Here is a 57,671-nt window from a genome sequence, read left to right as displayed (position 1 = left end):
GGCAGCTCGAGCGTCGCGGCGGACGGCGACGACGTGACGATCGCCAGTGTCTGGCCGAACGGGTTCAAGAGCTGCAGCGTGACGGTATCGCCTTGTTCCTGCCAGTCGAAATTGCCGTAGGCGTTTTGCGGCCGGCCGTACCGGTCGGTGTAGCTCACCGAGAACCGGCCGTGATAGGCGCGACTCGTCTGTGTCGAAAGAGCCGTCGCGGCGTTCGATGTCGACGGTCCGCGCGTTGGCGCGACCGAGCAGCCCGCGAGCAGTGCGATGGCCATCGTCGTTGCCGACGCGAGCGGCAAAGCGATGCCACGCGTGCGGCGCGGCGCGAGCGCCATGAACCGCCGCCCGAGATGCAGCGGACGCGCAAAACGGAGGTAGCGCGCAACGCGCGCCAGAAAATCGCTGACGTTCACGTGCATCAAAGATCGTTGCTGTTCACCTGGAAGCGCTTGAGCGTCTTCACGAGCGTATCGTTGTCCGGCTCGAGCTTGCGCGCGTCGCGCCATGCGGCAAGCGCCTTGGCTTGGTCTCCGCTCTTCCAGAGCACCTCGCCGAGATGGGCGCCGATCTCGGCGTTCGGCTGAAGATCGAAGGCGCGGCGCAAGAGCTTGGCCGCGTCCGTCGTATCGCCGAGCCGGTATTTCACCCAGCCGAGACTGTCCATGATGAAGGCGTCGTTCGGCGCCAGGGCCGAGGCCTTCTCGATGAGCTTCTCGGCTTCGTCGAGATTCCGGTTGCGATCGGCGAGCGAGTAGCCGAGCGCGTTGTAGGCCTGCGGATTGTCGGGCTGAACCTTGATGAGCTGGCGCAGCTTCGACTCCATCAGATCGTAATGGCCGTTCTTTTCCGCGGCCATTGCGTAGTCGTAGATGATCTCGGGATCGTTGGGCATCGCGTCATCCGCGGCCGAGAGCCGGCTCTCCGCCTCGGGGTAGCGCTTGGCATCGAAGAGGATCGCCGCGTCGGTGCGCGCGATGAGCGCTTGCGCATGCGGGTCCGGGCTCTGCAGATCGGCGAGCATCTTGCGCGCCTCGTCGATCTTGCCCGCCTTCGCGAGCAACTGCGCGCGCGTCACGCGCGCGGCGGTATATCGCGGGCTGTCCGGCGAGACCTTGTCGAGCCACTTCGCGGCCTCACCCTCGTTCTTCTGCTCGAGCGCGATCTGCGCGAGGAAGATGTAAGCCTGCCCCGGGTCCGCGCCCGGCGTTTTCTCGGTCAGCTCGGCATATTGCTGCAGGTATTTCTGCGCGCTCTCGTACTGCTTTTGCTGAACCTTGATGAGGCCGAGCGCCATCAACGGCGTCGGATCGTGCGAATCGAGGCTGTGCATCGCCTCGAACTGCTTTTGCGCATCGTCGATGCGGTCGCTCGACAGGTAGAGCTGCGCGAGTGCGAGCCTGGCGTCGTGCGACTTCGGGTTCTGCTTGACGTATGACTCGAACGTCGAGATGGCTTCGTTGCGCGCATCGGGACCCATCTGCGCGAGCGAGAGCGCGGCAGGCAGGTAATCGGGCTTCAGCTTCAGCGCGCGCTCGAACGACGAGCGCGCGCCCGGCTGGTCGTCGGCGAGCAGCTGCTGGCGGCCCACCGCGAGCTGCGCCTCGGGCCGGCCGAGATCGTTCTTGGCGAGATCTTTGAGGACCTGCAGCCCGCCCACATGATTCGGTCCGCGCGCGAGCAGCACCTGCAGCGCGACGATCGCGTTGCCGCGGTCCTGTTCCGGGACCTTGGCGAGCTCGGCCGCGAGCAGCGGCTCGGCATCTTCGGGCTTGCCCGACAGGACGAGCAGCGACGCGTCGAGTTGGGCGGCGCGCTCGGAATCGGGCGCGTACTGGCGCCAAAGCTGAGCGGCCGTCAATGCGTCGGCTGGGCTCTGCGCCGCAATCGCGATTTCGGCCGCGCGCTGCGCCATGCGCGGATCGTGCGTGTCGCGCGCGAGCGAAAGATAAGTCTGGTACGCCGGGGCCGGTTCGTTGCGTTGCAACGCAATCTCGGCCGCGAGCACCTGAAAGACGATTTGGCTCGACAACTCGACGTTCGGCAGGTCCTGCGTCTCGGCCGGGAGCGACGGCGCGAAGGCGTCCGCCGGCGCGGCCGCAGCCGAATCGTCAGAAGGAGCGGGATCTTGCGCAAACGCCGGTGCGGCGAGGGCGAGCGTCCAGGCACAGACGACGGCGGCGGCGATGCGGCCGAGCGGCGCGGCGCACCGGGCGGAGCGCACGCTGCCTGCGCGCGGCGATTGCGGCTTCAGGGACAAAATCATGGAGATCCGTTCGAGGGTTTCGGACGATTGTAACGCGCTCGCTACAATACACGCAGATTCGACGATGCAAGTTACACACCCATTCCTCGCCATTAACCGCCATTTATGAGACCGCCCGTACGCTCACCGCGTTCGCTGCCCGGGGAGGCGCGCCGACATGCCTGAATTGCCAGAAGTGGAGGTGACGCGGCGCGGCATCGAGCCGTACGTCCGCGGCCGCCTCGTCGAGCGCGTCGACGTGCGCTCCGGCGCTTTGCGATGGCCCGTGCCGCCCGAGCTCGGCGCGATGCTCTCGCGCCGCAAGATCATCGGCGTGGGGCGGCGCGGCAAGTATCTGCTCTTCGAAGTCGACGAGGGCTGGTTCATCGTTCACCTCGGCATGACGGGCACGCTGCGCGTGCTGCCGCATGCTGGCCTCCCCGCGCCGGCCAAGCACGATCATATCGACTGGATCTTCGACGAATTCGTGCTGCGCTACCGCGACCCGCGCCGTTTCGGCGCCGTCCTCTGGCACCCGCGTGCGGCGGGCGACGTGAACACGCATCCGCTGCTCGCCGGGCTCGGGGTCGAGCCGTTCGGGACGGAGTTCTCGGGCCGGCTCATCCACGAGCGAACGCGCGGACGCACGATGTCGATCAAGCAGGCGCTGCTCGGCGGCGAAATCGTCGTGGGCGTCGGCAACATCTACGCCTCCGAAAGCCTCTTTCGCGCGGGGGTGCGGCCGACCACGGCGGCGGGGCGTCTCTCGGCGGCGCGCTGCGACAGGCTGGCCGACGCGATCCGCGCGACGCTTACGGATGCGATCGCGCGTGGCGGCAGCACATTGAAAGACTTCGTCGGCAGCGACGGCGAGAGCGGTTACTTTCAACTCGACTGCTTCGTCTACGATCGAGCGGGACAGCCCTGCCGCGTATGCGGGACGCCGATTCGCCACCTCGTGCAGGGGCAGCGGTCGACCTATCATTGCCCTCGCTGCCAGCGCTGAGCCGGCCGCGGCTTCAAGCCGATACCTTACCTTTCCATGTCCGAACCAGCGATCGCTACGAGTTCACCCACTGTCGCCCTGCAATTCGCTTTCGCCGAGCGCCTGATCGCCTGGCAGCGCCGTCACGGCCGCCACGACTTGCCCTGGCAGAACACGCGCGATCCGTACCGGATCTGGCTTTCGGAAATCATGCTCCAGCAGACACAGGTTGCGACAGTCATCCCCTATTACGCGAAGTTTCTCGCGCGCTTTCCCGACGTCGCCGCGCTTGCCGCGGCGCCGATCGACGATGTCATGGCCTCATGGGCAGGGCTCGGCTATTACTCGCGTGCACGCAATCTCCATCGCTGCGCGCAGGTCGTCGTCGAGCAGTTTGGCGGCGCCTTTCCCGCGACTCCCGATGCGTTGGCGCAATTGCCCGGCATTGGCCGCTCGACGGCTGCCGCCATTGCGTCGTTCTCATTCGGTGCGTGCGCAACGATTCTCGATGGCAACGTAAAGCGTGTGCTTGCGCGCGTGTTCGGGGTCGACGGCTTTCCGGGAGAAAAGCGCGTCGAAAACGCCATGTGGGCATTGGCGGAGTCGCTGATGCCGGCCGCCGATGCGAGCGACGCCGATCTCTCGGCCTACACGCAAGGCTTGATGGATCTCGGCGCAACGCTCTGCGTGCGCGGCAAGCCCGATTGCGCGCGCTGCCCGTTCGCCGAGGACTGCGTCGCCAATGCGACGGGCCGCCAGCGCGAATTGCCGGCGGCGCGTCCGAAGAAAGTCGTGCCGACGCGCCGGACGTGGATGCTCGTCTTGCGCGACGGCGGCTCCGTGCTGCTCGAACGGCGGCCGCCCGCGGGCATCTGGGGCGGGCTCTGGAGCTTGCCGGAAGCGACCGACGAATCGTCGCTCGCCGAGCGCGCGCGCACGCTGGGGGCGACGGCGCCGCTTGCGCCGCTCACGCCGCTCACGCATACGTTCACGCACTTCAGGCTCGATATCGAGCCGCGCGTGGGCCGGCTCGACGTTGCCGCGACGCGGGCAAGTCTCGATGCGCGCGACGGCGACAGCGCCTGGGTGCCGCTCGCCGACATCGAGGCTTACGGCGTACCGGCGCCCGTTCGCAAGCTGCTCGATGCCTTGCAGGGCAGCTTGCTTTAGGTTGCCTGAGCGGGCTCGACAGGCGGCGGAGGCGTCAAAGCAGCTGGCGGTGCTGCATGTAGTGATGAACGCAATCGATGCGCGCACCCGCGTCGGTCATCTCCATGAGCTTCTGGCGCGTGCGCAGGGGAATCGGCAGCACCTCCGCGAGCCGATTCGACACCCAGGCCGGATCGTCGAAGCGGAACGGCTCGGCGAACGGCAGGCTGTCGGCGTCGCGCTCGCGGATCGTCTCGATGATGCGCTCGAGCACTTCGGCGCAGGCGCCGAACTTGGCGAGCGCGTCGCTGCCTTCGAGCGGAATGTCGTCGGGCAGCAGCTCGGCCGAGCCGACGAGAAGGCCGCTCGGCTCGACGCGATGCGAGAGCAGCCGAAAGCGCTTGCCCCCGCGGGCACGCACGTGCAGCATGCCGAACGTGTCGACGTCGCATTCCTCGATCGCGGCGAGGCATCCGACGGGCTCGGGGACGCAGGGCTCATCGGCATTCGCGACTTCGGAGCCGCTCTTGATGAGGCACACGCCGAATGGGCTGCTTTCGCGCAGGCAGGTGCGGGTCATGTCCAGGTACCGTGCCTCGAAAATCTTGAGCGGCAAAAGCCCATCGGGAAAGAGCACGGAGTGAAGCGGAAAAAGCGGTAGATCGGCGTAGACGGCTGGGTTCGTGGACATGGCGCGAGCTTCAGAGGGGCCGCGCGTGCGCGGCAAGTTAGGCCATGTGGCCAGAGGCCACTGATCTCGACGATTCGCCGACTTCCATCGGCGCGTCACGGTGCCGCACGATAACCGTTGCTTCGCGAGCGAGACGCGCGGCGAGCGTCTCCGCGATGAATACCGATCGGTGCTGGCCCCCCGTGCACCCGATCGCGATCGTCAGGTAGCTGCGGTTATCGTCGCGAAACCGCGGCAGCCATTTCAGGACGAACGAATAGATGTCGTCGATCATTTCATGCACGATCGGCAATGCATCGAGATACTCGATGACGGCCTGATCGCGCCCGGTCAGCGGACGCAACCGGTGGTCGTAATAGGGATTCGGCAACGCGCGCACGTCGAAGACGAAATCGGCATCGAGCGGCAGGCCGCGCTTGAAGCCGAACGATTCGAACATCAGCAGCAGCCCTTCGCGCTCGTCTTCGATAAAGCTCTTGACCCAGGCGCGCAGCACGTTCGCGCGCAGGTTGCTCGTGTCGATCTGGTGCCCGAACTCGGCAAGCGGCGCGACGAGCTCGCGCTCACGCTCGATCGCCTCCTCGAGCGACGCCATGAGCCCGATGTCGGCGTCGCGCGCGGGAGGTCCCGATAGAGGATGGCGCCGCCGCGTTTCGGAGAAGCGTTGAATCAGTGCTTGAGTGCTCGCGTTGAGAAACAGCACGCGCACATGGTGCTCGCTCGCGAGATCGCGAATGATGCCGGGCATTTCGTCGAGCGAGGCGCTCGAGCGCGCGTCGATCGCGACGGCGAGCCGTTCGTGACCTTCCTCGCCGTTCGCGAGGAATTGCGCGAGCTCGGGCAAAAAGCGCGGCGGCAGATTGTCGACGCAGTAGTAGCCCGCGTCCGCGAGCGCGTTCAATGCGACGGATTTGCCGGAGCCGGAGATGCCGGTGATCAGAACAATGCGCATGGAGGATGACCCGTTCGTTTCATCATAGCACCTGGTTCCGGCTCTATCGCGAGCCGCCGCTTCGCGAGCCGCCGCTTCGCGCGCGTCACATCAGCTTGCCGGGAAGTTGACTGTCCGGATCCTGCATGGCGAGACGCTGACGATCCATGAAATCGCGCAGCGTATCGATGCCGCGAAGCTGCAGAATCGTGTTGCGCACGGCGGCCTCGACGAGCACGGCAAGGTTGCGACCCGCCGCCACCTGGATCGTGACCTTGCTGATCGGCAGGCCGAGCACGTCGACGGTCTGGCTCTCGAGCGGTAGCCGCTGAAACTCGCCGTCGGGCCGGCGCACGAGCTGGACGATGAGCTTCAACTTCATCTTCCGCCGCACGGCGGTCTCACCGAAGATCGTCTTGATGTCGAGCAGGCCGAGGCCGCGAACTTCGAGCAGGTTTTGCAAAAGCGGCGGGCAGCGCCCTTCGACGAAGTCGGGCCCGAGGCGCACGAAGTCGACGGCATCGTCCGCGACGAGCCCGTGTCCGCGGCTGATCAGCTCGAGGCCGAGCTCGCTTTTGCCGAGGCCCGAATCGCCGGTCAGCAGCACACCCATGCCGAGGATGTCGAGAAACACGCCGTGCAGCGTCGCGCGCGGCGCGAGAATGCGCGACATGTAAAGCCGCAGATTGTCGATGACGGCGGCCGCCGACATCGGCGTCGTGAAGAGGGGCGTCGACGAACGCGTACATCGCAGCACGAGCTCGGGCGGTGCCGGCGCGCCCCCGGCCACGACGAGAAACGGCGGCTCGAGTGCGATCAGCTCGGCCATGTGGCGCGAGCGGTCTTCGTCGGTCTGACGTTGGTAGTAGTAGATTTCGGCTTCACCGAGCACCTGGATCCGGTTTGGGTGGATGAGGTTCAGGTGGCCGACGAGATCGGCGCTCGAGGTCGCATTCGCGACCGTCTCCGCCGAAAAACCGCGTTCCCAGCCCTCATGCCCCGTCAGCCAGCTCAGCTTGAGTGAGGTGGCGTTGTCGTCGAAGATGCTCTGGGCGTTGATGCTGGACGTATCCATGTATCGCTGGCTCCTGGTTGGGCCGCATGGGACCCGCCTCACGCTGGACACGCGCGGCTAGGCCCTTGCCGAGTCACCGGCTCAATGCGCCTTACGCACCGTGGGGTGCGTGGCGCGCGGGCCGTGACAGTGTCAAGGGTGCCACTCAGTGAGCAGCCGATGCAACTCCTCGCGGCTCGCTTCGTGATGCAGTCGCTCGCGTGTTTCGCGATCGGACAGCAGTTGCGCGATTTCCGAAAGAATTTCGAGATGCTGCTGCGTGGCTTGTTCGGGCACGAGCAGAAAAATCAGCAACGAAACCGGTTGTCCGTCGGGCGATTCGAACGGGATCGGCTGCTCGAGGCGCACGAAGGCCGCGAGCGGATGCTTGAGCCCCTTGATCCGGCCGTGCGGGATCGCGACGCCTTCGCCGAGCCCTGTCGAGCCGAGCCGCTCGCGCGCGAACAGATTGTCCGTGACCGCGCTGCGCGCGATGCCGTTCTGGTTTTCGAAGATAAGCCCTGCTTGCTCGAAGACGCGTTTCTTGCTGGTGACGGAAAGTCCGATAACGACGTTATCGAGGGGAAGGAATTTGGCTAAACGATTCATGTTGGCAGGCTTGACGCGTCGCCTGTGCGCTCCTCGCGGCAACTGACTGGTTGTCCATTTTCGGCCTTGCCCGGCGGATCATGGACGCATGGCCCTGACTTCGCGAATGGCAACTCGGCCGGCTGCCCCATCAAAATTACCGTCACATTATAGATCAGGCCCATTCGATGTTGCATCGCGGCAACCGCAACGTTGCATGCATTATGCTGGGTGGCGCGCTTTTCGCGCAATGCCGCGCGCATCGGCGCTGCCGGCGCATCGGTGGGAGGCCGCCACGGGGGCGGCCCGCTCCAGCGGCCGGAACGAAAAAACCGCCCTGATTCGGGCGGTTTTCGCGGGAAGCCCGCGCTTTGCGCGGGAAGGGCGGCGGGCGCCGACGCGGGCGCCTCGTGCCGCGCCCGGCTTATTGCTGCGGTTGCTCGCCGACCGATAGCTCCTGGTGCTTGATCGGCGCATGCTGATGCTCTTGAATCCGCCCCTTGTGGCGGACGACCTGCCGATCGAGACGATCGACCATGAGATCGATGGCGGCGTAGAGATCGCCGTTGGCACTTTCGATGAAGATGTCCTTGCCCTTCAGGTGGAGGTTGATTTCAACCTTTTGCCGCTTATCCTTTTCTTTCTGATTGTCGACCGAGAGGACCACATTGCCATCGATCACCTGATCGAAGTGTCGTAGCACCTTGTCGAGCTTGGTGATCACGTATTCCCGCAGCGCGGGCGTGACTTCGAGATGGCGTCCACTGATCTTCAGATTCATAGTGCTCTCCAAACGAATGGCCGCCTGACACCTTTGGTGCGGCAAAACCGGTCGGGAGCGGCCCGCTCGAATCATCACCCCGTGTGATCGACGAGCGGCGGGTCGTATCGGCCGGCCATTTGCGCCAACAGCATCGCGGCCGGAAACGCTCGATCCGCCCAGAACATCTGGTGCGGCGAGCTCAAAGAGACTTACGCAGATTCACTGCCGGGATCTTGAGCGCTTCGCGGTATTTCGCCACTGTCCGGCGTGCCACCACGAAGCCCTGTTCCGCCAGCAGTTCGGCTATGCGGCTGTCTGAAAGAGGCGTCTTCGAGTCTTCTGCTCCTATCAGTTGCTTGATGAGCGCGCGAATGGCCGTCGAGGAGGCCGCGCCCCCCGTATCGGTCGACACGTGTGAACCAAAGAAGTACTTGAACTCCAGCGTTCCGAACGGGGTAAGCATGTACTTCCCCGTCGTGACACGCGAGACGGTCGACTCGTGCAGGCCCAGCGTATCAGCTATTTCCCGCAAAACCAAGGGGCGCATCGCGATTTCGCCGTGCGCGAAAAAGTTCTTCTGGCGCTCGACGATCGCCTGCGCGACGCGCAGGATCGTCTCGAAACGCTGTTGAATGTTCTTGATGAGCCAGCGCGCCTCCTGCAACTGCTGACGCAACGAGCCGCTGCCCGGATCGCCGCGGTTGTTGCGCAGGATGTTCGCATAGAGATGGTTGATCCGAAGGCGTGGCACCACCTCGGGATTCAACTCGGCTTGCCAGCCCTGCGCCGTCCGTCTGACGATGATGTCGGGCACCACGTAATCGGCTTCCGCCTTGCCATAGGCCGCCCCTGGGAACGGCTCGAGCGAGCGGATCAGCGCGTGCGCGTCGCGCAATGCGTCGTCGCTTGCCTTCAGCTGCTTTTTCAGGCGCGTGAAGTCGCGTGCGGCCAGCAGCTCGAGATGATGCGCGGCGATTTCGAGCGCAAGCTTGCGGGTGGCGCTATCGGGCAGCCGCAAGAGCTGCAACTTCAGGCATTCCGAGGCCGAGCGCGCGCCCACGCCGGCCGGATCGAAGCTTTGCAGCAGGGCGAGCGCCGCGGACAGCTCGTCGAGATCGACCTCCAGCTCTTCCGGTATGTCGGCGAGCACTTCATCGAGCGACGATGTCAGGTAGCCGTCGTCGTCGAGCGATTCGATGAGGAAGGTGACGAGTGCCCGATCGCGCGGACCCGCCTGCGTAACGCGCAGTTGCGCCATCAGATGGTCGCGCAGCGTCGTTGTCGATTCGTGAATCTGCAGCGGCGGCAGGTCGTCGTCGTCGGACGAGGGGGCCGACCGGCCGTAATCATCGAGATTCCACTGCGACGCATCGGCGTTGTCGGATGACGACAGGCCGTTGTATTCGTCGGTAGCGGCCGGCTCGGCGCCGTCGGCTCGTTCCGTTTCGGCCGCGGGCGCCGAGCCGCTCATCGGCTCAGCCGTGGCGGGCGCGGGCGTCTGGGCGATGACCGAGCCGTCCGCCGCGACGCGCAGCGGGCTCGCGATCCATTCGTCCTCGGTCTCGAGCAGCGGATTTTGCGCGCACGCGGTCGCGACCTCCTGCTGGAGTTCGAGCGTCGACAACTGGAGCAGTCGAATCGACTGCTGCAGCTGCGGCGTCAGCGCAAGATGCTGCGATAGGCGGAGTTGGAGGCTGGCTTTCATGGCGGTTGGCTTTCATTGTAGAGACTTTGCCATCGGCGCGAAACCTCGATGACGCAGTGCTCGACCATTCCGGAAGGGGGAATGCCGGGGCTCCATGTGGCCCCGAAAACCTCGCGGGTCCGCAGGCCGGCGCGGCCCTGCCGGCGGCGCGGCGCAGGGGGAGGTCGGGTCGCGGCCAGCCGCCTCGGGCCGGCCCCAAGCGTCCCGTTACATCCGGAAGTGCTCGCCGAGATAGACGCGCCGGACGCTTTCGTTCTCGATGATTTCGCGCGGGGCCCCCGCGGCGAGTACGCTGCCGTCGCTGATGATGTAGGCGTGGTCGCAGATTCCAAGCGTTTCGCGCACGTTGTGGTCGGTGATGAGCACCCCGATATTGCGCTGCTTCAGGAATTTGACGATTTTCTGGATTTCGAGCACGGCGATGGGATCGACACCCGCGAACGGCTCGTCGAGCAGAATGAAGCTCGGATTCGTCGCGAGGGCGCGCGCGATTTCGACGCGGCGCCGCTCGCCGCCTGACAGCGAAAGCGCCGGATTTTCGCGCAGATGCGCGATTTGCAGCTCGTCGAGCAGCGCTTCCGTGCTTGCCTCGATGGCAGACTTCGAGAGCCGCTTGCCGTTTTCATCGGTTTGCAGCTCGAGCACGGCACGGATGTTCTGCTCGACCGTCAGCTTGCGGAACACCGAGGCCTCCTGGGGAAGGTAGGAGAGCCCGAGCGCCGCGCGCTTGTGAATCGGCATGAGGCTGATCGAGTTGCCGTCGAGCACGATTTCGCCGGCGTCGAGCGGCACGAGGCCGACGATCATGTAGAACGACGTCGTCTTGCCCGCGCCGTTCGGGCCGAGCAGGCCGACGACTTCGCCGCTCTTCACGTCGAGCGACACATCCTTGACGACGGTGCGGGAGCCATAGCGTTTCCTCAGATTGCGCACGACGAGCGAGCTCGTCGCCTTGAGAGGCTCGCTCCGAGGAGTGGCGACAGCCTGCGCGGCGGTGCTGGAGAGCGTGTTCACTGCTGCGGTGTTCCTTGAATGCCGGCGGCCGGCGCGAGCGTCGCCGAAGCGCCGCCAAGCGGAGGCGGCGCGCCGTTGCGCGGCGCGAGCATGGCGCGCACGCGGCCGGTCGGATTGCCGGGGCTGGCCACGTCCTTGCCGGCCTTGGCCGTATAGAAGTCGGTTTGCCCGTCGTAGGTGATGACGCTGCCGTGGACCGTGTCCATCACCGTCGAGAGGCCCTGCAATCGACGCACGGTCGCATTCGTCGTGAGCGTCGTCAAGTCCTGCTTGCCGTCATAGTCGATCTTCTCGGCGGTGCCGTCGATGTACTCGTCGACGCCGTCGCGTTTTTGCCGGAAATAGGCGAGATCGGTACTGCCCTTGTTCATCGTTCCCGTCGCGTACTGATAGCCCTCGGGATCCTGATGGACCGCGACGCGATCGGCTCGGATGACGATCGTGCCCTTCGTCGCGACGACGTGACCCGTAAAGATTGTGAGCTGCTTCAGGTCGTCGTACGTCATGTTGTCCGCTTCGATGTTGAGCGGCTTGTCGCGGTCCGCCCGCTCGGCATGCGCGCGCGGCGAGAGCGTCGCGCACGCGAGCGCGGCGAGCATCGCCGCGAGAAACGCGCGCGTGCGATGTGGCCCGTGGAAAAAGGACGTTTCGTTCATGCGGTCCATACGTAAGGACGGGGTCACTTCGCCTTGGCCCCGGAAGCGTCCGATGCGGCGATGTTTCCGCGGACGTTCCCGAATAGCTGCATGACCCGGGTGACATTGTTGTAATTCATTGCGTTGGCCGTCGTGATCGACAGGCCGCGCCGCAGTTTAACCGGCTTTTCGGTCTCGATGACGTCGTCGTTCACGAGCACGCGAAAGTGCGAGGAATCGGCCTGCATTTCGGGATCGCCGTAGCCCGGCGCGCGCAGGATGCGCGCGTGGTCGTAGAGATCGACGATCGACGCGTCGGAATTCACGGTGCCGCGCTCGCCCGTGGCCGTCACGATCGGCTTGCCGGGCTGGAACGCACGGATGGCCGGGTGCGTGAGGTCGCTGTTCTCGTCGTCCTCGTAATGGATCATCTTCGTCGCCGTGAGCCGGTACTGTGTCGCGCCCGACTGATCGAGCTCCGAGACCGAGAAGTTTTCGGCGAAATAATCGGGCGAATGCGTCTTCGGCCGCTCGGCGCCCTCGCTCGCGGGCGGCCGGGTAGCCTGGAGCAGCCAGTAGGTCCCGCCCGCGAGGGCGGTCATCGCGAGTAACGAGATCAGCGAGGTGAGCCGCGTGGCGTTCATGTGCCGTGCGCTCCCAACGCAACGGCGAGCATCTCGTCGTAGCGGTGCTGGGCCCGCAGGATCGCGTCGCAGACTTCGCGGGCGGCGCCGTGGCCGCCGCGTGCCTGCGACACCCAGTGCGCGCGCGCGATGACTTCGGGATGCGAATTGGCCGGCGCGGCCGCGAAGCCGCATTGCACCATGACCCCGAGGTCGGGCCAGTCGTCGCCCATGTAGCCGCATACGTCGGGCGTATGGCCCGTCGCGCGCAGCAGTTCGGCGAAGACGACGGCCTTGTTCGCGGCGCCTTGGTGGACATGCGAGATTTTCAGCTCCTGCGCGCGCCGCGCAACGATCTCGGAGTGTCGGCCCGTGATGATCGCCGTTTCGATGCCCGCCGTGCGCAACAGGTTCAGGCCGTAGCCGTCCATGGAATTGAACGGTTTCATGTAATCGCCTTCGGCCGTGAACATGAGGCTGCCGTCGGTCAGCACTCCATCGACGTCGAAAATCATCAGCTTGACGCGGCTCGCGCGTTCGGCGGCCGTGAGAGGCACAGCGGCCATCAGATCACCTTCTTCGAAAACAGATCGTGCATGTTGAGCGCGCCGATCAGCTTGCTCTCTTCGTCGACGACGAGCAGCTGATTGATGCGGTAGCGCTCCATCAACTCGACGGCCTCCACGGCGAGGTGATCGGCCACGATCGTGCGCGGTCCGCGCGTCATCACCTCGACGATCGGCAATTCGCGAAAATCGCCCGTGCGCTCGAGCACACGGCGCAGGTCGCCGTCGGTGAAGATGCCCGTCACGCGATCGCCGTCGTCGACGATCGCCGTCATTCCCATGCGCTTCGCCGTCAGTTGAAAGAGGGCGTCGCTGACGGTTGCCGTGGTCGGCACCTTCGGGAGCTGATCGCCCGTGCGCATCACGTCGCGCACGTAGGTGAGCAGCCGCCGCCCCAGCGCGCCGCCCGGGTGCGAGCGTGCGAAATCGTCGGGGCCGAAGCCGCGCGCGTCGAGCACCGCGACGGCGAGCGCATCGCCGAGCGCGAGCGCCGCCGTCGTGCTGGCCGTCGGCGCAAGATTCATCGGACATGCCTCTTTCTCGACGCCCGAGTCCAGATGAACGTCCGCGAGCTTGGCGAGCGTCGATTCGGGGCGGCCCGTCATCGCGATCAGCTTGGCGCCGATGCGCTTGACGAGCGGCAGGATCTCGATGAGCTCTTCCGATTCGCCGGAATTCGAGACGGCAACGAAGACGTCGTCGGCCGTGACCATGCCGAGATCGCCGTGACTGGCTTCAGCCGGGTGGACGAAGAAGGCCGGAGTGCCGGTGCTTGCAAACGTCGCGGCGAGCTTGCGCGCGACGTGGCCCGATTTGCCGATGCCCGAGACGACGACGCGCCCTCTGCAGCCTAGCAATAGACCGACGGCGGCGACGAAGCCACCGTCGATGCGCTCGGCGAGGGCGCGTACCGCATCGGCCTCGATGTCGAGCACGTTCCGGGCGAGCGCCACCGCCCGGTCGCCATTGATTTTCGCTATCATTCGGCGAGTATAACAAAGGCGTTTGCCGCGCCGGACGCTGCCGGGACCGAGAGAGGCGTGCGGCGGGCCGAGGCGGCGCTTTCCTTCCAACGCGCGGCGCGGCTGTCGCAGATGAGACGAACGAGGACGCTTCGCACGTGATATCCCCGCTCGAGATGACCCTGCTGCTGCTGCTCGCTTCGGTGGCAGGCGTCGTGCTGTTTCGGATTCTCAACCTGCCGCCGATGCTCGGCTACCTGTCGGTCGGCATCATCGTCGGGCCTCACGCGCTCGGCATCGCGCCGGATACCGAGCGCGCGCAGCATCTCGCCGAGTTCGGCGTCGTGTTCCTGATGTTTTCCATCGGCCTCGAATTCTCGCTCGCCAAGCTGCGCGCGATGAGAAAGCTCGTGTTCGGCCTGGGCCTGCTGCAGGTGATCGGCACGGTCGGGGTCGCGGTGCTCACGGGCGCGATCTTCGAGCGATGGGTGCACGTGACCTGGCAGGGATCGGTCGCGCTCGGCGGCGCGCTGGCGATGTCGTCGACGGCCATCGTCAGCAAGATGCTCGCCGAGCGCCTCGAGATCGAGACCGAGCACGGCCGCAACATCTTCGGCGTGCTGCTGTTCCAGGATCTCGCGGTCGTGCCGCTGCTCATCGTCATCGCCGCGTTGGGCGGCGACACGCACGATCTGCCGGCGACGCTTTCCGTGGCGGCGCTGAAGATCGTCGTCGCGCTCTCGCTCCTGCTCATCGTCGGCCAGCGCTTCATGACGCGCTGGTTCAACGTCGTCGCGCGGCGGCGCTCACAGGAACTTTTCGTGCTGAACGTCCTGCTCGTCACGCTCGGCGCGGCCTTCGTCACGGACAAGTTCGGCCTTTCGCTCGCGCTCGGCGCGTTCATCGCGGGCATGCTCATCGCCGAGACGCCGTATCGGCATCAGGTCGAAGAAGACATCAAGCCGTTTCGCGACGTGCTGCTCGGCCTTTTCTTCATCACGACGGGCATGCTGCTCGACCCGCGCGTGCTGCTCGCGCATCCGTTGATGGTGCTGGCGTTCCTGATCGGTCCGGTGCTGCTCAAGGTCGTCATGATCACGAGCCTCGCGCGGCTTTTCGGCGCGATGCCCGGCGTCGCGATGCGCACGGGACTCGGGCTCGCGCAAGCCGGCGAGTTCGGCTTCGTACTTTTGAATCTGATTCAGGACAAGCATCTCGTCGACGCCACGCTGCTGCAGGCGATTCTCGCGTCGATGCTGCTCTCGATGCTCGCGGCGCCGCTCATCATCCAGAACGCCGATCGGATCGTGCTGCGCCTGTCGTCGACGGAATGGCTGCAGCAGTCGCTGCAAATGACGCGGATCGCGACGCAGAGCCTGCGTCAGCAGGCTCACGTAATCATTTGCGGCTATGGTCGCGCGGGCCAGAACCTCGCGCGCATGCTCGAGCACGAGGGACTTCCCTATGTCGCGCTCGACCTCGATCCCGATCGTGTCTCGGCCGCGGCGGCAGCGGGCGAATCGGTGGTGTTCGGCGATGCCGCCCGGCGCGAATCGCTCGTCGCCGCGGGCATTCATCGCGCCGCGGCGCTTGCGATCACCTATGCCAATACGCCGTCCGCGCTACGCGTGCTGCACAACGTGCACGAGCTCGAGCCCGCGCTGCCCGTCATCGTGCGCACCGTCGACGACGCCGACCTCGAAAAATTGCTCGCCGCCGGCGCGACGGAAGTGATCCCCGAGATCGTCGAGGGCAGCCTGATGCTCGCATCGCATACGCTCGTGGTGATGGGCGTGCCGATGCGGCGCGTCGTGCGTCGCGTCGAGGAGATGCGCGACGAGCGCTACAGCCTGTTGCGCGGATATTTCCGCGGCGCCGACGATCTCGGCGACGACGACGGGCACGAGCAGGTGCGGCTACAATCGGTGCCTGTCGACGACAATGCCGAAGCCGTCGGACGCACGCTCGAGGAGCTCGGGCTCGCCGGACTCGGGGTCGAGGTCACCGCGATCAGACGCCACGGCATTCGCGGCGTCGAGCCGGGGCCCGAGACGAAGCTGCGCGCCGCCGACATCGTCGTGCTGCGCGGCCAGCCCGAAGCGCTCGCGCAGGCCGAGGAACGCTTGACGAGGAGCCGCCGCGCGGGTGCCACGGCCGTTTGAGCGGCGCCGAACGCCGCCGGGCTCGCCATGCGCTCGAGCCCGTCGCCCACTCACCGTTTTTGATCGATCAGGTCCGCCAAACCGAGGGCGGACCGCCTTTGTTCGGAGAAGTCCATGCCCCACGCGCCCGCGGACACGCCGCACGACGCCGCCGCGTTCATCAAGAGCCAGGTTCGCACGATTCCCGACTGGCCGATGGCCGGCGTGCAGTTTCGCGACATCACCCCGCTCTTGCAGCGGCCGAAGACGCTGCGGGTCCTCATCGACCTTTTCATCGAGCGCTATGTCGAAGCGAAACTCGACTATGTCGCTGGCCTCGATGCACGCGGTTTCATCATCGCGCCAATCGTCGCCTACGAACTCAATATCGGCTTCATTCCCATCCGCAAGATCGGCAAGCTGCCGTACAAGACCGTGTCTGAATCGTATGCGCTGGAGTACGGCACGGCGACGGTCGAGATCCACGAGGACGCATGCGGCGCCGGCGATCGAGTCGTCATCCTCGACGATCTGATCGCGACCGGCGGCACGATGATGGCCGGCAAGAAGCTCCTCGAGCGGCTTGGCGCCGTCGTTGTCGAAGGCGCGGCGATCATCGATCTGCCCGATCTCGGCGGCTCGAAGCTGCTGCGCGAGAACGGGCTGCCGCTTTTTACGGTCACCGAGTTCGGCGGGCACTGAACATGAAGCGAAGTCCATGCTCACTTCGTCCCTTGCCCGCCCGCTCGAGGGGACCGAGATGACTCTGCCTTGCATCGTCGCGGCGCGCCGGTTCGATCCCCGCGCCCACCGTTCGTTCTGGCTCGCCGGACGCCAGGTCGGCTGGATCCGCGAGAGCGATCTGCCGCAGCTCGCGCGCTGGCCTGACGTGTTCGATATCGAGCCGGCCCGCGTCGTGCTCGCCTCGCGCTTCGACGGAACCCCCGACAGCCGGTCCTCCGCGCTCGGCGCCGTCATCGGCGCGCTGGCCGCCGCCGGCGGCATCGTCGGCTGGCGCGACGAAATCTACGCGATTCGCAACGCGTTCGACGATGAGCCGCTCGCCTACATCGAACGCGCGGCGGCGCGCTTTTTCGGCACGATGACGTATGCGGTTCACTTGAACGGCATCGTAAAATACGCGGATCGCGCGCCGCAGCTATGGATTGCGCGGCGCAGCGAGACGAAGGCGACCGATCCCGGCATGCTCGACAACGTCGTCGCGGGCGGCATCGCGTGGGGTCTCGGGATCGAGGCGACGATCGCGAAGGAATGCTGGGAAGAGGCGGGCATCGGTGTGCATCTGGCCGAGCGCGCCGCACGCGGCCGGACCGTTCATGTGCTGCAGTCGATTCCCGAAGGGACGCAAGCTGAGCAGATATTTGTCTACGATCTTCCGCTGCCTGACGATTTCACGCCTCACAACCAGGACGGCGAAGTCGGCGAGCACCGGCTCGCGCGCATCGATGAGGTGGCGCGTTGGATCGAGGAAGGCGCGTTGACGGTCGACGCGAGCCTCGCGACGCTCGATTGCATGCTGCGGCATCGATGGATCGACGAAGAGGCGTGCGCCGGCATCGAGGCGCTCTTCGCGCCGCCCCCGCCGGGCGTGCCGCAGTCGATATGAAGGCGATGCGGCTCGCCGACAGCAATCGCTAAAAAACGAAAGGAGTTTTCGCTGGTCATGTCGACCGAACACAGCTTCATCCTGAAACTGTCGTGCCCAGACCGGCCCGGCATCGTGCACGCCGTCTCGGGTTTTCTTTACGAGCGTGGCGGCAACATTCTCGACTCGGCCCAATTCGGCGATAGCCGCACCGGCGAGTTCTTCATGCGCGTGCATTTTCAGCAAGTCGGCGGCGACCCGGGGCTCGATGCGCTGCGCGCGGCATTTACGCCCCTCGCCGAGCGCTTTTCGATGCGCTGGGAGGCGTATGACGCCTTGGTGAAGCCGCGCGTCGTCATTCTCGTGTCGAAGATCGGCCACTGCCTGAACGACCTGCTGTTCCGCTATCGCACGGGGCAGCTGCCGATCGAGATTCCGGCGATCATCTCGAACCACAAGGATTTCTATCAGCTCGCCGCGAGCTACGATATTCCGTTCCATCACTTTCCGCTGACGGAAGGGACGGCCGATGCGAAGGCCGCGCAGGAGGCGCGCGTCTACGAGGTCATCGAGCAAAGCCAGGCCGATCTCGTCGTGCTCGCGCGCTACATGCAGATTCTTTCGCCGACGCTTTGCGAGCGGCTGGCGGGCCGAGCGATCAACATCCACCATTCGTTCCTGCCGAGCTTCAAGGGCGCGAAGCCTTACTACCAGGCGTTCGATCGCGGCGTGAAGCTGATCGGCGCCACGGCGCACTACGTCACGACCGATCTCGACGAAGGTCCGATCATCGAGCAGGAGGTCGAGCGCGTCGATCACAGCATGACGCCGGAACAGCTGACGGCGATCGGGCGCGACGTCGAATGCGTGACGCTCGCGCGTGCCGTCAAGTGGCACACCGAGCATCGGATCGTGCTCAACGGGACGAAGACCGTCGTTTTCCGATAAGCGGCGCCAGGAAATGTCCCACGGCACGTTCGACGTGCCGCGGACATTCAAACGAGCCGCAGGTAGATGAGCTCGCGCTTGATATAAGCGTAGAAGACAGGCGCGGCGATGATGCCGGCGACGCCGAATGCCGCTTCCATGATCAGCATGGCGAGCAGCAGCTCCCACACGCGCGCCTCGATCTGGCCGCCGACGATGCGCGCATTCAGAAAGTACTCGAGCTTGTGAATCGCGATGAGAAAGCCGAGCGAGGCAACGGCCGTCGGCAGGCTGACCGATAGCGATATGGCAACGATGAGGGTGTTCGAGACGAGGTTGCCGATGACGGGCAGGAGCCCCGCGATGAACGTAATGAGGACGAGTGTCTTCGAGAGCGGCAGCCTCTCGTGGAAAATGGGCAGGGCGACGAGCAGATAGAGCGCGGTGAATACCGCATTGATCGCCGAGATCTTGATCTGAGCGAAAACGATACGTCTGAACGCATCGGAAAAACGCCCGACTCGCGTCGCCAGTGCCCGACCGAGCGGCAGTCGCTGCGCGTGCCGATCGGCCGTGATCGCGATCAAGGCGCCGAGGATCATGCCGATGAGCACGTGTCCGAACGCGCGCGCGACGTTTTTGCCGCCTTGCTGCAGCTGGTCCATGTGAGAATGGACCAGCATGCCGGCCTTCGCTTTCATTTGCTCGGCGTCGACGGGAAGCATCGTCGAAATCCAGTCGGGTGTGCGCAAGCGCGCCTGCTCGATCATCTGCATGACTTGCCCGAGCAGACTTTGGATGTTCGGCACGGTTTGCTCGAAGTGCTCGATCATGCCGATCGCGAGACTCGTCAATCCGCCGACGACCACCGTTGCCAGGATGACGACCGCGACGAGGCGTGCCAGGTGGCTCGACATATGCCGCTCGATTACCGGAGCGATCATATGGACGAGCTGATGGACGAGCATGCCGGCGAGCAGCGCGGCGAGCAGCTTCAGGTGCATGACGGCCCACATGCCGGCCAAGGCCGCGACGTAGCTGCAGGCTTCGACGACGGATAGCTTCGGCAGGCTCATGTCGCTTGTGAGACGCACGGGACGCGCAGCCTTGTCCCGCGTGGCAAGTTCCTTCGGTGCTTCGTCGCGATTACCCATGACGCCTTGTGTCTCCACCCGTATTTACGAGGCAACGTGCTCGTGCGGTGCTGCCTCGCTCGCGGCTTTAGCGCCGCTCGAGCAGCGGTGCGAGATATTTCCCTGTGAAGCTCGCCCTCGATCTCGCAATCTGCTCGGGCGTGCCTTGCGCGATGATCTGCCCGCCACCCGCGCCACCTTCGGGGCCCAGGTCGATCACCCAGTCGGCGGTTTTGATTACATCGAGATTATGCTCGATGATGACGACTGTATTGCCGTGATCGCGAAGCCGGTGGATCACTTCGAGCAGAAGCGCGATGTCGTGGAAGTGCAGGCCGGTCGTGGGCTCGTCGAGGATATAGAGCGTTCGGCCGGTATCGCGCTTCGATAGTTCGAGCGAAAGCTTGACGCGCTGGGCCTCGCCGCCCGAGAGCGTCGTGGCCGATTGCCCGAGCCGGATGTAGCCGAGGCCGACATCGAGCAGCGTCTTGAGCTTGCGTGCGATGACGGGCACCGCGCCGAAGAAATCGTGCGCCTGCTCGACTGTCATGTCGAGCACCTCGCTGATGTTCTTGCCTTTGTAGTGGACCTCGAGCGTCTCGCGGTTGTAACGCTTGCCGTGGCAGACGTCGCAAGGCACATAGACATCGGGCAGAAAGTGCATCTCCACTTTCAGTACGCCGTCGCCCTGGCAGGCTTCGCAGCGGCCGCCTTTGACGTTGAACGAGAAGCGCCCCGGATCGTAGCCGCGTTCCTTGGCGGCCGGCACGCCGGCGAAAAGCTCGCGGATCGGCGTGAACACGCCCGTGTAGGTGGCGGGATTCGAGCGCGGCGTGCGGCCGATCGGCGATTGATCGACGTTGATGACCTTGTCGAAGTGCTCGAGGCCTTCGATCGATTCGTAAGGCGCGGGCTCCGTCGACGATCCGTACAGGTGTTGCGCGACCGCGTTATAGAGCGTGTCGTTGATGAGCGTCGACTTGCCCGAGCCCGAGACGCCCGTCACGCAGGTGAGAAGGCCCACGGGCAGATCGAGCGTGACCCGCTTCAGATTGTTGCCGTGCGCTTCGACGATGCGCAGGTGGCGCTCATCGGGGTCTTTGCGCTCGTCCGGAAACTCGATCCGGCGTGTGCCCGAGAGGTATTGGCCCGTCATCGACGCGGGATCGCCCTCGACCTCCACCGGCGTGCCCTGCGCGATGATCATGCCGCCGTGCTCGCCGGCGCCCGGGCCCATGTCGACGATATAGTCGGCCATGCGGATCATGTCCTCGTCGTGCTCGACGACGACGACCGAGTTCCCGAGGTCGCGCAGGTGCTTGAGCGTCGCGATGAGCCGATCGTTGTCGCGCTGATGGAGGCCGATCGACGGCTCGTCGAGCACGTACATGACGCCCGTGAGCCCCGAGCCGATCTGCGAGGCGAGGCGGATGCGCTGGGCTTCACCTCCCGAGAGCGTGTCTGCGCTGCGCTCGAGCGAAAGATAATCGAGCCCGACGTTGTTGAGGAACATGAGCCGCGCGACGATTTCCTTCACGACCTTCTCGCCGATTTCGCGCTTCGCGCCGTCGAGCTTGAGCGTCTGGAAGTAGCCCAGCGTGTCGCGCAGCGGCCAGCCGCTCACCTCGTAGATGGCGCGCGCGTCGCCATTCGCGCCGAGCCGCACGAAGCGCGCCTCGCGGCGCAACCGTGAGCCGTCGCACGATGGGCAGGGCTGATTGTTCTGGTACTTCGCGAGCTCCTCGCGCACGGCGGCCGAGTCGGTCTCGCGATAGCGCCGCTCGAGGTTCGGGACGATGCCCTCGAAGACGTGCTCGCGCACCGTCGCGCGGCCGCGCTCGTTGATATAGGAAAACGGGATTGTCTCCTTGCCCGACCCGAAGAGAATCAGCTTCTTGATTTTTTCGGGAAGGTCCTCGAACGGCGTATCGATGTCGAACTCGTAGTAGGCCGCGAGGCTTTGCAGCATCTGGAAATAGAACTGGTTGCGCCGGTCCCATCCCTTGACCGCGCCTGCCGCGAGCGAAATCGACGGATACGCTACGACGCGCTTCGGATCGAAGAACGTGATCTGCCCGAGCCCGTCGCAATCGGGGCACGCGCCCATCGGATTGTTGAACGAGAAAAGGCGCGGCTCGAGCTCCGGCAGCGAATAGGAGCAGATCGGACAGGCGAATTTCGAGCTGAACACGTGCTCGTGCCCGTCGTCCATCTCCAGCGCGACCGCCCGGCCGTCGGCGAGCCGCAGCGCCGTCTCGAACGATTCGGCGAGACGCTGCTTGATGTCGGGGCGCACCTTCAGGCGATCGACGACGACATCGATCGTATGCTTGTCGTTCTTTTTGAGCTTCGGCAGCGAATCGACATCGTAGATCTGCGCTTCGCCCTCGTTGGCGGTGCCGCCGCCCGAGCGGATGCGAAACCGGATGAAGCCTTGCGCCTGCATCTGCTCGAAGAGCTCGGCATGCTCGCCCTTGCGATTGGCGACGACGGGCGCGAGGATCATCAGCTTCGTGTCCTCGGGCAGCGCGAGCACGGTATCGACCATCTGCGAGACGCTTTGCGCTTCGAGCGCGATGCCGTGATCCGGGCAGTAGGGCGTGCCGACGCGAGCATAGAGCAGGCGCAGGTAGTCGTGAATTTCGGTGACGGTGCCGACCGTCGAGCGCGGGTTGTGCGAGGTCGCCTTCTGCTCGATCGAGATGGCGGGTGAGAGCCCCTCGATCAGGTCGACATCGGGTTTCTCCATCAGCTGCAGGAACTGGCGCGCGTACGCGGAGAGACTCTCGACATAGCGGCGCTGCCCCTCGGCGTAGAGCGTATCGAAGGCGAGCGACGATTTGCCCGAGCCGGAGAGCCCGGTGATGACGATGAGCTTGTGACGCGGCAGGTCGAGATTGACGTTTTTCAGGTTGTGGGTGCGAGCCCCACGGATGCGAATCTGTTCCATACCTGACTGAGCGAGGGGGCGGACCAAACCTGCTACTATAACGACTTTTGCAGACAGCCGTTACGGCGTCCTTACAGCGCCTCCGCTGGGACGGCCTGGCGCCCCGAGGAAATCCCGTTGAGGGAAGGTCCCCTCGGCGGACGGGACGCGGCGTGAACGAGACGTCGAACGGCGTCGCCACCGCTACCGATCCGCTCCCCTGATGTCGAACGCTTCCGTCACTTCCTCACGCATGAGCGCGCCCGAGCTGCGCGCGACCGTGTCGCTCGCGGGCATCTTCGCGCTGCGCATGCTCGGTTTGTTCATGATCATGCCGGTGTTCTCCGTCTACGCGAAGACGATCCCCGGCGGCGACAACGTGCTGCTGGTCGGCATTGCGCTCGGCGCATACGGCGTCACCCAGTCGATGCTCTACATCTTTTACGGCTGGGCGTCGGACAAGCTGGGCCGCAAGCCCGTGATCGCCGTGGGGCTCGCGATTTTTGCGCTGGGCAGCTTCGTCGCGGCCATTGGGCACTCGATGGCCTGGATCATCGCCGGGCGCGTGATTCAAGGGATGGGTGCCGTTTCGTCGGCCGTCATCGCGTTCATCGCGGATCTGACGGCCGAGGAGCACCGGACGAAGGCGATGGCGATGATTGGCGGCAGCGTCGGCATTTCTTTCGCGGTGGCCATCGTCGGCGCGCCTATCGTCTTCCATTGGATCGGCATGAACGGGCTGTTCGCGCTCGTCGGCGTGCTGTCGCTCGTCGCCGTCGGCGTCGTGCTCTGGATCGTGCCGAACGCGCCGAAGCCGGTGCACGTGCCCGCGCCCTTTGCCGAGGTGCTTCACAACGTGGAGCTCTTGCGCCTGAACTTTGGTGTGCTCGTGCTTCACGCGACGCAAACGGCGCTCTTCCTCGTCGTGCCGCGGATTCTCGAGGCAGGCGGCTTGCCGGTCGCCTCGCACTGGATGGTGTACTTGCCCGTGATGGGGCTTTCGTTCGTGATGATGGTGCCCGCGATCATTGCCGCGGAGAAGCGCGGCAAGATGAAGCCGGTGCTGCTCGGTGCCATTGGGCTTATCCTGATCGGCCAATTGTTGCTCGGCGCGGCACCGCATACCATCTTGTCGGTGGCGGCGATTTTGTTCGTCTACTTCCTCGGGTTCAATATCCTGGAAGCGTCGCAGCCTTCGCTCGTTTCGAAACTTGCGCCCGGCACGAGAAAAGGCGCGGCGGCCGGCGTCTATAACACGACGCAGTCCGTCGGGCTCGCGTTGGGCGGTGTGATCGGCGGGTGGCTGCTGAAATCGGTCGGGCAGAATGCGGTGTTTTTCGCGTGCTCGGGGCTCGTTTTGGGGTGGCTTATAATCGCCGCGAATATGAAGCCGCCGCCGCGCAAGGCGTGAACGGGAGCCGGCAGCCGGTGAGGGTTCGAGGCAAGACGGCCTACAGGACGCAACCCGGCGCGGGTTCGGGGCGGCTGCTTTTCGCGCTGATTCCTGTTCCTGTCCACACGAACGGCGTCGCCGCACAATAGCGCTATGCATGGGGCCGGAGTCGCTGCTTACGCGGCTCTCTCGGGCAACACGGAATCAACTGGAGAAACATATGGCATCCGTCAACAAGGTCATTCTCGTCGGTAACCTCGGCGCTGATCCTGAAGTGCGTTACCTGCCGAGCGGGGACGCCATTGCGAACATTCGTCTCGCGACGACTGACCGCTACAAGGACAAGACGACCGGTGAAATGAAGGAAGCCACCGAGTGGCATCGCGTCGCGTTTTTCGGGCGGCTTGCCGAGATCGTCAACGAGTATCTGAAGAAGGGCTCGTCGGTTTATATCGAAGGGCGCATTCGCACGCGCAAGTGGCAGGGCCAGGACGGTCAGGACCGCTATTCGACCGAAATCGTCGCGGAACAGATGCAGATGCTGGGCGGCCGCGGCGGTTCGGGCGGCGGTGGCGGCATGGGTGACGAAGGCGGTGGGTATGGCCGTGAGCCGGCTGAACGCGGTGGTAGGCCCGCGGGCGGTGGTGCGGCGCGTAGCGGCGGCGGCAGTGGGGGCGCGGGCGGTGGCCGGCCCAGCGCGCCGGCCGGCGGCGGGCTCGATGAGATGGATGACGATATTCCGTTCTAACGGCTGCTTCATCCACTGATGTCAGCGCGGCCCCGAGTTTCTCATTTGAATACATGATTCGGTGAGATCCTCGGGGCCGCTTGCCTTGTCCGCAAGCGCAAATCGAGAGGGCGCGTCGCAGCGACTATTTGAGCAGAGAAGGACACACTCACTGAAACCAGCCAGCGGTGGTCTCTAGATAACGAAGTACAGTATCGAGAGCATCAGCCACATCTGCATCGCTCGCGGTGAACGCCGCTTGGTATTTGCGATTGCGCCAGTCCCTCAACGCGTCAACCGTATCGCTGAGTTCTTGCGGCAGGCCCATGATATGGGCAGCCGCTTCCAAAGCCATCTGGTGATGCCCTGGCTTGGACGATACTCGAACTGACTGGCTCGCAAGCACTGCCAACGCGCAGAAAAAGACGGAGTCGTAGGCGGCGTCCATACGCGTGCTGGCGCTATTCTCTTTGCGTTGAGCGTCGGCGTACTTGAGGGCGGCTTCTTTGAGCCAGCCTTGCAACTGCACCTTGTTGACGGCGGATTGGCGGGTCAACGGTGTATCTGGCGTGTTTAGCAGGTCATCGAGCGACGGCATCCAGGTCTCCTATCAAGCTGACCTTGGGATGCTGCATGATTTCAGTCGCGAATGGATCGTTTTGCTTCAACAATGCGCGGAATTGCTCGATTGTGAACACCGAGGCGTTGAACGGTCGGCTGTACTTGCGTGCGAGCGGGCGCAGCAGCGCGTTAGTCCTAAGTTCGGAGATGGCGCCGAGCACGAGCACGTCGATGTCACTCGCCGCCCTTTCTTCATGCCGCGCAAATGATCCGAAAATGAAGGCAACCTGAACGCCCGTTGCCTCTCGCAGCATTTGCTGGAGATCCGCAACGAGCACGCTGCTTTGGCGAAAGAGATCGATGAGCGGAACTAGAGCTGGATCCCGCGCGACCTGATAGCCGGCCTTCGCTGCGCCGCGCTTCACGAGCCCAACGACCTCCCAGCGTTGCAACCATCGATGCGTGTTGCCGGGGTCCAGCCCGGTCTGGGCGGCGAGCTCCCTAGCGCTGAATTCGTCGTTCGGGTGTTCGAACAGATGGCGCAGGGCTTTGAAACGGCCCACTCCACCGAAGAGTTCGGCAAACATTTTTTCGTTCATGCGCTCGATACACCTCGGCGGATCGTCTGCAACAGCCATCGCTTATCGTTGTTCATTCTACAGCGAGTGTTGTAGATCGCACAACGCGGCGGCGACGACAAGCAGCGTGTTGTTGATTGGACAACCGCTGTTGTTTTATATACAACGCAAGAGGTTCACCGCTAAAAGCAACGATCCGACGTTTTCAGCCTATCTCGACACGCGTTTTCAGGCGTGCTCTCCGAGCGTACGCGGCGCCCGTCACTTGCCGAAAAGCTGCGTCGTGTACTTTCCCGATACCGCCCCACTGTGCTTCCCATCCGCACCGTAGAAGCGATTTTCGCGGCAAAGACGTTCCTTGACGTCGCAGAAGATACCGTTGGCGAAGGTGAATTCCGTCTGGCTGAATTTGCCTTGCGAAAAAAGCCTTGCCGCAGCCTTCTTCCCCAGATACCGAGACGTCAACTCGCGAGAGACGCCCTTGTCGTTTGCGCACATATATCGATCGCAGAGGACGCCGGAAGCGGGTGAGTGAGCACTGGCGTTTTGCCCGGCTTCGGCGGTGCCGGCTGTCAGCGCAAGCAACAGGGCCGGGCAAATGAGCCGGACAGGGCGGGGCGCGAAAGCGAATAGGTCCATTTGAAGATCCCGGTAAAGCAGTCAACTTCAACGCGATCTTACTCTCACGCCCATGGAGCCCTTTCCTCGGCACGCCGATTGCAGATAGTCGGGATGCAAGCAAGGAGATAGCGATGGCGGATGCGATCGGAGAACCTGGGTCGTTTCTGGCAACGTGGCGCGGGACAGGCGCTTCGATCGCGCTCGCGGTCGTTGCGTGCGCGAGCGTGTTAGCCCTCGGCGGTTGCAATTCCATCTATACCGAGAGCGCGAATGCGGGTGCGGGTATCGCCGGAGCCGCCGCCGCATCGAAGGTGACGCGCAACGCCGCCGTCGCGACGGGCATCGGTCTCGGCGCGGTGGCCGCGGCTCGCGCAGGCGTCGCGTATACGCAGCGCGTCGCGCACAACGCTACACAAGAGCGCATCGCTGAAGCAGCAGGGCCGCTCGACGTCGGCGCAGTGGCCTCCTGGTCGGTTTCGCACAAGATCCCGATCGAGCCTGACCAACACGGACGCGTGACCGTCAGCCGCGTCATCAGTACGGGTGCGCTCGACTGCAAGGAGATCGTTTTTTCGGTCGATCGGCCGGCCGCGAAGCGCTCGGAGGGTGCGGCAAATGCTCCAAATGCTGCAAGCGCCGCCAGTGCGGTAAAAGTCAGCGAGTCGCAGGCCGAAAACGAATTCTATGTCGCATCGATATGCCGCGACGGCGCCAAGTGGAAATGGGCGTCGGCCGAGCCCGCGACGAGCCGATGGGGCCCGATGCAATGAACGCACGCTATCTCGCCGGGATCACCGCGATCAGCGCCGCGTTGTGGGTGATCGTCGGAACAGGTTGCCAGTCGATTGGCGCCGCAAGTGGCGCCGCGGCCGGCGTTGCGACCGGGGCCGCGACGACGAACCCTGCGATCGGAATCGGCGTCGGCATTGCGGTGGAGGCGGCAACGGATGAAGCGGTCAGGCGTACGACGCGCCATCTGCATCAGGATCAGCAGGATGCGATCGCGGCCGTCGTCGGCGCGCTGCCCGTCGACGAAAGCGGGGCATGGCGCGTCAAGCATTGGCTACCGATCGAGAACGGGCGCGGGCGCGTTCGTGTGACGCGCGCATTCGCGACCCCGCTCGCCCTTTGCAAGGACTTCGTGTTCTCCGTCGCGCATGGAAACGGTCCGGAAGCACACGAGGATTGGTATACGGCTAGCGCGTGTCAGCAAGGGACGCGATGGAAGTGGGCCGATGCCGAGCCGGCGGTGGCGCGGTGGGGCAGCTTGCAGCAGCAGTAGGTGCGTCGCAGGCGTGTGTGCTCGTTCGTCCGTTTGAAAGCGCGCGAGTCAGACCGCCGCCGAAGGCTGCGTTCGAAGCGTCAACGGCGCCAGGCGTGCCGCGCCAGTGCCACATTTGAATTAGAACAGTTCAGGCGGCTTGCGATCGACGAACTCGCGCGGAGCCGACTCGGGCAGTGTAAAGGCGACATGCGGCAAATCGTCGAGCAACCCATCGAACTGCGCGTCGGCCTCGCTCGTAAAGAGAGCATCGAGGTAATCGAAGCTCAACATCGGCACGAGGGCCTGAAGCGCGGCCTCGGCTCCAGCCTGCGGGCCGCTGTCGATGCCGTCGACGTCGAGGCGGATCGTGCACGCGCCTTTAGGGCTGCAGTCGATCGCACCAAGGTCGATCAATTTGCCCGCCGCATTTTGCGCGAGCACGCGCGTTCCGGTTGCGAATAGTCGGAACGGCCGGTCGAATTGCGGCAAGTCCGTCTGCGGTCGCGTCGCCATCGTTTGTCTCCCGATCGCCATCGTATTCCGCTGGCGCCGCAACTCGCGTGCCGGCGCGCCAGGCATCCGCGATCTGCATGGACGTCAAATCGATTGCATGATTTCGCCATATGACGATCCCGCAAGAGCAAAGCTGAAAACAATCGTTCTCACCGCATCGCGCCTTTCCTAGACTGGCGGTTCCCGTAGCGGTAGCGCCGCTCGATCCCCTTTCTCTTGAAACCGAACAGTTTTGTGCCGAAGGCGCTCAATCAGCGTCGTGGAGAAGTCATGTCTTCGAAGAACAACGAGCTTCATCAACTCGCACGCCGTCGCTGGCTCAAGGCAGCCGCCGCGAGCGGCGGCGCGCTCGCGGTCGGCACGCTCAGCGCCGGATACCCGCAGTCGGCGCGCGCGCAAGGCGCGTCTGCCAAGACCTTGCGTATCGGCTATCAGAAGTACGGCTCGCTCGTACTCGTGAAGGCACGCGGCACGCTCGAGAAGCGTCTCGCGAGCCAAGGTGTCACGGTTTCGTGGCTCGAGTTTCCCGCAGGCCCGCAATTGCTCGAAGGACTGAACGCAGGGGCCGTCGATTTCGGCACGGTCGGTGAAACGCCTCCCATCTTCGCCCAGGCCGCCGGCGTCGATTTCGTCTACGTCGCGAATGAGCCGCCGTCGCCTGCCGCGGAAGCGATCGTCGTGCCGCACGACTCGCCGATCAAGTCCGTCGCGGATCTGCGCGGCAAGAAAGTTGCGCTCAATAGGGGATCGAATGTCCACTACCTTCTGGTGCGGGCGTTGAAACACGCCGGCCTTCAGTACGCCGACATTCAGCCTGCTTACCTCGCGCCAGCCGACGCGCGCGCCGCGTTCACGCAAGGCAGCGTCGACGCATGGGTAATCTGGGATCCCTACTTCGCCGCGATCGAGAAGCAAACCGGCGCGCGCATCCTCGCCGACGGCACCGGTCTCGTCGACAACACGCAGTTCTATCTGGCATCGAGGCGCTTCGCATCGAGCGCGCCGCAGCTCGTGCGCGCGACGCTCGAGGAACTGGCGAGCGCCGACGCCTGGGCGAAGGCGAACCCGGCCGCGGTTGCCGCCCAGCTCGCGCCGCTCGTCGGCCTCGAGCCGGCTATCGTCGAAGTGGCCGCGCGCCGCTCGTCGTATGGCGCCCGTCCGGTCTCGGCAAACGTGCTGGCGTCACAGCAAACGATCGCCGATACGTTCAGCGAGCTCAGGCTCATTCCGAAACAAATCGCCGTCAAAGACGCGCAGTGGCTTGCCTGAGAGCGGAGAGAGGCGCATGAAGGTGTTCTGGTTCATCCCGCTGCACGGCGATTCGCGCTATCTCGGCACGTCCGAAGGCGCGCGCGCCGCCACCTATGACTATTTCCAGCAGATTGCCGTGGCAGCCGATACGCTCGGCTACGAAGGCGTGCTGCTGCCGACGGGTCGTTCCTGCGAGGACGCATGGGTCGTCGCATCGAGCCTCATCGCGGCAACGCGTCGGCTCAAGTTTCTCGTTGCCATCCGGCCGGGGCTCAGCTCGCCGGGCCTGTCGGCCCGGATGGCGGCAACGTTCGACCGACTTTCGAAAGGCCGGCTTCTCATCAACGTCGTGACGGGCGGCAGCCCCGTTGAGCTGGAAGGCGATGGCTTCTTCGCCGATCACGACGTTCGCTATGAGATTACCGACGAGTTTCTGTCGATTTGGCGCGACCACTTCAGGACCGCCCATGACGGCGGGGCGGTCGACTTCGAGGGGCGCCATTTGAGCTCGCGAGGCGGCAAACTGCTCTACCCGTCGTTTCAGCGGCCGCATCCGCCATTGTGGTTTGGCGGATCGTCGGAAGCTGCCCAGGCGATCGTGGCCGATCATATCGATACCTATTTGACGTGGGGCGAGCCGCCAGACGCGGTGGCGAAGAAGATCGCCAGCGTGCGCGCGAAGGCCGAGCGCAAGGGGCGCAAGGTCAAGTTCGGGATCCGGCTCCACGTCATCGTGCGTGAAAGCGAGGACGAAGCGTGGGCCGAGGCGGACCGGCTCATCAGCCGCGTCGACGACGAAACCGTCGCCAAAGCGCAGGCCGATTTCGCCAAGATGGATTCGGAAGGGCAGCGCCGCATGGCTGCATTGCATGGCGGCAAGGGGCGCACGCGCGCTGAGCTCGAGATCTATCCGAATCTGTGGGCGGGTATCGGACTCGTGCGCACGGGGGCCGGCACGGCGCTCGTCGGCACTCCGGAGCAGGTCGTGGCGCGCATGACCGAGTATGCCGAGCTCGGCATCGACACGTTCATTCTGTCCGGCTATCCGCACCTCGAGGAAGCGTATCGCTTCGCCGAACTCGTCTTTCCAAGGCTACCGCAGCGGGTGCGGGAGAACCTGGAATCGGCGCTGCCAGGGCCTTTCGGCGAAATCGTCGGCGTGACGCACTTGCCGAAAGCAGCGCGCGGCTGAGCGGAACGTGCTCGAGCGCGGGTGACGGAATCCTTCGTACTACGAAATGATTGAAAGGGGAAGCACCGTGAAAACGCAGGCGTTGACGAGACGCATCGTGCCGTGGATCGTCCCGGCCCTCATCCTCTTCGCGTGGGAGGTGAGCGCACGCATCGGTTGGCTGTCCGCGCGCGTCTTGCCCGAACCGCTTGCCGTTGCGCAAGCGGCATGGGGGCTCGTGCGCAGCGGCGAAATGTGGACCGACGTCGAGGTGAGCGCGTGGCGCGCATTGGTCGGGTTCGCGATCGGCGGCGGCATTGGCTTCGCACTCGGGCTCGCGACGGGGCTTTTCAAGCCGATCGAAGCGGCGCTGGATTCGACGATCCAGATGATTCGGAACATTCCCGCGCTCGCGATGATTCCGCTCGTCATCCTCTGGTTCGGTATCGAAGAGCAGGCAAAGCTCTTTCTCGTCGCGCTCGGCGTGTTCTTTCCCATCTATGTGAACACCTTTCACGGGATCCGCTCGGTGGACGGCAACCTCGTCGAAATGGCGAGGAGCTATGGCGTGCGGGGATTGGCGCTCTACCGCGACGTGATTTTGCCGGGCGCGTTGCCTTCGATTCTCGTCGGCGTGCGCTTCGCGCTCGGGTTGATGTGGGTCATGCTGATCGTCGCCGAGACGATTTCCGCGCAGTCGGGCATCGGCTACATGACGATGAATGCGCGCGAATTCATGCAAACGGACGTCGTGGTGGTCGGCATTCTGCTTTACGCATTGCTCGGCAAGTTGGCCGACATGCTCGCGCGCGGCCTCGAACGAAGTCTGCTGCCTTGGCATCCGGCCTATGCGGGCAGTGCCGTGCGTCCGCGCGCAGCGCGCACGAGCCTCGGCGCGAGATGGGCGAAGGCGGCGAAGGCGGTGAAGCGGCCGCCCGGGTGGCGAGGAGCGAAGGCGTGAGTGCCTCCGCAACGGCGGACGAGATCGGCCTGGCAAACGCTGCTGCGATTGAAACGGGCACCGAGGCGGCGATCGTCCTGAAGTCGATCTCGAAGCGTTACGCCGAGCGCGTTGTGCTCGATCGTCTCGACCTGTCGGTCGCCAAGGGGAGCTTCGTTGCGATCATCGGACGCAGCGGCTGCGGGAAGTCGACGCTGCTGCGCCTCGTGGCCGGTCTCGAGACGCCCGACGACGGCGAGCTCGTCAGGGGCGAAGGCGGGCACGGCGAGCCGCGTGGAGTGCCCCGCACACGCATCATGTTTCAGGATGCCCGGCTATTGCCTTGGAAGAGCGTGCTCGCGAACGTCATGCTCGGCCTGCCGCGCACGGCGCGCGATGAAGCGCGCGCGGCACTCGACGAGGTGGGCCTCTCGGCCCGCGAGCATGACTGGCCCGCGCAGCTGTCAGGGGGCCAACGACAGCGTGTGGCGCTCGCGCGCGCGCTCGTGCATCGCCCCGACCTGCTGCTGCTCGACGAGCCGCTCGGCGCGCTCGACGCGCTCACGCGCATCGAAATGCACGAGCTCATCGAGCGGCTTTGGCGCGAGCACCGGTTCACCGCGCTGCTCGTGACGCACGATGTGCAGGAAGCCGTGGCGCTCGCGAGCCGAATCCTGCTCATCGAGCGCGGGCGCATCGGGCTCGATCGGCAGGTCGAGCTCGCGCGGCCGCGAGCGCGCGGCACGGCCGCGTTCGCCGCGATCGAGGACGCCGTGCTTCAGCGTGTGCTCGAGCCCGCGAGCTGACAAACCGCTTCGCGTCCGGGTGCGCCTGCGGCTGCAAGTGAGTCGTCACTTCAATTGTCATGCCATTGTCATGCGGCCGTTGCGGCCGACGATCCCTATGCTTCGGGCTTCGTAGAGCGCTCCATCGATATCGGAGCGTTCTTGTCTGCTGATTAATTGCGCGCCGTTATAATGCGGGACCATTTGTTCCGCATCGACCCATGAGCCGAGTCCTCTGCGCACTGCTGATTTCGTTCGGAGTCCTGACGCATGCCTATGCCGAGGGCTCTGAATCGACAGCCGTACCCGCACCCGCGCCGGCAACGAGTGGAATCGACGCATCGTCGTTAGCGCAAGCAAGCGGCGCCGCGGCACCCGCCCATGCATCCGCGAGCGAAGCCGCAACGGCGCAGACGCATCGCATCTCGAGCCTGCTCGTGGAAAAGTTCGGCCTCGCCCGTGCGAAGGCGGAAGAGATCACCCACGCCGTGATCTCTTCTGCATCGAAGTACTCGCTGCCGCCGGCGCTCGTGCTTGCGATCATCTCGATCGAGTCGCGCTTTCGCGAGAAGGCGCATGGCCTGCACGGCGCGACCGGACTCATGCAGGTCGTGCCCGCCGCGCACCGTCGCCTGGTGAGCCATATCGATCTGACGGAGCCGGCCGCCAATATCGAAGCCGGATCCGCGATCCTTCATGGCTATATAGAGTCGGCCCAGGGCGACATGGCCGCGGCACTCAAGAGCTACGGAGGATCGTCGGCTTATGCCCGGAAAGTGAGCCTGCGCGTGCATGATTTCGAGGCGGGCGTCGGGGCCAGCGCGCCAGACATCACATTCGACGCGAGCGGTGTGCGCTAGCGCTCGATCCGTCTGCTTCCCGAGCTTCGCTTGCCGTGCCTCGAGCAGTGAGCAGTGCCCCTTTCGTTACGCGTGCCAGGCGCTCCCGGCTCAAGTCGTTCGAGCATGTCGAATTTTCCATATCGCTGCGCGCGGTGAATGATCGCTCTGCTAGAATCCAGTAACGTCGAAGACGCCCGCACGAAGGGCGATAAGCACAAGTTCGGAATAAATTCGAATCGACGTCGTGGGCCAATTTCGATCATAGGAAAGATAATGAAATTGCTCCGTCGATTGCTGATTTGTTCCGTGGCGCTTGCGGCAAACTCCCATGCCGATGCGGCGCAATGGGTCCATCTGACGAGTGAGCGCGATCTCTCTTACGAGGTCGACATGGATAGCGTCAAAAGCGGCCCCGACGGCTATCTCGAGTACGTTGCGAAGACGCTGTGGAAAGTCCCCGCGATGCTTTCCGGGGCGACGAAGCCTGTTGCCGTCTCCATCACCCGCTATCAAATCGACTGCGACCATAAAGCATGGCGCGCAATCGATACCAACTATGTGACGGCCGAGGGCGAGCCGGCAGGCAAGGCCCAACCGAAGGATGCGGCTTGGACGCCCATCGGGCCCGGCACCGTCGTCGACCTGATGTTTCGGAAGGTCTGCTGAGCGCCCGTGTACGTGGAACCCCATACGGCCTGACGGTTTGGTCTACCATTGCTGCCGACCCGCGTGCACGGCGACGCGCTGTGCCGACGGAGACGTCTCGATCGCGAGGACAATATGCGTATGATGCGCAAGCTCGGAGTTGCCGCGCTGCTGTCGGTTTTGACGATCGGCGCGGCGCTTGCGGACGAAGTCGTCTACAAGGCCAGCCTGCAGCCGTCGAGCGAGGTTCCGCCGACGACGAGCAGGGGAAGCGGTGAGCTGAAAGCGATGTTCGACACATCGACGAAGCTTCTCATGTGGGCGGGCTCGTTTCAGGGGCTCTCCGGCCCGGCAACGATGGCTCGCTTTCAGGGACCGGCACCGGTCGGCCAAAACGCCGGCGTACAGATCGACGCCCCGCTCGCGAAGGCGCCGCGCGGCGACATCGAAGGTCAAGCCACGTTGACGGACGCGCAGATCAACGACCTCGAGACGGGCAAGTGGTACTTCAATATCTATACGGAGCAACACAAGGGCGGCGAAATACGCGGCCAGTTGTTGCCGTCGCCCCCTGCGCCGCACTAGCTTCTGTCCATCCGGTCTAGATCGTATATTCGAGAACCGCTCGTTCATGGCACGTTCGTCGCAAGTACCATGATTGGTTGCCGAGTTCCGGGAGGGGGCCGCGATGAGTTGGCAAAGCGCCGTCGTCAGCTGGGTTCTCAAAAAGCAGTTCCGTCCGGAGACGGAGAAGCCTCATGTGAGCGTCGAGCGTGCCCGTACGCGAACGGCTGAGCGCGTCTGGTCGCCGAAGGTGCCGGCGGGCTGGCGGCTTACCGAGCACTACGGTCTCGACGAGGCACCGTTACGCGGCGAATGGCTCGAGCCGGCCGGCAAACTTGGCGCCCCTATCCATCCCGCCGCGTCGGCGCCTCTCGATAGTGCGGCCGTGCCCGACGTTGGCGCGCCGATGCGCACGCTACTCTATTTGCACGGCGGCGGTTACTACTTCTGCTCGCCAAGATCGCATCGCTCCCTCGTGTTTCCGCTGGCGGTGCGTGCGGGCGCCCGCGCGTTTTCGCTCGATTACCGGCTTGCGCCCGAGCATCCATTCCCCGCCGCCGTCGACGACGCGCTCGCCGCCTATCGTTGCCTGCTAGCGGACGGGATACCGCCCGATTCGATCGTGGTAGCGGGGGACTCCGCAGGCGGCGGCCTCGCGCTCGCGCTTCTTCTCGCGCTGCGCGACGCGAAAGACGCGTTGCCTGCCGCGGCGCTGCTGTTCTCCCCTTGGACCGACCTCGCGGCGACGGGCGAGACGCTCGTCACCAACGACGGAGCGGATCCGATGTTTCGTGGTGCGGCCATCGAGCGCGCAACGCGCCTTTATCTGGCCGGCGCGGATCCCAGGCACCCGTATGCGTCGCCGCTCTATGGAGATTTCACGGGGCTGCCGCCGCTGATGATTCAGGTCGGCAGCACGGAGGTGCTGCTTGACGATGCGCGGCGTGTCGCCGAGCGCGCGCGGGCGGCCGGGTGTGCCGTCGAGTTCGAGGTGTGGTCGAAAATGCCGCACGTCTGGCAACTATTCGCCCCGTTCATTCCCGAGGCGCATCGCGCGCTCGACCGGGCGGCTGCGTTCGCGTGCCGTCATGCGAGCGAACGCTATCGTCAGCGCAGCGGCGAGAGGTCGATCGCGCTATAAGCGGTTTGCACAACCTCGGTGCCATATTGCCGCTCGAGCCGGCGGATGGTGAAATGGCCGTGCGCCGTCTGCTGGAAGTGGTCGATGAAGGCCGTGTTGACGACGGCACCGAGCACCGCCCCGATCGCGGGAATCGACTTCGCCGCGACCTGCTCGCTGACTTGCACGGAAAAGCGCGCCGCGATTGCGTTCATGAGTCTCAGCAGTGCGGGCGTGCCGTGGGAGGCGAAGCTCTTCGACGCGAAGTCCGACGATGCCTTCGATATGGCCTGCGCGAGCGCCCCGCGCGCGATGAAGTAGCCGAACTCCGCTTCTTCGTTGGCCTGCTCGCGCTTGGACCGGGTGCCGCCGCCGAGGCCGAATACGGACAGACATTGCAGCTGCGTCTCGATCGTCCGTAAGTCCTCGCCTTCGCTGCGGGCGATATCGCAGATGGAACGGAACATCAGCGTCGTCGTGACCGGCAGTTCCGCCGGCAACGCCAACAGCCCGAAGGCACCGCCGGCCGCGCCGGTGGTCGCGACCGCGAGCTTGTGCCAGAGGTCGCGGGCCTTCGCCGACGCGGTAGAGCCGACCGGTAGGAGGCCATCGACCTCGCCGCGCACGCCGAGGCTCGCCAGCGCGGCCTGCAGACACTTGTCTAGCGCGCGCCGCGTCGCTTCGGCGATGGTCTCGTGCGCCGCCTCCGGCAGACGCGCTATCAGCCGTTCGACCGGCGCGCCCGCGGCGCCGGCCAACTTCATTGCAAGCGGCGCACGCTCTAGCGCGCGCTTCGCCCGCGCGAGCGCCGCGAGATCGTCGGCCGCGAGCGGGCCGGCAATGGCCGGTGTCGAATCTTCCATCACAGCATTTCCCTTGACGGTGAGGCAGAGCGCCCGTCGGCGGCACGCGCGCGAAGGAATGGCGCGAGCGCAAGGCGGCGACCGCCCCATCATGCTATCATTTCAATTCTTTGACGACACAACGATTGTTTCAACAAACGATGGCTGTTCATACGGCCCCTCACCATTCGAAGGGGCAGGTCCTCCCTTTTCGCGAGTCGCTGCTGGCGATGCTCGGCGTATCGTTCGTAACGATGCTCGTCGCGCTCGACCAAACGGTGGTGGGCACGGCTTTGCCCACGATCGTCGCCGAGCTGAAGGGCTTCGACCTTTATGCATGGGTCGCGACCTCCTATCTGCTCACATCCGTCATCACCGTACCGATCTTCGGGCGGCTCGGCGATTACTATGGCCGAAAGCCGTTCGTGATTGCGTCGATCGCCCTTTTCACCGGGGCGTCGGCGCTTTGCGGCGCCGCGAACAGCATGCTCTTTCTCGTCTTTGCGCGCGGCTTGCAGGGCATCGGCGGCGGCATGCTCGTCGGCACCGCGTTCGCCTGTATCGCGGATCTCTTCCCCGATTCGGTCGTTCGGCTACGGTGGCAGGTGCTGATGAGCTCGGCTTTCGGCATCGCCAACGCAATCGGGCCGTCGCTCGGGGGCTTTCTCACCCAGTACTACGGCTGGCGCTCGGCGTTCTACGTCAATCTGCCGGTCGGCCTGCTCTCGCTCGTCTTCGTCTGGCGCTATTTGCCGCATATGCGGCACGTCGAGCACAAGGGCCGCATACGGCTCGATTGGCCCGGCGCGCTGTTGATCGCGATCTCGCTCTCCAGCCTGCAACTCTTCGTCGAATGGGTCGCGCACGACGGCTTCACGCCGGTCGTCGCCGCACTTGTCGTGCTCAGTGTCGTCAGCGCTTTTGCCCTGCTGAAATGGGAGCGCGCGAGTGCACAACCGATTTTGCCGCTCGACATGTTCCGCAACGCAAGCCTCGCGGCGCTCTTCGCGCTGTCGGTGCTCGGCGGGTTCACCATGTTTTCTCTGCTCTTTTACGCGCCGCTGCTATTGCAGGGCGGCTTCGGGCTTTCGCCGCGGGATGCCGGATTCGTCATTACGCCGCTCGTCGTATTCATCACGATCGGCAGTATCACGAATGGCCGCATCGTCACGCGCATCCGCAATCCGAATTCGATGCTATGGATCGGGTTCCTGCTTGTCGCCGTCGCATGTCTCGGCACCGTCGCCGCGACGCGTAACATGCCGCACGCACTGCTGATGACATTCATGGTGGCGGGCGGGCTCGGCCTTGGCTTCGTGCTGCCGAACCTCACCGTCTTCGCGCAGCAGACGGCGGGCCGCGAGCACCTGGGCATCGCCACCGCGCTGCTGCAGTCGCTGCGGATGATCGGCGGAATGTTCGGCACGGCGTTGACAGGCACGCTCGTTTCGCTGATGTACCGGCATCGCGTCGGGGGCGCGCTGCAAGCGGCGCATGCCACGTCATGGCTCGATCAGATGCGCGATCCGCAAATTCTCGTGAACCGCGAGGCTCAGCCATCGCTCATCGCGCAGCTCGCGCACGCGGGCCATGACGGTGCCGCGCTGCTCGAGGCGGCGCGCGAGGCGCTCGTCGCATCGATTCATGCCGGCATCGCCGTCGCGATGGCCGTCGCGCTCTTCGCCGCCTGGCAATGCCGGCGCGTGCCGCGGGTCAAGATCGCACACGCGCCCGAGCCTGCGGTCGCCAGTGAATGAACGGACCGGACCTGGAGCACGCAATGGAAGAACATGAATACGTCGCGGTCGTCCGCCAGTTCGGCAGCACCTATCGCGCTTTCATGTCGGCATTCGAGGCACACGTCGGGCATCCGATGCCGCGCTGGCGCATCCTTTTCGCGCTTTCCGATCAGCTCGGGGAATGGTCGCAAAAGCGCCTCGTCGAGCGCCTGCGGATCGACCCGGGCGCGCTGACGCGGCAATTGAAGGCGCTCGAGGCGCTGGGCTGGGTGGCCCGCAGCGTCGACGCGCGCGACAACCGCGTAACGAACGTGGAACTGACGAGCGAAGGCGCGGCCGTCGTCGCCGAAGCGCTGCCGCGCCGCAACGCATTCCTGCGCGAAACGATGGGTGCATTGCCCGACGATGCGCTGCGGGCACTTTCGGCCGCGCTCGCCAAGTTCGAGACGCGCATCGCCGAGGTAGCGCAGGCGGAGACGGTCTGAGCCGGGTGGGCCTGCGATCGGTCAGTCACTAACGTGCAGGCCCTGCCGTTCAGAAGTACGTTTCGACGACTTCGGTGACTCGATACTGCTTATCCACGATCAGCACCTGCCGCCACTTGTCGAACGTCAGGCACGGATGCGAAATGTCGAACGCGAGCATGTCGCCCACCTTCAGGTCGGCGCCCGGCGCGATGCGCATGTAGGCGTGCTGATCCATCAGTCCGGTCACTTCCCAGCCTTCATCGGCGGCGATTTCGCGCGGAGCGGGCGTACCCGGCCTGTAATGGCGCGCCGGAACGGGCAGACCCGCGTCGAAAGCGGCGTCGCGCTTGCCGAAGGCGACGATCGCGCGATCGGCTTCGGGGATCGATTGAACATATGCCCAAAGCTGCAGCGCCGGCAGCAGGGCCTCGCCCATCCTCTTCGCGACGGGATTGCGCGCGAGGATGCCGGCCTGGGCCTTCTTGTAGATGCCCACGTCGTGGGTGAGATAGCAGCCCGGCCGCAGCACGACCTCGACGGCACCCGACTTCGATTCCTGCGCGAACTCCTCGGCGACTACGTCGTACCACGCAGAGCCGGCGCCGGACAGGATCGCCGGCGTGCGTGCGAAGCGGCCTTGTGCCGCGAGCGTGCGCGTCGTCTCGACGGCGCGGCGCAAGAAGGTCCGCACGGCCGTTTCGTCGGCGAGGACGCCCTCGTAAATTTCGATGCCCGCCAGCCGCAGCGTATCGGGATACCGCGCGATGGCCGCGAGCACCGCGTCGCGCTGCGCATCGTCACGCACGCCCGTGCGCCCGCCCGGCACGCCGAGTTCGATGAGAAGCTGCAGCGGCTTGCGTACCGACTCGAAGAACGCGCCGAGCTGCTCGACGCCGTCGACGGAATCGACGAGACAGAAGAACTCGAAATCCGGGTCCGTGAGGAGCTCCGCGATCATCGCCATGTTGTGCCGCCCCACGAGCTGGTTCGCCATCAGCACGCGCGGGACGCCGCCGAGATACGCGGCACGCGTCTGATGGGCGGTGGCGAGCGTGATACCCCAGGCGCCCGTTTCGAGTTGTCGGCGAAAGAGTTGCGGCGCCATCGTCGTCTTGCCGTGCGGCGCGAGCTTGACGCCGTACTCCGCAACGAAAGCCTGCATCCACTGGAGGTTGTGCTCCATCCGGTCCGCGTAGAGCACGGCGGCCGGCAGGCTGACGTCCTCGGCGAGCAGATTCCATTCGAGGTTGGCCGCCGATTCGAGCGGCACGCTCGCGCTCGGCACCGTGCCGAGGCCCTTGCTGCGGGGATCGATCGTCGCGTTTTGATAGGTGATCTTCATGGCGTGCAAACTGTCCTTGTCGGTCGTCGTCGGTTGTCGGGCGCTGCTCGACTGCATATGATGAATCCGGCACGATATCGAACGTACGAAAGCGCACATCCGCGTGCCGGTCGAAACATCCGCTTTCCGTGCATGGTACCGAACCTGCGGGTACGATCGAAGCGATGACCCCGCCTGAACGAGGAGACTACGCATGCATTCTCACCCCGAAGCCGCCGATACGCTGATCGTCGGGGCGCAGCTATACGACGGCACGGGCGAGCCGCCCGTCGTGCGCGATGTTGCCGTGCGCGACGGGCGCATTGCTGCCATCGGCAATCTCTCGAACTGGCTCGCCGAGGAAGTCGTCGAGGCGGAAGGCCGGGCGCTTGCACCGGGTTTCATCGACGTTCACACGCACGACGATACGCACGTCATCCGCTCGCCTCAATGTCTGCCGAAGATCACGCAAGGCGTAACGACGGTTATCGTCGGCAATTGCGGCATCAGCGCGTCGCCCGTGACGCTGAAAGGCGATCCGCCCGACCCGATGAACCTGCTCGGTGACCGGGACGCGTTTCGATACCCCACTTTCGCGGCCTACGTCGACGCGATCGAAGCGGCGCGTCCCGCCGTCAACGTCGCGGCGCTCGTCGGCCACACCGCGCTGCGAAACAACCATATGGATCGCCTCGATCGTGCCGCGACCGAGCGCGAACTGGCCGCGATGCGCGCCGAGCTCGAGGAGGCGCTTGCGCACGGCGCGCTCGGCTTGAGCTCCGGGCTCGCCTACGCCTCGGCCAATGCCGCGCCGACCGAGGAGGTGATGGCGCTGGCGCAGCCGCTTGCCGCCGCGGGGGCCGTCTATACGACACACATGCGAAGCGAGTTCGACGCCATCCTCGACGCGTTCGACGAAGCGTGCCGGATCGGCCGCCATGCGCGCGTGCCCGTCGTCGTCTCGCACCTGAAGTGCGCAGGGCCGAGCAACTGGGGCCGAAGCAAAGAGGTGCTCGCCTCGCTGGAAGCGGCGCGGCGGATCCAACCGATCGGTTGCGACTGCTATCCGTACGATCGCAGCTCGTCGACGCTCGATCTGAAGCAAGTCACGGGCGACATCGAAATCACGATCACATGGTCGACGCCGCATCCCGAGCAGGCCGGCAAGCGCCTTTCGGCGATCGCGGCCGAGTGGGGCGTCGACGAGCGCGAGGCGGCCGAACGTCTGCAGCCGGCGGGCGCGGTCTATCACAACATGTCCGAGGACGACGTTCGCCGAATCCTCTCGCACCCCGCGACGATGATCGGCTCCGATGGCCTGCCGAACGATCCGCTGCCGCATCCGCGCCTATGGGGCGCGTTTCCGCGCGTGCTCGGCCACTATGCGCGCGATGCGAAGCTCATCCCGCTCGAGGAGGCCGTGCGGAAGATGACGAGCTTGTCCGCGCAGCGTTTCGGGCTCGGGCATCGCGGCGAGGTACGCGTGGGCTTCCAGGCCGACCTCGTGCTGTTCGACCCGGCGCGTATCCGTGACGCCGCGACGTTCGAAAACCCTCGGCAGGCCGCCGACGGCATCGACGCAGTGTGGGTCAACGGCGTGCTCTCGTGTCGTAACGGGGAGGCGACGGGCGAGCGGGCGGGACGGTTCGTCGCCCGCGGGGCAACCTGGCGCGAGCAGTGACCGCGCGCGCCGGCGAGCTCTCGAATCGCGGATGCCGGCTACGCGCGAAACGCGCGCTTCACTGCCGCGCAGTGCGCGCGTTGTCCGGCATCGGCAGGTTGAAATTCGTGCGGAACGGGTTGATGTCGAGCCCGCCGCGCCGCGTGTAGCGCGCATAGATCGCGAGCTTCACGGGCCGGCATTCGCGCAGGATGTCGACGAACATTCGCTCGACGCATTGCTCATGGAACCCGGTGTGATTGCGATACGAGATTATGTAGCGCAAGAGCCCGGCCTGATCGATCTGCGGGCCGACATAGTGGATTTGTACGCTGCCCCAATCCGGCTGGCCCGTGACGGGGCAGTTCGACTTGAGCAGATTGGAGAACAACGTCTCTTCGACAGGCGCCTCTTCGAGCGCCGCCTTCAGCAGCGACGGTTCCAGATGATAGACATCGGTCTCGAGGTCGAGGCGGTCTAGCGAGAGTCCGTCGAGTTCGTCGAGCTCGAGCTTGCCGAACTCCGACGGCGACGCGAGCCGCACTGAGACGTTCGCGCCGCAGGCGGCCGACACGTCGCGTTTGAGCATCTCGCGCAAGGCGTCGATCGATTCGACGCGCGTTTGGGCGAACGAGCCGAGATAGAGCTTGAACGACTTCGATTCGACGATGTTCGGCGACTCGGCCGGCACATAGAACGTGGCAATCGCGATCTGCGGCTTGCCGCGCGCATTGAGCCACGAAAGCTCGTAAGCGTTCCAGATGTCGGTGCCGAAAAACGGCAACTGCGCACCGATGCCGATCGCTTCGCGCGCAAGGCTGCGCGCGATCGGAAAGAGCAGTGTCGGATCGTACTGCTCGGTGTATGAGGACGGCTTGCCGAGCGGCGATTGGTCGGGGGTCATGGCAAAACTTCTTGGATCAGTTCGTTGATGCGGCCTCAGGCGAGAAAGAGCCGGTAGACCGGATTGCGGCTTTCGTCCCAATGCGGATAGCCGAGCGTCGAGAGGAAGCGCGCGAATGCGTCGTCGTCGGCGACGGGCACCTGAATGCCGACGAGGATCGAACTGTAGTCGGCGCCTTGATTCCGGTAATGGAAGAGGCTGATGTTCCAGTCGGGCGCCATCGACGAGAGGAACTTCATCAGCGCGCCGGGCCGTTCCGGAAACTCGAAGCGAAAGAGCCTCTCGTCTTGCGCGAGCGGCGAGCGTCCGCCCACCATGTAGCGGATGTGCTGCTTCGAGAGCTCGTCGTTCGTGAGGTCGACGGTCGGAAAGCCGTGCGCCTCGAACGTTCGCGCGATGTCGGCCGATTCGTCGCGGCTCTTGATCTGCACGCCGACGAAAATGTGCGCGGCGCTCGCATCGGCGATCCGGTAGTTGAACTCAGTGACGCTGCGCTCGCCGACGAGCTCGCAAAAACGCTTGAAGCTGCCGCGCTCTTCAGGAATCGTCACGGCGAACACGGCCTCGCGCGCCTCGCCCACCTCGGCGCGCTCGGCGACGAAGCGCATCCGATCGAAGTTCATATTCGCGCCGGACGTGATGGCGACGAGCGTCTCGTTTTCGACGCCCGTGCGCTCGGCATATTGCTTCGCGCCGGCGACGGAGAGCGCGCCGGCCGGTTCGAGCAGGCTTCGCGTGTCCTGAAAGACGTCCTTGATCGCGGCGCAGATCTCGTCCGTGTTGACAGTCAGCACGTCGTCGAGATACTCACTGCAAAGGCGGAACGTCTCCTCGCCGACGAGCTTGACCGCCGTGCCGTCCGAAAAGAGCCCCACCTCATCGAGCGTGACGCGCTCGCCGGCTTTCAGCGACGTCGCCATCGCGCACGAGTCTTCCGTCTGCACGCCGATGACCTTGATCTCGGGGCGCACGGCCTTCACGTAGGCAGCCACGCCGGCCGCGAGCCCGCCGCCGCCGATCGGCACGAAAATCGCGTGGATCGGTGCTTGGTGCTGACTGAGGATTTCCATCGCGATCGTGCCCTGGCCCGCGATCACGTACGGGTCGTCGAACGGATGGACGAACGAGAGGCCGCGTGCCTGCTGAAGCTCGAGCGCGTGCGCGTAGGCGTCGCTATAGGATTCGCCGACCTGCACGACGTCGACCGTCGGGCCGCCATGCGCGCGCACGGCGTCGACCTTTACTTGCGGCGTCGTCACGGGGACGACGATGACGGCTTTGACGCCGAGGCGCGCGGCCGAATAAGCGACGCCTTGCGCGTGATTGCCGGCCGAGGCGGTGATGACGCCGCGCGCCATCGCGTCGGCGGAAAGGTGCACCATCTTGTTGTAGGCGCCGCGCAGCTTGAACGAGAAGACGGGCTGATTGTCTTCCCGCTTGAGGTAGACGCGGTTCGCGAGGCGCGCTGACAGGTTGCGGGCCGGCTCGAGCTCCGTTTCGTGAGCCACGTCGTAGACGCGCGCTGTCAGGATTTTCTTGAGGTAATCGTGGGAAGACGTGGACATGTGATGACGCGGCAATGCGCTTCGACGGACCGCCAGAGGCTGAAAAGGACAATGATAGCGCCAACGGCGCCTCGGCCACGAAGTGCGAGCCAGCCGCTCGCCGTACTTTCGCGACGGAAGCCGCCTCGTTCGCGCCGCGGGCGGTGATCGACCGTTTGGTTGATCGGCCTGTTTCAGCGAGTCGAAATTAGCCGGTGCTCGTCGCCCGGGGCTTCCCGCCTGGTTTTCATCGGTCCGGCCTACGCAGCCGGCGCGGCCTTTCCCTCGCCTACGCTCCCGTTAATCCGTCTGATTTTTACGCGCACCTTTCGATTCCTGCCTCCTGTGCAGGCAGAGTACGCCCCATCTTGATCGCAAGACGGAATTGGGCGTGCACAAGACAGATCGATCCAGCCTGATGGTCGGGCCGCCGCTGCTTTTCCGTTTCGAACGACGAACGAACACGGGCGGCAAGCATGAGGCTAGGAAGGTTCATCCACAGGCGCGGCGAATGTCGTGTCGCACTCTGCATTTCGGCGCTGGCGGTGACGCCTGCGATGGCGCAGCCTGCGTCAATGGTGGATGGCTTGCAGCAAGAGTTGCGTCAACGCGAGCGTGAGCGCGCTTTGAGGTCACAGCAGGAAGCCGCTCCCGACGTGCGGCTCCAACGACCGGTTCAGGCGGGCGATGAACGGCTGCCGGAGCACGAGTCGCCCTGTTTTCGCATTGACCGCATCCGGCTTGAAGGCGATGCCGCGGAGCGGTTCCAGTGGGCGGTAAAGGCGGCCGATCCGGCGAACGATCGTGCAACGGGCCGGTGCCTCGGCAGCGAAGGCATCAGCCTGACGATGAAACGCGTGCAAAACGCAATCGTCGCGCGCGGGTATGTCACGACGCGGGTGCTCGCGCCGCCACAAGATCTCAAGCAAGGCACGTTGACACTCGCGGTTATCCCCGGCCGCGTTCGCCGAATTCGCTTCTCGGAGAGCCGTGGCCGCCGCGGGACGAAATGGAATGCCGTTCCCGCGCGCCCCGGCGATATCCTCAATGTGCGCGACATCGAGCAGGCACTCGAGAATTTTCAGCGCGTACCCACTGTCGATGCGGATATTCAGATCACGCCCGCGGAAGGTCCCGACGCCAAGCCTGGAGATAGCGACCTTGTCATTAAATGGAAGCAGGACTTCCCATTTCGGATCACGTTGTCGGCGGATGACGCCGGCAGCAAATTCACGGGCAAATACCAAGGCAGCGTAACGCTCTCCTACGACAACTGGTGGACGCTCAACGACCTCTTCTACGTCAGCCTCAACCACGATCTTGGCCGAGGCTATGGCGATGGCAAAGGGACGCGCGGATACACGGTCCACTATGAGGTGCCGTACGACTACTGGTTGCTAGGCTTCACGATCAGCGGCTACGACTACCGCCAGTCGGTAGCGGGTGGGAATCGGACCTACGTCTTCAGCGGCAGCAGCGAAAACAGCGAGCTGCGCTTGTCGCGCCTCTTCTATCGCGATGCCGTGAGAAAGACGAGTGCGTACGTCGCCGCTTGGTCGCGCAATTCGCGTAACTACATCGACGATACCGAAATCGAAGTGCAGCGCCGCCGCATGGCCGGTTGGGCGGTTGGTCTCGCGCATCGCGAATTCATCGGCGCTGCAACGCTCGATGCCGACGTCGGGTACCGGCGCGGAACGGGGATGTTGTCGGCACGTGCCGCGCCGGAAGAAGCGTTCGGCGAAGGCACGTCGCGCTCGGCAGTGATTACCGCACAAGGGCAGTTGAACATCCCCATTGCCGTATCGAAGCAGCGGTTCCGATATCTCGTCGCATGGCGCGCGCAGTGGAACCGTACATCACTGGTGCCGCAGGATCGCTTCCAGATCGGCGGACGATACACCGTGCGCGGCTTCGACGGCGAAACCACGCTGCTCGGCGAGCGGGGCTGGCTCGTGCGCAACGACCTCGGCTGGGCTATGGGCAACACTGGGCAGGAGCTTTACCTCGGCGTTGACTATGGCCAGGTGCGCGGGCCATCGACGCAAGAGCTCATCGGCACGCATCTCGCCGGCGCGGTGATCGGCGTGCGCGGAGGATACAAGCGGCTTTACTGGGATGCGTTTGCCGGCCGCCCGATCAGCACGCCTGATGGATTTCAAACCGCCAGCACCACCGCGGGATTCAACATCAGCTGGACTTATTGAGGGGCGATGCATGAGAAATGAATCGCTCGAGATTATCGCCCCCGGCGTGTTGAATACGCCGTGCAACGAGGCAGAAGCGCTCGGCAGCGCCGTTTGGCTCTGGATGCATTCGGCCGCGCATTGCAACGCCCCGCTGCATGCCCTTGCATCCGCGTTGTTGCCGGCCATCAAGCACAGGCAATTCGTGCTCGCCGCGGAAGCCGGCAAGCCCGTCTTCTATCTCGCCTGGGCGAGTTTCTGCGAAGCAGCGGAAGCGCGCTACCTCAGTCGTCCGCCCGAACTCATGCCGGACGCGGACTGGGCGAGTGGCGACCGGATATGGATCCTCGACTGGGTGGCGCCGTTCGGCCACACCCGAACCTTGCGTCACGTCGTGGCGCGGCTCTTTGCCAATCGCTGTTTGCGTTCGCTCTATCACCGCGGCGACGAGCGCGGATTGCGTGTCATGGAGTTCAACGGCATCGCTGTGACGAAGGAAGAGGCGCGAGCCTGGTTCTTTGATCATCCCATCGCGCGTGGACTACCGCACATCGAGAACTCAAAACAATGAACAAGTGCCTCTATCGCATCGTCTTCAACAAGGTCCGGGGCCTGCTGATGGCTGTCGCCGAAACCGCGGTGACCAACGGCAAGGCGCCGGGCACCTCGCGCGTGCCGGGGGCCACGACAGAGGCCGCAGCGACCGTTGTTGCAGCCTTCCATCCGTTGCAGTATTCGGTATTGCTGGCACTGGGGCTCGTGAGCCTTGCTGCAAAGGCCCAGATAGTGGCGGACCCCCGCGCGCCTGGCAATCAGCAGCCGACCGTCCTCAATGCGGGCAACGGCGTGCCGCTGATCAACATCCAGACACCGAGCGCAGCAGGCGTTTCGCGCAACACCTACAGCCAGTTCGATGTCACTTCGCAAGGCGCCATTCTCAACAACGCGCGCAAGTCGGCGCAAACGCAGTTAGGCGGCTGGGTGCAGGGCAACCCGTGGCTGGCGGCGAGTACCGCACGCGTGATTCTCAATGAAGTCAATTCGAGCAATCCGAGCCTGCTGCGTGGCTATCTCGAGGTAGCGGGAGATCGCGCGCAGGTTGTCATCGCAAACCCGGCGGGCATCACCTGCGACGGTTGCGGATTCATCAACGCCAATCGGGCGACGCTGACCACGGGTACACCCATCTTCAACAATGGGAATCTCGACAGCTATCGCGTTCAGAAAGGAATGATCGGCATCACGGGAGCCGGACTGGACGCGAGCCGCACAGACTATACCGATATCATTGCGCGCTCCGTCCAGGTGAACGCCGGTATCTGGGCGAACTCGCTGAAGGTGACCGCAGGGCCGAACGAGGTTAATGCCGACCATACGCAAACGGCGGCGATCACGGCGAGCGGCAGTGCGCCTGCCTACGGGCTCGATGTCGCGAACCTCGGTGGCATGTATGCCGGCAAGATCACGCTGGTCGGCACCGAGTCGGGCGTGGGCGTGCGCAACGCCGGGCAGATCGGCGCATCGGCGGGCGACGTCTTGGTGACGGCCGACGGCCGGCTCGAGAACAGCGGACGCATCACGGCGAGCGCGATGGTGCGTGTCGACACGAACCGCGGTGTCTCGAATTCGGGGATTGTTTACGCACTTGGCGATACACAAGTGACGACGCGCGGCAATGTCGTCAATACGCACACGATCGCGGCGCAGGTCAATACGTCGGTCGAAGCCGCAGGAACGGCCAGCGCGATCGACAGCCAATCGAACTCATTACTCGGAGCCGGCATACGTAGCGACGGCACGCTCGGCGGGAGCGGTACCCTGCAACTGGCCGCGACGGGCCAGATCGGCGCGCACGGGCAGAACCTCGCGAGTGCGGACGCGACGGCAAGCGGCGCGGAAATCAGTCTGGCCGGCAGCCAAACGGCCGCGAAGGACGTCACGTTGACGGCGAGCGGCGGTGGCATCGAGTTGAGCGGGGCGAGCGTTTCGGCGACACAGACATTGACGGCCAGTGCAGCCGGTACGCTCGGTACCAATAGCGCCACGGTATCAGCCGATCGGTTGTCGCTCGCGGCGCGCGATATTTTCAACACCCAGGGCAACCTTGTTCAGACGGGCACCACCGATCTGGCGATTCGACTTCCCGGACAGTTCGATAACACCAACGGGCGGATTGCTGCGAACGGAGGCAATCTATCGATCGGTGCACAGACGCTGATCAATACCGATGGACGCATCGAGCATGCTGGTATCGGGACGCTGTCGTTGGATGCCATCACTGTAAATGGCGCGCGCGGCGCGATCGGTACGAACGGTACGCTGTCGATGACGTCACAGACGATTACGCTCGATGGCGGTAACGTGGCGGCAAATAAACTTGGCTTGGACGCCCAGGTGCTGTCGAATCGCAGCGGAAATATCATTCAAACCGGTAGCGGCAACGCATCGATTGCCGCTCGCGCCTCGCTCGACAATAGCGGCGGCACGATTGCCGCCAATGGCGCGCTGACAATGAGCGGCAGAGACTTGCTGAATCAGGGCGGCACGATTCAGGTCGCAGGTGCATCGCCGCTGACGATGAACGTCTCCGGCGAATTGGACAACAGTGCGAAAGGCAAGATTGCTGCGGGCGGTGACGCAAGCATCAAGGCGGTGACGTTGTCGAACGCGAGCGGCGGACTCACCGCAGGCGGCGCACTCGATGTGCTGGCGGCTGGCGCTGTGGTCAATGATGGTGGCTTGCTTGCCGCGAACGAGAACGTATCCATTGTCGGAAGCTCGATCGATAACGCGAGCGGTCAGATCGGGTCGGCTCACAGGGGATTGATGGTGACGGCGTCCGCGGGGGCCATCGACAACACGTCTGGCCGTATCGAGGCGGCGCGGCCCGTCGCGATCGCGGCCAATGGACTCACCAATACGGATGGCGTGGTGTCCGGTGGCACCGACGTGCGACTGAATAGCAGTGGGCGGCCGCTCGATAACACGCGCGGCACGGTCGCCGCAGGCGGATTGCTCGAAGTCCAGAGCGGACGGTTGACCAACGATGCGGGCAGCTTGCAGGCCAGCGGGACTGTGACCGTTGACACCCATGGCCAGACGCTGTCGAACACGCATTCCGGTCCGGCAGGCGGCATTCTCGCCCAGAGTGCCATCACACTGAGAACGGGCAAGCTCGATAACTCGGCGGGCTTTATCGGTGCCACGGGCGACATCAACGCGACAACAGCGCAGATCACCAATGCGCGGGGCGGGCAAATAACTGGAAAGGAAGCCATAACACTGACCAGCACCGGCGTTGATAACCGCGGTGGCAACGTTCAAGCGCTCGGCAACCTGACGATCGATGTAGGGAGCGGTACCGTTGACAACAGCGCTAGTCTGATGCGCTCGGGTGCCGTATTGACAATAGGTGCTGGCAGCCTTATCAATCGCGGCACGCACGGCAATGATCGAGGTGTCGAAGCGCAGCGCATCAGCGTGGCTGCCGACGCGATCGACAACCGGTCCGGCGCTGTGCGAGCGGACAAATGCTTATCACTGACAGGCTCGGGCACGATCGACAACACCGGAGGCCTGATCTCGTCCGCGCAGTCCGTGCAGGTGCGCGACCGCGATCTTACGCAAAAGACTCAGCGAGTGATCAACAAAGGCGGCACATTGATCGCGGCAAATTCGCTCGGTGTGAACAGTGCCGGACTGTCCGGTGACGGAAGCGTGCTTTCGCAAGGCGACCTCAATGTCAGCCTCGCGGGCGACTTCGTCAATGCGGGCAATTTTGAAGGTAACGGCAACGTCGAATTTGAGACTGCCGGGAAGGTTACGAACGAGGCGGTGATGCGGGCTGGCAAGACGCTGACAGTGAATGCACGCGACATCGAAAACATGGAACGTGGCGAGTTCAGCGCCGCAACCTCGCAGATCAGCGCCGCAGGGACGATCACCAATCGAGGGTTGATCGAGGGGCAGGATACGACCGTTTCGTCTGGAGTCTTCAATAACGTGGGAACTGGCCGCATCTACGGCGACCATTCTGCTATATCGGCCGGCACGGTCAACAATGACGCCGAGAACGATAGGGCGGCGACCATTGCCGCGCGCAGTCGCCTCGATATCGGCGCGCAGACCATCACGAACCGTGAGCATTCACTGATCTTCAGCGCGGGTGATATGGCGATCGGCGGCGCCATCGACGGTAGCCGCACCGCGACAGGTTCGGCGGGTGTCGTCAATAACAACAGCGCGTCGATCGAAGCGCTTGGTGAGCTCAAGCTGACCGCCGTCGACGTCAACAACACAAACGAGCATTTCGCCACCACCGTTCAGCGGCAAAGTGAGCCCGCGCATATCGTCGAGTACCAGGGCGACGGATCACCGAATCGCTATGCGAGCGGCGACCCCGACGTTCGCGTGTACAACGACGAGTCCGACCACTTGCATACTCCGGAACGCAACTACGAGAGTTGGAGCAAGTACGAATACGATCGCACGACGGCGGCCACTGTCATTGCAGAATCCGATCCGGGGAGGATCACATCGGGCGGTGCCATGCGCATCAAGGCGAGCAACGTACTCAACGACAAAAGCCAAATCATCGCGGGAGATGCGCTCGATGGAAATGGAGCGAAGCTCCAGAACACCGAGGTGGCTGGCCAACAGATAGTGACGGATACCGGCACAGTCACATCGTATTGGCGCAATCACAGGAAGGGTCGCGATGATACGGGTAGCCGCTCCACAGCATATACGCCACCGGCGGCGATCAGCGAGATTAAACTGACGCCGACGATCTACCGGGGTCATACCGCGCCGGGCGGGAGCGGGACCGAAATCGCGGGCGTCAGTACCGCTCCACTCGTACGAGGCGCAGTTGGTGCAGGCGCGGCCGATGTGACGGTCCGTGCCGGCAGGGCGATAAACCCCATCACCGAGGTCGAAGCCATCACCGAGGTCGAAGCCGTCAACGCGGCCGCAAGCGGCCACTCGTTCGTGATTCGCAGCGCCGCCGTTAATACTACGGTGCCGAACACCAGCCTCTTTTCGGTGAACCCCGATCCGGCGGGCAACTATCTGATCGAAACGGATCGACGCTTCGTCAACTATCGGGAGTGGTTGTCATCGGACTATATGTTGGAACAACTGCGGATCGATCCGGCGCTCACGCACAAGCGCCTGGGCGACGGCTTTTACGAGCAAAAGCTGATTCGTGAGCAAATTGCACAACTGACGGGCCGCAGGTTCCTTCGAGGCTACGCGAGCGACGAGGCGGAATATCGCGCGCTGATCAACAACGGCTTGACATACGCGAAGGAGTGGGATTTGCGGCCAGGCATTGCGCTGACGGCGGCCCAGATGGCGCGATTGACGAGCGATATCGTCTGGCTCGTCGAAAGCGAGGTGACGTTGCCGGATGGGCAGACCACGAATGCACTGGTGCCGCAGGTCTATGTGCTTGTGAAGCCAGGTGATGTCGACGGATCGGGAGCGTTGATCTCGGGGCAAACGGTCGACCTCAAACTATCGAATGACCTCGTGAACCAAGGGACGATTGCGGGCCGCGATGTTGTCTCGCTCACGGCCGAGAACGTCAAAAACCTTGGCGGGCGCATCTCAGGTAGTCATGTTGCGGTTAAGGCGAAGACCGATCTTCTCAATCTGGGCGGCACCATCGATGCTGCCAACAGTCTCTCGGCCATCGCGGGGCGCGATTTGAAGAGCGTCAGTACGACGAACAGCAATGCGAACGGCCAGGGCACAATAACCAACGTAAGCCGTGTGGCGGGGCTATATGTGACAGACCCGTCGGGAGGGACGCTGGTTGCCGCGGCGGGGCGGGATCTCACGCTTGCAGGTTCGCAGATCGGCAATGCAGGCGCGGACGGGCAGACGGTGATTGCGGCGGGGCGCGATCTAAACCTCGCCACGATCGATACGTCGAGCAGCCATTCGCTGAAATGGGATGCCAAGAATTGGCGCAAAGACAGTACGCACCGGGAGCTGGGGGCGTCGATCCAAACACTCGGCGATCTGCGCCTGTCGGCTGGCCGCGATTTGAATGCGCGCGGCGCCTCGGTGACGAGCGAGCAAGGCGCGCTGATCGCGACAGCCGAAAACGACATCAATCTGACGTCGTCGAAAACGACACACAACGTCGACGAGGCGCATCAGCATAAAGGCAAGAGCAGCTGGTTCTCGTCGAAGACGATTTCGACGCGTAATACCTTGTCCAAAACGATGCATCAAGGCACGACGTTCTCGGGCGACACTGTCCATCTGCAGGCGGGCCACGATATCAATCTAAAGGGAAGCAACGTCGTATCGACGCACGGTACCTCGTTGTTTGCATTGCATGATGTGAATATCGAAGCGGCGATCAATTCGGCCACGGAGCGGCACTACCGCGACGAGAGAAAGACGGGCCTTTTTGGCACCGGCGGGATCGGCTTCACGATTGGGACGCAGCAACACAGCCAGGACAATCGGAATATTCGAGCGAGTGCATCCGCGTCGGTTGTCGGCTCGACGAACGGCAATGTCGCGATTGCCGCGGGCAATCGTTACAGGCAGCTTGGCAGCCATGTCTTGGCGCCGCACGGCGACATCGGTATTCAGGCGAAGAAGGTGGATATCCTCGCAGCCGAGGAGATCAGCCAGGGTACGCAGGAGACACAGTTCCAGCAATCGGGTCTCACCGTGGCGGTGACGGCTCCGGTGGTCACGGCGATACAGACGGCCGGGCAGATGAAGCATGCGGCCGGCGAGACATCGGACACGCGCCTCAAGCTGCTCGCCGGGGCGACGACGGGCATGGCGGGCAAGAATGCGGCCGATGCCGCAAAGGCTGATCCGAAATCGGGCGGCGGCGCGAGCGCCTCGATCACGGTGGGCGGATCGAAGAGCCAAAGCAAGACGACGGAAGACACCGTGCGGGTGGCGGGCTCCAAGGTTCTCGCGGGTGGCGGCGTGCGCATTCGCGCGACGGGCGCTGGAAAGGATTCGACGTTGACCGTGCAGGGCAGCGACATCGAGGGCGGCGGCGATGTGCACCTGAAGGCCGACGGTGCGATTGCTCTGCTGGCGGCGAAGAACGCCGTTGAGACGCATCGCTCCAGCAGCAGCATGAGCGGCGGCGTGGGTGTGGCGGTGACTGGCAATTCGAATGGTGCGTCCTTCGGCGTGACGGCGAATGCGAGCGGTTCACGCGGCAAGGGCGACGGCACCGATGTCATATGGACGAACACGCACGTGTCGGCGGGCAAGAAGTTCACACTCGAGTCGGGTGGAGACACAACGTTGCGCGGAGCGGTGATTGGCGGCAGGCAAGTCATGGCCAATGTCGGCGGCAACTTGACGATCGAGAGTCTGCAGGACACCAGCAGATATCACAGCAGGGACGAATTCGCCAGCGGCACCGTCACGGCGGGCTATGGGTTTTCGGGCAGCGCGAACTATGGTCAGCAGAAGATGGACAGCGACTTCGCGAGCGTGGCGGAGCAGTCGGGCATCAAGGCGGGTGACGGCGGCTTCCAGATCAACGTCAAGGGCGATACCCACCTGAACGGCGGCGTGATCACGAGCACCGAGCGTGCGATTGCGGATGGTCTCAATAGCTTGACTACGGCAACGCTGACAACGCGCGATATCGAGAACCGTGCGGAATACAGCGCGAGCGGTTTCGCGCTAGGAGGCGGCTATAGCTCCGATGGTGGCGGTATGTCGCCACGAGGTGGCAAGGGCGATTCGACCGCTAGCGGGGTCGGCATGAACCAGCAGGGACAGGCGACGACGGGTGGCGACAAGGTCCCGGGCAGCGACTTGCCGCGCTCGGGCAACTGGAGTGCTGCGCCGCCCGTGGTCATGGGTGCGTCGGGTGACGGCAGCAGTACGACGGTCAGCGGTATCAGCGGCGGGGCGATTTACATCACCGACGAGGCGAAGCAGCAAGCGCTGACCGGAAAAAGCGCGGAGGACACGATTGCAAGCATCAATCGCGCCGTGACGACGGAGCGCGACGGAACGAATGCGCTGAAGCCGATATTCGATGAGCGGGAGCTCCAGGCAGGATTCGAGATCGTCGGCGCATTGCAGCGGGAGACGGGGGCCTTTCTTGCGAATCGGGCCAAGGAAGTGGATGCGGCGCAGGCAGCGGCGAGCGACCCGAACCTGACGCCTGAGGAGCGGGTGCTGGCGCAGCGGAAGGCGGACGAGTTGACGGCGGCTTGGGGGCCGGGTGGCAGTTACCGGCGGGTGCTGACGGCGCTGACGGCGGCCGCCGGCGGGAATGTGACGGGCGGAGTCGAAGCGTTCATGCGGGATGCGGCGGTGAGCTATCTCCAAGGCTTGGCGGTGAGCGAGGCGAAGGAGTTGGCCAACCGGCTGGGGGAAGGCCAACCGGGGGCTGAAGCGGCGCGCGCGGCGTTGCACGCGATCGTGGGATGCGCTGGAGCGGCTGCGAGCGCTCAGACATGCAACGCGGGCGCGATGGGGGCGGCGGCCAGTTCGGTGCTGGGCTCGCTGCTCGGGCCGACGACGGGGCTCAGCGCGCAGGAGAAGGAGGCGCAGACCAATCTGGTCACGTCCTTCGTCGCGGGCGTGGCAGGCGTGATGGGCGATCCGATGACCGCCGCGAACGCGGCGGGCACGGAGGGGTTGTTTAATCGGCAACTACATCCAGATGAAAGAGCGTCGATCGATAGAAGAAAGGAAAACTATGCGAAAAGACACGGCTTGACGGTTGCGCAGGCGGAGCAGGAATTGCTGACTCAAGCGAACTTGATGATTCAGAACGGCTCGCCGGGACAGTGGAATGAGCGTGCGGCGAGGTTTTTACGGGAACATAAGGGACTGCTGCCGGCAGATGGCAATAGCGGGACGGGCTATATGTTTTTTGCGACGCCGGAGCAAAGGGCGAATACCGCAATGTACGCGGGGTACTACCCGAACGGAGAGGGGCTGAACTTACCTCTGTCGGGCGACGTGGCCCATTCGGTCGATCGTCAGAGCGCGTATCAGGATACCTACGAGAAGATGACGTGGGGCGCGGCAGCTGGGGCGGCGATGATCGCGGTAGGCGGGCCAATTATGGCGTTGCCGGGAGCGCCGATCTTCAGTTCGGGCGGTGCGCTTGGCTCGGGAGCACTGGCATCGCCGATTGGGACCGGCGCGATAAGCGCGACGATCAACGCTGGCTCTCAGTACGTTCAGACCGGGAATATCAACTGGATTGACGTGGCGGGCGCGTATGGAACCGGCTTTGCGGGTTCGTACGGCGGGCTGTGGTGGAATATTGGGGTGAATACCGCTGGCGGGGCGTCCACGACTACGCTCAACAATATCTTGCAGGGCAGGAATGACAGTGTGATTGGCGCAGGCGTTACTAGCGGACTATTTAGTTCGGTTGGCTATGGAGCAGGAAAGGTAGCCGGTAATGCGATCAATTCCGAAATGAAGCCAACGATAAATAATTCAATCAACTGGGCTGATAGCGGCGTGTGGTCTCAGAGTGGATATAACATCTTTAGGCCGAACAATGCTGCGGCAATTGGTGCAACATCCCTGGGCGGAACAGCACAAGAAGGCGGGCGGAGCATTTTTAACAATCTACAAAGTCAGGAGTAAGGGCGGTGATCGGGCGATTGATCTTGCTTGCGATCCACATGCTTTGCATATGGTCCGTCGCGTGTGCGGCAGCATGGGTTGGTGGTGCGTATATGTATTCATTTTTTAATGGAATCAGCTACTCGCCTGGATGGTATGACGTGAAAGCAATATCTCGAACTGCTTCAGTGATTTCCTTGGCGTTTGTTGTCCTTGCTTGGCTAAATATGCGCAGGCAGTAATGCCGAACCCGGCGTTTGCCGGGTTCGTAATATGGGTGTTGCGGTTTGCTGATTGAGTTGTTACGGAATGACGGGTGTGGGGTATTTGCCGACGCCATTACGCAAGGCTGGAATGCCGAGCGACGATCCCGAAACGTTCGGCCCATGGTTCAAAAAGGGGTGAGGGTAAATGAAATTTGATCGCGGGCCGGAATTTCGGCGACCAAGGGTAGGTCCATATCGCCAGACCAGAGTATCTCGATTTCTGGAGATCTTATTTGGCTGGATCGCAAAGGGTACGATGGGGCTCGCCGCCCTCATTGTTATCGCATTCGCTCTTTTGGCTGGAGACACTGGTGGCTCAGCAGGTCTTCCGACTACCCGAAAAGGCTGGTTTTTCCTATTTGGAGCAATTCTGGTCATTACAGCCGCGATAGCTCTATTTCTCTACTTCTGGGGCACAAGGTCCTTGTGATCGCCATCCCAAGTATGGGCGCGAGCTGCCGGCGTAGTAGTCCTTGATCTGCATGATTTGAAGCAATCGCTTCTGCTTGCGCAGTGAGGTCAGCCGCGTAGCGATGCTCATCCTGTGAGGACCGGTAACGGACCCTATGCTACCCCTTCCGTTTGTCCGAGAAATGAGGGAATCGCGACATCCGCGATGACCACTCGGGCAGACTTGCGCCTTAAGACGAAAACGCGTGGCAACGGGAAACTTCACGGTGAAGAACCGAAGTGGCTCGTCTAAGGGCTGCTGCGTCGATATTTGCGAGTGATGGGATACCGAGGCGATGATCCGCGACTGCTAACCAATCGGTGCGGTAGATGGGCGTTGTGCGGAAGCGCAGGGGCGCTGGTCCAGATAATTTTTATTCTTGAGTATGCATTAATAATGATTAGAAAAATGAGATTATCGATATTAATAAATGTTTTATTCATCGGCGCCTTGGCGATGTCGGTCACGTCCTGCTCTTTTGCTACGCGTGGGTATGATGCGCCTGCGTTGACGTGCGAGCAACGTCTCGAACTCGCGCGTGGGCTGAACGAATGGGCCGGCGACAACTTCGATCGCGCTTACTCAACAAGCGGGGACATAACAGGAGCGATGGTTCAATTTTATCTGATTAAGCAAAATGCGCCTTCTCCGTACGCTGAATCATTCAATGAAAACCACAAGAAGGCGAGGTGGAATCTCGTCATGGCCAAGCGGCAAGGCTGTGATGTGTCAAGTTATCCGCTGCTGCCGATTCACGAATTTAAGAGGAGATTGCGTCGAATGAAGGACGCGCAGTCAAGATGAGAGTGCGTTGGAGTTGCTTCACCGCGATGGGCTTCATCGTGTATGTGGTCACTCAAGAATCTCTTGTTCCGTTGAAGCATTGAAACATCGAACGCGGTGGATGCTCGGTTGGTGGACGTTGGCATGGAGTGTCGAAGTTGTTCCGCCGAGCATGATTCCGTCATAGGTATCGGGCGGCCGGGGGGCGGCTCGCGGCGTGAGCCGCGCCGCCATTGAGATGGAGCAAGGTCCTCTGCTATCGTCTTGCAACGACGGCAGCCCTCCCACGCCC

The 57,671-nt window shown here is 64.0% G+C and carries 46 protein-coding genes and 2 pseudogenes (1 of these 48 running past the window's edge); 25 read left to right on the top strand and 23 right to left on the bottom strand.

From position 1 onward, the window contains the following. Together lolB and C9I57_RS06280 are read right to left on the bottom strand one after the other, a co-directional pair. Positions 1-335 carry the 5' portion of a lipoprotein insertase outer membrane protein LolB gene (gene lolB, locus C9I57_RS06285; RefSeq protein ID WP_107150155.1) on the bottom strand. 292 nt of this gene lie to the left of the window's left edge, so only the first 335 of its 627 coding nucleotides appear in the window; its start codon is at positions 333-335; its stop codon lies beyond the left edge, outside the window. A gap of 83 nt (positions 336-418) precedes the next feature. Then, the gene (locus C9I57_RS06280) at positions 419-2,263 is read right to left on the bottom strand and encodes a tetratricopeptide repeat protein (RefSeq protein WP_107149798.1); all 1,845 of its coding nucleotides are present in this window, start codon (positions 2,261-2,263) and stop codon (positions 419-421) included. A gap of 157 nt (positions 2,264-2,420) precedes the next feature. On the opposite strand from C9I57_RS06280, the gene mutM reads away from it, so the two are divergent. Together mutM and mutY are read left to right on the top strand one after the other, a co-directional pair. Next, the gene (gene mutM, locus C9I57_RS06275) at positions 2,421-3,248 is read left to right on the top strand and encodes a bifunctional DNA-formamidopyrimidine glycosylase/DNA-(apurinic or apyrimidinic site) lyase (protein WP_107149797.1); all 828 of its coding nucleotides are present in this window, start codon (positions 2,421-2,423) and stop codon (positions 3,246-3,248) included. Between the two features lie 36 nt (positions 3,249-3,284). Continuing rightward, positions 3,285-4,397, top strand: coding sequence for an A/G-specific adenine glycosylase (mutY, locus tag C9I57_RS06270; RefSeq protein ID WP_107149796.1), 1,113 nt, complete (start codon positions 3,285-3,287; stop codon positions 4,395-4,397). Between the two features lie 34 nt (positions 4,398-4,431). On the opposite strand, the gene C9I57_RS06265 is transcribed toward mutY, so the two are convergent. The 11 genes and pseudogenes from C9I57_RS06265 to kdsD all read right to left on the bottom strand — a co-directional run bounded on the left by C9I57_RS06265 (position 4,432) and on the right by kdsD (position 13,929). Next, the gene (locus tag C9I57_RS06265; protein WP_107149795.1) at positions 4,432-5,067 is read right to left on the bottom strand and encodes an LON peptidase substrate-binding domain-containing protein; all 636 of its coding nucleotides are present in this window, start codon (positions 5,065-5,067) and stop codon (positions 4,432-4,434) included. Positions 5,068-5,104: 37 nt separating this feature from the next. Beyond that, positions 5,105-6,019, bottom strand: a complete 915-nt coding sequence (gene rapZ, locus C9I57_RS06260) for an RNase adapter RapZ (RefSeq protein WP_107149794.1) — start codon at positions 6,017-6,019, stop codon at positions 5,105-5,107. Between the two features lie 85 nt (positions 6,020-6,104). Then, positions 6,105-7,073, bottom strand: coding sequence for an HPr(Ser) kinase/phosphatase (gene hprK / locus C9I57_RS06255; RefSeq protein ID WP_107149793.1), 969 nt, complete (start codon positions 7,071-7,073; stop codon positions 6,105-6,107). Between the two features lie 132 nt (positions 7,074-7,205). Continuing rightward, a pseudogene (ptsN, locus tag C9I57_RS06250) lies at positions 7,206-7,719 on the bottom strand (PTS IIA-like nitrogen regulatory protein PtsN). Between the two features lie 345 nt (positions 7,720-8,064). Next, positions 8,065-8,421 (bottom strand): ribosome hibernation-promoting factor, HPF/YfiA family, encoded by a 357-nt coding sequence (hpf, locus tag C9I57_RS06240; RefSeq protein WP_018443657.1) that lies wholly within the window; start codon positions 8,419-8,421, stop codon positions 8,065-8,067. A 181-nt stretch (positions 8,422-8,602) separates the two neighbouring features. Then, entirely contained in the window at positions 8,603-10,108 is a 1,506-nt protein-coding gene (locus C9I57_RS06235; RefSeq protein WP_107149790.1) for an RNA polymerase factor sigma-54, read from the bottom strand. A 207-nt stretch (positions 10,109-10,315) separates the two neighbouring features. Continuing rightward, positions 10,316-11,041, bottom strand: a complete 726-nt coding sequence (gene lptB / locus C9I57_RS06230) for an LPS export ABC transporter ATP-binding protein (protein WP_107150154.1) — start codon at positions 11,039-11,041, stop codon at positions 10,316-10,318. Between the two features lie 77 nt (positions 11,042-11,118). Beyond that, positions 11,119-11,778 (bottom strand): lipopolysaccharide transport periplasmic protein LptA, encoded by a 660-nt coding sequence (gene lptA / locus C9I57_RS06225; RefSeq protein WP_026230226.1) that lies wholly within the window; start codon positions 11,776-11,778, stop codon positions 11,119-11,121. A 23-nt stretch (positions 11,779-11,801) separates the two neighbouring features. Then, complete coding sequence (gene lptC, locus C9I57_RS06220) at positions 11,802-12,401, bottom strand: LPS export ABC transporter periplasmic protein LptC (RefSeq protein WP_107149789.1); 600 nt, start codon at positions 12,399-12,401, stop codon at positions 11,802-11,804. Then, positions 12,398-12,946, bottom strand: a complete 549-nt coding sequence (locus C9I57_RS06215; protein WP_107149788.1) for a KdsC family phosphatase — start codon at positions 12,944-12,946, stop codon at positions 12,398-12,400. Before C9I57_RS06215 ends, lptC begins: the two co-directional genes overlap by 4 nt. Next, the gene (gene kdsD, locus C9I57_RS06210; RefSeq protein WP_107149787.1) at positions 12,946-13,929 is read right to left on the bottom strand and encodes an arabinose 5-phosphate isomerase KdsD; all 984 of its coding nucleotides are present in this window, start codon (positions 13,927-13,929) and stop codon (positions 12,946-12,948) included. The genes C9I57_RS06215 and kdsD overlap by 1 nt, the downstream gene beginning before the upstream one ends. Positions 13,930-14,066: 137 nt before the next feature. On the opposite strand from kdsD, the gene C9I57_RS06205 reads away from it, so the two are divergent. From C9I57_RS06205 to purU, 4 genes are all read left to right on the top strand, one after another. After that, complete coding sequence (locus C9I57_RS06205; protein WP_107149786.1) at positions 14,067-16,070, top strand: monovalent cation:proton antiporter family protein; 2,004 nt, start codon at positions 14,067-14,069, stop codon at positions 16,068-16,070. A gap of 114 nt (positions 16,071-16,184) precedes the next feature. Next, positions 16,185-16,751 (top strand): adenine phosphoribosyltransferase, encoded by a 567-nt coding sequence (locus tag C9I57_RS06200; RefSeq protein WP_107149785.1) that lies wholly within the window; start codon positions 16,185-16,187, stop codon positions 16,749-16,751. 58 nt (positions 16,752-16,809) lie between these two features. Beyond that, positions 16,810-17,676, top strand: a complete 867-nt coding sequence (locus tag C9I57_RS06195; RefSeq protein ID WP_107150153.1) for an NUDIX hydrolase — start codon at positions 16,810-16,812, stop codon at positions 17,674-17,676. Between the two features lie 57 nt (positions 17,677-17,733). Beyond that, positions 17,734-18,603: a formyltetrahydrofolate deformylase gene (gene purU / locus C9I57_RS06190; protein ID WP_107149784.1), complete on the top strand. Its 870-nt coding sequence runs from the start codon at positions 17,734-17,736 to the stop codon at positions 18,601-18,603. 47 nt (positions 18,604-18,650) lie between these two features. Here purU and C9I57_RS06185 read toward each other — a convergent pair whose 3' ends face one another. Continuing rightward, positions 18,651-19,736, bottom strand: a complete 1,086-nt coding sequence (locus C9I57_RS06185) for an AI-2E family transporter (protein WP_107149783.1) — start codon at positions 19,734-19,736, stop codon at positions 18,651-18,653. Positions 19,737-19,803: 67 nt separating this feature from the next. Then, complete coding sequence (gene uvrA, locus C9I57_RS06180; RefSeq protein WP_107149782.1) at positions 19,804-22,665, bottom strand: excinuclease ABC subunit UvrA; 2,862 nt, start codon at positions 22,663-22,665, stop codon at positions 19,804-19,806. Positions 22,666-22,867: 202 nt separating this feature from the next. Here uvrA and C9I57_RS06175 point away from each other — a divergent pair, with 202 nt between their 5' ends. After that, the gene (locus tag C9I57_RS06175; RefSeq protein ID WP_258187538.1) at positions 22,868-24,055 is read left to right on the top strand and encodes an MFS transporter; all 1,188 of its coding nucleotides are present in this window, start codon (positions 22,868-22,870) and stop codon (positions 24,053-24,055) included. Positions 24,056-24,257: 202 nt separating this feature from the next. Further along, positions 24,258-24,785: a single-stranded DNA-binding protein gene (locus tag C9I57_RS06170; protein WP_107149780.1), complete on the top strand. Its 528-nt coding sequence runs from the start codon at positions 24,258-24,260 to the stop codon at positions 24,783-24,785. Between the two features lie 148 nt (positions 24,786-24,933). On the opposite strand, the gene C9I57_RS06165 is transcribed toward C9I57_RS06170, so the two are convergent. From C9I57_RS06165 to C9I57_RS06155, 3 genes are all read right to left on the bottom strand, one after another. Next, positions 24,934-25,362: a hypothetical protein gene (locus tag C9I57_RS06165; protein ID WP_107149779.1), complete on the bottom strand. Its 429-nt coding sequence runs from the start codon at positions 25,360-25,362 to the stop codon at positions 24,934-24,936. Continuing rightward, a complete protein-coding gene (locus C9I57_RS06160; RefSeq protein WP_181321743.1) occupies positions 25,346-25,924 on the bottom strand; it encodes a nucleotidyltransferase domain-containing protein in 579 nt (192 codons plus the stop codon). The genes C9I57_RS06165 and C9I57_RS06160 overlap by 17 nt, the downstream gene beginning before the upstream one ends. A gap of 240 nt (positions 25,925-26,164) precedes the next feature. Continuing rightward, a complete protein-coding gene (locus C9I57_RS06155) occupies positions 26,165-26,542 on the bottom strand; it encodes a YcgJ family protein (protein ID WP_219909856.1) in 378 nt (125 codons plus the stop codon). A 113-nt stretch (positions 26,543-26,655) separates the two neighbouring features. Between C9I57_RS06155 and C9I57_RS06150 the strand changes: the two genes are divergently transcribed. After that, complete coding sequence (locus C9I57_RS06150; RefSeq protein WP_258187537.1) at positions 26,656-27,294, top strand: hypothetical protein; 639 nt, start codon at positions 26,656-26,658, stop codon at positions 27,292-27,294. Next, positions 27,291-27,806 carry a hypothetical protein gene (locus tag C9I57_RS06145; protein WP_258187536.1) on the top strand — a complete coding sequence of 172 codons (516 nt, stop codon included), beginning with the start codon at positions 27,291-27,293 and terminating at the stop codon, positions 27,804-27,806. Before C9I57_RS06150 ends, C9I57_RS06145 begins: the two co-directional genes overlap by 4 nt. A 120-nt stretch (positions 27,807-27,926) precedes the next feature. Here C9I57_RS06145 and C9I57_RS06140 read toward each other — a convergent pair whose 3' ends face one another. Beyond that, positions 27,927-28,301 carry a hypothetical protein gene (locus C9I57_RS06140; RefSeq protein WP_107150149.1) on the bottom strand — a complete coding sequence of 125 codons (375 nt, stop codon included), beginning with the start codon at positions 28,299-28,301 and terminating at the stop codon, positions 27,927-27,929. A 270-nt stretch (positions 28,302-28,571) separates the two neighbouring features. Between C9I57_RS06140 and C9I57_RS06135 the strand changes: the two genes are divergently transcribed. The 8 genes and pseudogenes from C9I57_RS06135 (at position 28,572) to C9I57_RS06100 (ending at position 35,640) form a co-directional block, all read left to right on the top strand. Further along, entirely contained in the window at positions 28,572-29,570 is a 999-nt protein-coding gene (locus tag C9I57_RS06135; protein ID WP_107150148.1) for a sulfonate ABC transporter substrate-binding protein, read from the top strand. Positions 29,571-29,586: 16 nt separating this feature from the next. After that, entirely contained in the window at positions 29,587-30,744 is a 1,158-nt protein-coding gene (gene ssuD / locus C9I57_RS06130) for an FMNH2-dependent alkanesulfonate monooxygenase (RefSeq protein ID WP_107149777.1), read from the top strand. Between the two features lie 46 nt (positions 30,745-30,790). Further along, positions 30,791-31,684: an aliphatic sulfonate ABC transporter permease SsuC gene (gene ssuC / locus C9I57_RS06125; protein ID WP_107149776.1), complete on the top strand. Its 894-nt coding sequence runs from the start codon at positions 30,791-30,793 to the stop codon at positions 31,682-31,684. Continuing rightward, positions 31,624-32,454, top strand: a pseudogene (locus C9I57_RS06120) (ATP-binding cassette domain-containing protein); the annotation flags it as partial. The gene ssuC and the pseudogene C9I57_RS06120, both read left to right, overlap by 61 nt. 215 nt (positions 32,455-32,669) lie before the next feature. Then, positions 32,670-33,308 (top strand): lytic transglycosylase domain-containing protein, encoded by a 639-nt coding sequence (locus C9I57_RS06115; protein WP_107149775.1) that lies wholly within the window; start codon positions 32,670-32,672, stop codon positions 33,306-33,308. Between the two features lie 255 nt (positions 33,309-33,563). Next, a complete protein-coding gene (locus C9I57_RS06110) occupies positions 33,564-33,956 on the top strand; it encodes a surface-adhesin E family protein (RefSeq protein WP_107149774.1) in 393 nt (130 codons plus the stop codon). Positions 33,957-34,070: 114 nt separating this feature from the next. Beyond that, complete coding sequence (locus tag C9I57_RS06105) at positions 34,071-34,520, top strand: CHRD domain-containing protein (RefSeq protein ID WP_181321742.1); 450 nt, start codon at positions 34,071-34,073, stop codon at positions 34,518-34,520. Between the two features lie 103 nt (positions 34,521-34,623). Then, positions 34,624-35,640, top strand: a complete 1,017-nt coding sequence (locus C9I57_RS06100) for an alpha/beta hydrolase (RefSeq protein ID WP_107149773.1) — start codon at positions 34,624-34,626, stop codon at positions 35,638-35,640. On the opposite strand, the gene C9I57_RS06095 is transcribed toward C9I57_RS06100, so the two are convergent. Further along, complete coding sequence (locus tag C9I57_RS06095; RefSeq protein ID WP_107149772.1) at positions 35,607-36,482, bottom strand: EcsC family protein; 876 nt, start codon at positions 36,480-36,482, stop codon at positions 35,607-35,609. The two genes, C9I57_RS06100 and C9I57_RS06095, sit on opposite strands and share 34 nt — an antisense overlap. Before the next feature lie 140 nt (positions 36,483-36,622). On the opposite strand from C9I57_RS06095, the gene C9I57_RS06090 reads away from it, so the two are divergent. Together C9I57_RS06090 and C9I57_RS06085 are read left to right on the top strand one after the other, a co-directional pair. Next, positions 36,623-38,218 carry an MFS transporter gene (locus C9I57_RS06090; protein WP_107149771.1) on the top strand — a complete coding sequence of 532 codons (1,596 nt, stop codon included), beginning with the start codon at positions 36,623-36,625 and terminating at the stop codon, positions 38,216-38,218. 23 nt (positions 38,219-38,241) lie between these two features. Continuing rightward, a complete protein-coding gene (locus tag C9I57_RS06085) occupies positions 38,242-38,685 on the top strand; it encodes a MarR family winged helix-turn-helix transcriptional regulator (protein ID WP_018443687.1) in 444 nt (147 codons plus the stop codon). Positions 38,686-38,734: 49 nt separating this feature from the next. Here the strand turns inward: C9I57_RS06085 and C9I57_RS06080 are convergent, their stop codons facing one another. Further along, a complete protein-coding gene (locus C9I57_RS06080) occupies positions 38,735-40,009 on the bottom strand; it encodes an amino acid deaminase (protein WP_107150145.1) in 1,275 nt (424 codons plus the stop codon). A gap of 193 nt (positions 40,010-40,202) precedes the next feature. Between C9I57_RS06080 and C9I57_RS06075 the strand changes: the two genes are divergently transcribed. Continuing rightward, positions 40,203-41,669, top strand: a complete 1,467-nt coding sequence (locus C9I57_RS06075) for an N-acyl-D-amino-acid deacylase family protein (protein ID WP_107149770.1) — start codon at positions 40,203-40,205, stop codon at positions 41,667-41,669. 58 nt (positions 41,670-41,727) lie between these two features. Here the strand turns inward: C9I57_RS06075 and queF are convergent, their stop codons facing one another. Next, complete coding sequence (gene queF, locus C9I57_RS06070) at positions 41,728-42,552, bottom strand: NADPH-dependent 7-cyano-7-deazaguanine reductase QueF (protein ID WP_107149769.1); 825 nt, start codon at positions 42,550-42,552, stop codon at positions 41,728-41,730. A 35-nt stretch (positions 42,553-42,587) separates the two neighbouring features. Then, positions 42,588-44,117: a threonine ammonia-lyase, biosynthetic gene (gene ilvA, locus C9I57_RS06065; protein WP_107149768.1), complete on the bottom strand. Its 1,530-nt coding sequence runs from the start codon at positions 44,115-44,117 to the stop codon at positions 42,588-42,590. A 455-nt stretch (positions 44,118-44,572) separates the two neighbouring features. Here ilvA and C9I57_RS06060 point away from each other — a divergent pair, with 455 nt between their 5' ends. From C9I57_RS06060 to C9I57_RS06045, 4 genes are all read left to right on the top strand, one after another. Further along, positions 44,573-46,303 (top strand): ShlB/FhaC/HecB family hemolysin secretion/activation protein, encoded by a 1,731-nt coding sequence (locus tag C9I57_RS06060; RefSeq protein ID WP_440130181.1) that lies wholly within the window; start codon positions 44,573-44,575, stop codon positions 46,301-46,303. A gap of 10 nt (positions 46,304-46,313) precedes the next feature. Then, positions 46,314-46,853, top strand: a complete 540-nt coding sequence (locus C9I57_RS06055) for a toxin-activating lysine-acyltransferase (RefSeq protein WP_107149767.1) — start codon at positions 46,314-46,316, stop codon at positions 46,851-46,853. Next, the gene (locus tag C9I57_RS06050; RefSeq protein ID WP_107149766.1) at positions 46,850-55,900 is read left to right on the top strand and encodes a two-partner secretion domain-containing protein; all 9,051 of its coding nucleotides are present in this window, start codon (positions 46,850-46,852) and stop codon (positions 55,898-55,900) included. Before C9I57_RS06055 ends, C9I57_RS06050 begins: the two co-directional genes overlap by 4 nt. Before the next feature lie 1,104 nt (positions 55,901-57,004). Next, on the top strand, positions 57,005-57,400 hold the full coding sequence (locus C9I57_RS06045; protein WP_107149765.1) for a hypothetical protein: 396 nt from the start codon (positions 57,005-57,007) through the stop codon (positions 57,398-57,400). Positions 57,401-57,671: the final 271 nt, after the last annotated feature.

The organism is Trinickia symbiotica (assembly GCF_003028655.1).
GTDB classification, from domain to species: Bacteria; Pseudomonadota; Gammaproteobacteria; order Burkholderiales; family Burkholderiaceae; genus Trinickia; species Trinickia symbiotica_A.
This window is presented reverse-complemented; position numbering and strand designations above follow the sequence as displayed.

What these genes read in the sequence shown, in the direction of transcription:
- C9I57_RS06280 (WP_107149798.1), bottom strand. Translation starts at nt 2,263, where the DNA reads ATGATTTTGTCCCTGAAGCCGCAATCGCCGCGCGCAGGCAGCGTGCGC.
- mutM (WP_107149797.1), top strand. Translation starts at nt 2,421, where the DNA reads ATGCCTGAATTGCCAGAAGTGGAGGTGACGCGGCGCGGCATCGAGCCG.
- mutY (WP_107149796.1), top strand. Translation starts at nt 3,285, where the DNA reads ATGTCCGAACCAGCGATCGCTACGAGTTCACCCACTGTCGCCCTGCAA.
- C9I57_RS06265 (WP_107149795.1), bottom strand. Translation starts at nt 5,067, where the DNA reads ATGTCCACGAACCCAGCCGTCTACGCCGATCTACCGCTTTTTCCGCTT.
- rapZ (WP_107149794.1), bottom strand. Translation starts at nt 6,019, where the DNA reads ATGCGCATTGTTCTGATCACCGGCATCTCCGGCTCCGGCAAATCCGTC.
- hprK (WP_107149793.1), bottom strand. Translation starts at nt 7,073, where the DNA reads ATGGATACGTCCAGCATCAACGCCCAGAGCATCTTCGACGACAACGCC.
- hpf (WP_018443657.1), bottom strand. Translation starts at nt 8,421, where the DNA reads ATGAATCTGAAGATCAGTGGACGCCATCTCGAAGTCACGCCCGCGCTG.
- C9I57_RS06235 (WP_107149790.1), bottom strand. Translation starts at nt 10,108, where the DNA reads ATGAAAGCCAGCCTCCAACTCCGCCTATCGCAGCATCTTGCGCTGACG.
- lptA (WP_026230226.1), bottom strand. Translation starts at nt 11,778, where the DNA reads ATGAACGAAACGTCCTTTTTCCACGGGCCACATCGCACGCGCGCGTTT.
- lptC (WP_107149789.1), bottom strand. Translation starts at nt 12,401, where the DNA reads ATGAACGCCACGCGGCTCACCTCGCTGATCTCGTTACTCGCGATGACC.
- C9I57_RS06215 (WP_107149788.1), bottom strand. Translation starts at nt 12,946, where the DNA reads ATGGCCGCTGTGCCTCTCACGGCCGCCGAACGCGCGAGCCGCGTCAAG.
- kdsD (WP_107149787.1), bottom strand. Translation starts at nt 13,929, where the DNA reads ATGATAGCGAAAATCAATGGCGACCGGGCGGTGGCGCTCGCCCGGAAC.
- C9I57_RS06200 (WP_107149785.1), top strand. Translation starts at nt 16,185, where the DNA reads ATGCCCCACGCGCCCGCGGACACGCCGCACGACGCCGCCGCGTTCATC.
- C9I57_RS06195 (WP_107150153.1), top strand. Translation starts at nt 16,810, where the DNA reads ATGACTCTGCCTTGCATCGTCGCGGCGCGCCGGTTCGATCCCCGCGCC.
- purU (WP_107149784.1), top strand. Translation starts at nt 17,734, where the DNA reads ATGTCGACCGAACACAGCTTCATCCTGAAACTGTCGTGCCCAGACCGG.
- C9I57_RS06185 (WP_107149783.1), bottom strand. Translation starts at nt 19,736, where the DNA reads ATGGGTAATCGCGACGAAGCACCGAAGGAACTTGCCACGCGGGACAAG.
- uvrA (WP_107149782.1), bottom strand. Translation starts at nt 22,665, where the DNA reads ATGGAACAGATTCGCATCCGTGGGGCTCGCACCCACAACCTGAAAAAC.
- C9I57_RS06175 (WP_258187538.1), top strand. Translation starts at nt 22,868, where the DNA reads ATGTCGAACGCTTCCGTCACTTCCTCACGCATGAGCGCGCCCGAGCTG.
- C9I57_RS06170 (WP_107149780.1), top strand. Translation starts at nt 24,258, where the DNA reads ATGGCATCCGTCAACAAGGTCATTCTCGTCGGTAACCTCGGCGCTGAT.
- C9I57_RS06165 (WP_107149779.1), bottom strand. Translation starts at nt 25,362, where the DNA reads ATGCCGTCGCTCGATGACCTGCTAAACACGCCAGATACACCGTTGACC.
- C9I57_RS06160 (WP_181321743.1), bottom strand. Translation starts at nt 25,924, where the DNA reads ATGAACGAAAAAATGTTTGCCGAACTCTTCGGTGGAGTGGGCCGTTTC.
- C9I57_RS06155 (WP_219909856.1), bottom strand. Translation starts at nt 26,542, where the DNA reads ATGGACCTATTCGCTTTCGCGCCCCGCCCTGTCCGGCTCATTTGCCCG.
- C9I57_RS06150 (WP_258187537.1), top strand. Translation starts at nt 26,656, where the DNA reads ATGGCGGATGCGATCGGAGAACCTGGGTCGTTTCTGGCAACGTGGCGC.
- C9I57_RS06145 (WP_258187536.1), top strand. Translation starts at nt 27,291, where the DNA reads ATGAACGCACGCTATCTCGCCGGGATCACCGCGATCAGCGCCGCGTTG.
- C9I57_RS06140 (WP_107150149.1), bottom strand. Translation starts at nt 28,301, where the DNA reads ATGGCGACGCGACCGCAGACGGACTTGCCGCAATTCGACCGGCCGTTC.
- C9I57_RS06135 (WP_107150148.1), top strand. Translation starts at nt 28,572, where the DNA reads ATGTCTTCGAAGAACAACGAGCTTCATCAACTCGCACGCCGTCGCTGG.
- ssuD (WP_107149777.1), top strand. Translation starts at nt 29,587, where the DNA reads ATGAAGGTGTTCTGGTTCATCCCGCTGCACGGCGATTCGCGCTATCTC.
- ssuC (WP_107149776.1), top strand. Translation starts at nt 30,791, where the DNA reads ATGATTGAAAGGGGAAGCACCGTGAAAACGCAGGCGTTGACGAGACGC.
- C9I57_RS06115 (WP_107149775.1), top strand. Translation starts at nt 32,670, where the DNA reads ATGAGCCGAGTCCTCTGCGCACTGCTGATTTCGTTCGGAGTCCTGACG.
- C9I57_RS06110 (WP_107149774.1), top strand. Translation starts at nt 33,564, where the DNA reads ATGAAATTGCTCCGTCGATTGCTGATTTGTTCCGTGGCGCTTGCGGCA.
- C9I57_RS06105 (WP_181321742.1), top strand. Translation starts at nt 34,071, where the DNA reads ATGCGTATGATGCGCAAGCTCGGAGTTGCCGCGCTGCTGTCGGTTTTG.
- C9I57_RS06100 (WP_107149773.1), top strand. Translation starts at nt 34,624, where the DNA reads ATGAGTTGGCAAAGCGCCGTCGTCAGCTGGGTTCTCAAAAAGCAGTTC.
- C9I57_RS06095 (WP_107149772.1), bottom strand. Translation starts at nt 36,482, where the DNA reads ATGGAAGATTCGACACCGGCCATTGCCGGCCCGCTCGCGGCCGACGAT.
- C9I57_RS06090 (WP_107149771.1), top strand. Translation starts at nt 36,623, where the DNA reads ATGGCTGTTCATACGGCCCCTCACCATTCGAAGGGGCAGGTCCTCCCT.
- C9I57_RS06085 (WP_018443687.1), top strand. Translation starts at nt 38,242, where the DNA reads ATGGAAGAACATGAATACGTCGCGGTCGTCCGCCAGTTCGGCAGCACC.
- C9I57_RS06080 (WP_107150145.1), bottom strand. Translation starts at nt 40,009, where the DNA reads ATGAAGATCACCTATCAAAACGCGACGATCGATCCCCGCAGCAAGGGC.
- C9I57_RS06075 (WP_107149770.1), top strand. Translation starts at nt 40,203, where the DNA reads ATGCATTCTCACCCCGAAGCCGCCGATACGCTGATCGTCGGGGCGCAG.
- queF (WP_107149769.1), bottom strand. Translation starts at nt 42,552, where the DNA reads ATGACCCCCGACCAATCGCCGCTCGGCAAGCCGTCCTCATACACCGAG.
- ilvA (WP_107149768.1), bottom strand. Translation starts at nt 44,117, where the DNA reads ATGTCCACGTCTTCCCACGATTACCTCAAGAAAATCCTGACAGCGCGC.
- C9I57_RS06060 (WP_440130181.1), top strand. Translation starts at nt 44,573, where the DNA reads ATGAGGCTAGGAAGGTTCATCCACAGGCGCGGCGAATGTCGTGTCGCA.
- C9I57_RS06055 (WP_107149767.1), top strand. Translation starts at nt 46,314, where the DNA reads ATGAGAAATGAATCGCTCGAGATTATCGCCCCCGGCGTGTTGAATACG.
- C9I57_RS06050 (WP_107149766.1), top strand. Translation starts at nt 46,850, where the DNA reads ATGAACAAGTGCCTCTATCGCATCGTCTTCAACAAGGTCCGGGGCCTG.
- C9I57_RS06045 (WP_107149765.1), top strand. Translation starts at nt 57,005, where the DNA reads ATGAGATTATCGATATTAATAAATGTTTTATTCATCGGCGCCTTGGCG.